Here is a 57,671-nt window from a genome sequence, read left to right as displayed (position 1 = left end):
AAAAGCGTCTTCATCAACGGACAGCCTGCGGTGCGCGCAAAAGATCGCACCACCTGCGAGGGCACCGTTTCCGACGACGTCTCCCCGAACGTGATCATAGGCGGCGAAACGCTCACGGTCCGCGATATCAAAAGCGGTAAAACGCCGGGTCTGGCGCTGGGGATGATTGCGCTCTCCCTGCTGCGCGGGCGGCCAGGCAAGATCCTGAAAAACATGCCCTGCGCGCTGGCTGCTGCCGGTGGCGGGATGCTGGCGGATATGGCCGTCAACGCCGTGTTCGGCTCCTCGCACCCGGTTCACGCCGCTACCGGCGTGAAGGTGCTGAATGACGACGACGAACTCGATTTCTCGCTGCCAGGGCGCTTTCCGCTGCGCTGGCAGCGCAGCTACAACAGCCTGACCACCCGCGAAGGGCTTTTCGGTCTGGGCTGGGCTACCACCTTTGACAGCTATCTGGCGCTGGAAGAAAACAACGCCACCTGGTTCGATGAAACCGGGCGCGAGCTGAGCTTTGAACTGCCGCCGGTCGACCGCGCGTTTTACAGCATCAGCGAAGGCATTATCATCCGCCGCAATGAGAGCGGCGACGTGGCGATAGCCGACGATGACGGCGCGGTGTGGCGTCTGTATAAACCGACCCGCGCTAACCCCTCCATCCTGCGCCTGGTCTCCCTCAGCGACGAATACGGCAACGCGCTGCTGACTGAATGGGATGAGCACGGGCGGCTGGTCGGTCTGCACGATGAGCCGCGAGCGATCGATGTCACCCTGCGCTATGACGATGAACGTTTCCCGCAGCGCGTTACCTCGGCGAGCCATTTTGACGGCAACCAGACATGGCCGCTGATGCAGTGGAGGTATGACGCGCGCGGCCAGCTGGCCAGCGCAACGGATGCCTCCGGCGTGGTTACCCGTGAATACCGTTATAACGATGATGGCCTGATGGTCTGGCACCGTCTGCCGGGCGGGCTGGAGAGCGAATACCGCTGGCAAAAATTCGACCACTGGCGCGTGGTGGAAAACCGCACCAGCACCGGCGACGGCTGTCGCTTTAGCTACGATTTAGCCGCCGGGCTGACGACCGTCGATCACTACGACGGTCAGACGCGAAAGCACTACTGGAACGCGCAAAACCTGATTGTTCGCTACGTTGACGAGCGCGGTGAGAACTGGCGCTACGAGTGGGATGACAACGAACTCCTCACGCGTCGCATCGATCCGCTGGGTAATGCCGTTACCTTCGTCTATGACGAGATGGGCAACCGGGTGCAGGAGATCGACGCCGACGGCAATACCCGCACCACCACCTGGCTGGAGCACCGTGCGCTTCCGGCGTCCATCATCGAAGCCGACGGTAGCGCCACCCGGTTCCGGTATGACGAACATCACGGGCTGAAACGCGTGGTGGATCCGATGGGGCAGACCTCGCTGCTGCGTCGGGACGAGTTTGGTCAGGTTGTGGAAGAAGTCGATGCCGCCGGGAACAGCCGTTACCAGGAGTACAACGAGGCCGGGCAGATGGTGCGTGCGACGGACTGTTCGGGCCGTGTGACACAATACCGTTATCATCCGCTGGGCTGGCTGGTGGCTGAGATAAGCGCCGACGGCGAAGAGACGCGTTACCGCTACGACGCCGCGGGGCGTCCGGTGCAGCTCGACCGACCAGAAGGCTGGACCGAGTCGCTCAAATGGAACGAACGTGGTCTGCCGGTGAAGCATGCGGGCGCCGATGGGAAAGAGAGCGAGTTCAGATACGACGAGGCAGGGCGCTTAACCGCCACCCGCAATACGCAGGGTGAAGAGGTGCGTCGCCGCTGGGACAGCCGCGGGCGTCTGATTGCCCTGGAAAACGAAAACGGCGAAGCGTATCAGTTCCGCTGGGGCGCAGACTCGCTGCTGCTGGAAGAGGTGGGACTCGATGGCGTGGCCTCGCAGTATCGCTACGATGCCTGCGGACGTACGATAGCGCGCACCTTTGCCGCCGGACATCCGGAGGCCATCACCCATGCTTTCGCCTGGAGCGCGAGCGGCCAGCTGGTCGCCCGCACCACGCCGGAAGGGCAGACCCGCTACCACTACACCCCGTCCGGCCTTCTGAGCCGGATTGGGCTGCATCCCGCACTTTCAGCCGATGCCTGGAGCGCCGAGGCCGAGCAGGAGCTTGTGTTTGAGTATGACGCGCTCGGGCGCGTCACGCGCGAAACGGGCGAACACGGGGAGCTGGCGTGGGAGTATGACGCGCTGGGTAACCGCACCTCCGTCACGCTGCCCGATGGCCGGGAGCTGAAGCAGTTTTACTACGGCAGCGGACATTTGCTCAGCATTGCCCTTGATAAGCTGTCGGTCTCCGACTTTACCCGCGACGAACTCCACCGTGAAACCAGCCGCACGCAGGGGTTGCTGACCACCCGCAGCGAATATGACCGTCTCGGTCGACTGCATCGCCGGGACGTTTTTACCGGCAATGCCCAGCGCCCGTCGCCGCGCCGCTGGTCCTGCCGCTGGGATTACGACTATCGCAATAACCTGGTCCGCGAAGAGCGGGACGATAACCCGTTCAGCTGGTACCGCTGGCAGTATGATAGCGCCGGACGTCTGCTGGTTCAGGACGGCACGCTGCCCGGCCAGGAGCAGTGGCGCTGGGATGCTGCCGGTAACCCGCTCGAAGGCTCTGCTGAGAAGGTCACGCACAACCGCCTGACGCAGCTGAACGGCATTCGCTGGCGCTATGACATCCATGGTCGCACCGTGGAGAAGGATAACGGCCAGACCCGCTGGCACTACCGCTACGACGGCGAGCACCGCCTGACGGAGGTCATCAGCCAGCCGCGGGACCGCAACAGGCCGCAGACGCAGGTCAGCTTCCGCTATGACCCACTCGGACGACGCATCAGCAAAACGCGTCGCCAGATGGTGGGCGGACAGCCAACCGGTAACCCAGTCACCACCCGGTTTGTCTGGGAAGGGTTCCGGCTGTTGCAGGAGGTGCACGGGGATGTGCCGCTGACCTACGTCTATAGCGATCAGGACAGCTACGATCCGCTGGCACGTATTGACGGCGTTGATGCCCCGGAAATCTTCTGGTTCCACTGCCAGCCCAACGGCACGCCGGAGCGGATGACGGATAGCGAAGGGCAGGTGCGCTGGGAAGGGGTGAACAGCGCCTGGGGCAAGCTGCTACGGGAAAGCGAGACGAAGGTATCAGGATATTCTCAGAACCTGCGCATGCAGGGGCAATACCTGGACCGTGAGACAGGGCTGCACTACAATCTGTTCCGGTATTACGACCCGGACTGCGGACGATTTACGCAGCAGGACCCGATAGGGCTGGCGGGGGGGATAAACCTTTACCAGTATGCGCCGAATGCGCTGGGGTGGGCAGATCCGTGGGGGTTGACTCCTGACGATCTCATTCGTTACCGGCCACATGATTCTCTTTCTGCTCAAGGTGGAGCTAGAAGCTCTGCTATTTCTAGGGCATGGGTGCAAGAAAAAGCCTTATTGCAGGATGGTGGGGCTGGCACAAGAAATTGGACAGCGCAAGAGAGGGATTTAATTTTGAAGACGCCCAACAAGAGCCTAACCTCTGTGATGTCCCGGGCAGGCTATACCGGGCATCATATCAATTCGGTAGAAGGCAATGGTACACTTGGTTCCAAATGGCAAGGTGATCCGAGGAACATTGTATTCTTGAAAAATCATAACCATCCCGACAAGTTCAATGAGCATGTCCATGGTGATCAAGGACATAGAGGGAATACTAAGAACTCGACGCGTGGGCGCTTAATCGATAGAGAAAGAACACTAAAATCTAGACAACGATGTAAGCAATTATAGGTGGAAAGATGAACATAAAAAATGCAGTCCAAGATCTTGTGAACAAATTTAAAATGAATGAATTGAATATGGGAGAGATAGACTATACAGACGATGAAAATGAGACTTCTTTTCCCGTGAATTTAAATGGGGAGGTTGATTTTTTTTATCGTCATTTGATTTTAAATGACAGTCCAACATTTGATGGTACTTTTTATTTACAGATTATTGAACCTCAAGATCTCAACGAAATATTATCCGGTTGGCGAGTTCAAAATGATACGGCTTGGCGCGATGAATATATAATCTTTGCTGAAAGAAATGGTGACGTTCTTTTTTGTGACACCCAAAATCTAACATCTCCTGTTTATGGTAGCATTCAAAAACGAAACTTTATAATTTCTGGTTCCTTAGCTGACTTTTTGAATGCTTTTTGTTCTGCTATTGAGATGGAACAAAATAATTATGATGGTGATGCTACAGATGATGAATTTAATTTAAGAGAAGATTTTCTGGAAGATATCGATGTGATGCTTAAAACTAAACTAAAAGATGTTGAGGTTGAAGGGTTTAAGAAATTCTTTTTTGGTTAGTTTTTAAGTTTTTTAATAATAAAGATTTACTGTCTTAGATACCTCCTTGCTTCTAAAAGCATTTATTTCTTATTCCCCTTTTTATAGGTGAGGAGGTTTATTTGCTATTGCTAATGAATAAACACATGAATAATACTTACATCTCTTGTAGAAAAAGGAAACGAATTTCATGATAAAAAATAAGCCGAGGCTTTAGAGCAATAACAAAATGTCCGGCAGGCTCTTCCTGAGCCGCAGATCGAATGGAAAATTGCCAACTGCAACTCTGCGTACATGTACAGTGCTTGCTTTGCTCTCAAGGAGAACGATGAGGCGAAAAAATGGGGGGAGAGGATACTTAGTACACGTGGATCGGATATAGAGACAGCGCCGTTAATCGACCTCGGCATGGTTTTTTATGAGTTGAATCAATTTGATGAAGCGTACAAATATTTTAATGATTCTTATAACTACGTCAAAGAACGAACGTTTCAAGACAGAGCTGAAAAATACCTTGAGTTCTATTTTCCTAAGAGTGCGCAAGTTCGTTTTTTTCATAAAAAACAAATCAAACTTTAAACAAGAAGTTCATCCCATCGCCATTTTTAACGATTTGATTTTTTGCTTTCTGCACGCAACTTCCCTTTTTCTTTACGTCATGCTCATTCTTTTAAGTGTAAAGTCTTTAGATATTAGACTCTGAGCATTTAAAAGTCTTTTACCATCTGTACGCAATAATGAAATTATGACAACTGCGATCGTCTGCTGGTAATCCACCTCGAACGACTTGCTGGAAAGGACACGCACAACCCCCTGACGCATGCTTAATCCGTTAAATCAAGGGGAATTGGCTCCTAAGCACGTTGATCCAACAACGCCAGGTAGATCGTATGTATTACCATCAGTATGGGCAGAATGGCTTGAAGAAGTAGCGATTCCAGGCTCCGGTAATGTAAAATAGGTTACTATATGAATATTAATAAAGATGATGATCTCCTTGTGATAGTAAAGAAAGAAGGAATATATTATTGGTTCGTGGCGTTCAAAGAAATGTGGATTTTAGATAGAATTAAATGGATAGAGGGTTTTGTGAAAAGTGGGGTGGAAATAAATCTACAGGATGTCCATAAGGAAAGATATGACATACCCGTAGTAAATGAAGAAAACGCGCAGATATTTATTGATGGGTTAATTAAAGATGGCTATTCATTCGATAAGGATGACATAGCTGATGAGTTTTTTAGTAGGCTTTCGCAAAAAACAACTTGGTGGGATATATATGATCTTATGCCGGATTTGCTTATAGATTTTGATAATAAAAGACTATATTCGGAGTATGTTGAAAGTATGCATTATCAAAAATATGTTCCTGACGGTTGGCAAGGTGAGCTTGTTGATTTCTGCGGTAATGGAACGTTACCTCAAGATGAAATGTTCTGGATAAAGAATGGAACAAATCATAGAAACGTTATCATTGCTGAAGGGTAAAAAAAATTTTCAGCATACCATTTTAGATTATGCAATTGTCTTACAACACGCGAGTTAGTTTTTGTGTTAACCGATAAAAAGCCATTATTAACCGTTGTAACCCTATTTGATGCTTAGGGCAAAAGCTTCTTTGCCTGCACTGCCACGAGGCACATTTTTCTATTACTTAAAAATCATCTGAACGAAGAAGGGGTTGTTGTCTTTAGCTATGTGGAAAACCAAAATGGCTGGCATGATTGGTTTTATTTAAATGGTATGAAGCGTAACGCGTTGTCTCGATCAGGCCCTGCTTATTATGATAAAATGCGATTCAAAACTTTTAACGATTCCCGCTCGCAAAAAAAAAGGATTTAGAAGATATATTATTGTCGACCGGCAGACCTCTCCTAAGAAACGGTGGTGTCAGCCTCGCTAAGTATTAGAGTCTGGCCTTACTTGTTGAGTGATTAATCGAGGTGCCTTTTCAGACGTTAAAGCTTGCGACTACACAAATCATTTCTTTGGAGGTGAGCAAGAAGTCAGATCTCTAAGATATTTTTTTGACTCCCTAATAAAAAATGTACGTGAAAGCGTGGATTTTTCCCGTTCATAAAAATTAAACGTAAACAAGAAGTTCATCACATCGCCATCTTCAACAATGTAGTCTTTTCCTTATGCACGCATCTTGCCTCCTTCTTTCGCGCCTGGCCCTTCCTGACCCAGCTCTTCCATAAACTCTTCACGGTCGGCATCGTCCAGTTCAGTATTATCGGATTCAACCGTGGCGCAAACTACTAACACTAACGAACCCGCAGCGAATATGACCGTCTTGGCCGCCTGCATCGCCGGGATATAGTTACCGGTAATTTTCAGTGCTCTTGGTTGCACCGCTGGGATACTACCGGTAACCCGCTCGAAGGCTCTGCTGAGAAGGTCACGCACAACCGCCTGACGCAGCTGAACGGCATTCGCTGGCGCTATGACATCCATGGTCGCACCGTGGAGAAGGATAACGGCCAGACCCGCTGGCACTACCGCTACGACGGCGAGCACCGCCTGACGGAGGTCATCAGCCAGCCGCGGGACCGCAACAGGCCGCAGACGCAGGTCAGCTTCCGCTATGACCCACTCGGACGACGCATCAGCAAAACGCGTCGCCAGATGGTGGGCGGACAGCCAACCGGTAACCCAGTCACCACCCGGTTTGTCTGGGAAGGGTTCCGGCTGTTGCAGGAGGTGCACGGGGATGTGCCGCTGACCTACGTCTACAGCGATCAGGACAGCTACGATCCGCTGGCACGTATTGACGGCGTTGATGCCCCGGAAATCTTCTGGTTCCACTGTCAGCCCAACGGCACGCCGGAGCGGATGACGGATAGCGAAGGGCAGGTGCGCTGGGAAGGGGTGAACAGCGCCTGGGGCAAACTGCTGCGGGAAAGCGAGACGCAGGTATCAGGATATTCCCAGAACCTGCGCATGCAGGGACAATACCTGGACCGTGAGACAGGGCTGCACTACAATCTGTTCCGGTATTACGACCCGGACTGCGGGCGGTTTACGCAGCAGGACCCGATAGGGCTGGCGGGGGGGATAAACCTTTACCAGTATGCGCCGAGTGCGCTGGGTTGGGTGGATCCGTGGGGGTTGAGCCGTAAATGTAAGGATCCATCTAAAGAAGCAACGAAGTGGCAAGGCCCTGGAAATGATGATTATCCCGGTATTGATGTTTATAAGAATAGGAAGCTTAAAAAAGGTACAATTCTATATGCTCTTTACCCGAATGGAAATCAGCAACTCTCATATACTGTGACATTCCCAACAGTCAATCAATATAGAGGTGATCCTTTGGGTTATCATCAAGCGTTACAGGTAAAATTAGATCCTCGATGGCCCGTACGTACGAAATTAAGAGCTTTCTATGTAAGCGAAGACATAGATGTTGCTTACGGTAGAGCAGCAGCCAATAAGTTGTATGGAGATGGGGGAGGACTTCAGTTCTTTATCCCAGAGGAATCGAGACATCTTTTAACCCCAGGAAAGATTATAGATATATGATAAACCTAAATTTTAATCCGAAAACGGGAAAGCTAACTTTCGATGATCTAACTATGGAGATTGATACTGAAGAAGGATTTTGCAAAAGTAAACTTTATCACAAACTAAATACGTTTGGTTCTGTAAGGAAATACATACCTTATCACTATCTTATTGATTCGGTGGTTTTTTTCGATAAAGAATTTGAAATTAACATACGGCCAATAAGTTTTGGTTTTCCTTTTATGGTTCATCTTGTCGATAAGGATAGTGAATATTATAAATCCCTAAATGACTGGGATGCGAGAACTAATATTAACATGCTAAAAAATTCAGTGAAAAATTTGTCTGATTGGCTAAGTCTTTCTCTGAATTTAGGTGTTCCTGACATTACGGAAACAGAAATGATTAGATGGGATTGCGAATGGGGCCGAATTTCTGTTTCGTATGAGACAAAGTCATTCAACCATGGTATATATATAGTTTGGAGTTCAATATAATTAATCACTAAAACATGGCTAAATTAAGTTATTGACTAATGAAATCACCCATTTACTTTTAACTTAACTTAACTTAACTTAACTTAACTTAACTTAACTTAACTTAACTTAACTTAACTTAACTTAACTTAACTTAACTTATAATTATTGAATTTAAAAGCTATAGAGAAAATGAAAATAACTAATCGACTGAAAAAGAAGTTATTAGTCCTTGATGGCATTGACAATGATTTCATAGAGTATGGAAAGGAAATAACATGCCCTGAATGCGAGGGGGTAATAGTCTACTCTATCGTAAACTCATATGAGTTTGACACGCTCACAGAAGAGGTAAAATGCTTTTTGGTTAAGAAAATGAGAGGTGTGAAGCTTGATAGTGAACATAAGAAATATAGCTATGATGAAAGCCAATTAGATGTTTCGAAAAACACATGTTCAAAGTGTTTAAAAGAGTTTTCCGCTGTATTAACGTATAAAGAAGTGCAGCCAGCCCGATACCGGGTATATCTTGTGGGGCTTTATGAAGGTGATTTGAAGCAGATCAAACTTTAAACGTTGAGGTTTACCAATGATTGAAAATCTCATTTGTATTAAAGAAAAAGACCTGCTTCAATGGGCGTGTGGTGAAAGTAACATACTGGTTAGTGTGTCATTTTTAAGCTATGCATTGGTCGACTTAACACGCCAGTTAGTCTTTGTGTTAAGCGAGCCTAAGCCATTACCAACCGTTTTGACCATCTTCAATGCTCAGGGCGAAAAACTATTTTGGTCTGCCCCTCCTGAAGGTGCGACTTTCTATTACTTAACATTCAACCTGTCAAAGGAAGTGATCGTTGTCTGTAGCTATCCAGCAAAAAAAAATGGCTGGCATGATTGGTTTTATTCCTGGGATATGAAGCGTAACGTGTTGTCTCAATCGGGCCCTGCGTATTAAGTTCAAAAGCGCCAAAAATGATAACTATAACCGGTGGCAAAAAAGGAACTGTATCAGCAGTTATATCAAGCAGTTTAAAAAAGGCTACGAGGAAAAAGATGACTACGGTTTACATTGTCATATTGACGTATATAAACCCCTTGAGGAGGTTGACGCAACGATACCTTCTCATGTTGAGTGACTAAAAAAGGGTATTCAGAGGGGATATTTCTGACTTCCGGAAGACGGATCCCAAGAACTGGTGGGGTCATTCTCGCTAAATCTGAGAGTCCTGCATCTCTTAAAGAGCGCTAGCGCGAGGGCTCTTTTCAGGCGTTAGGCTTGTTTCTGCCGAAATCATTCCCTTAGATTCCAGCATGAAAACTGATCTCTTAGACAATGTGTTTTAACCTCACAATAAAAAAATCCACGCCAAAGCGTGGATTTTTTTCATTCAAAACAAATCAGACGTTAAACAAGAAGTTCATCACGTCGCCATCTTTAACGATGTAATCTTTCCCTTCCGCACGCATCTTGCCTGCTTCTTTCGCGCCTTGCTCACCCTTGTAGGTGATGAAGTCTTCAAACGCGATAGTCTGCGCACGAATGAAGCCTTTCTCGAAGTCGGTGTGGATCTTACCAGCCGCCTGAGGCGCGGTCGCTCCCACAGGGATGGTCCACGCACGCACTTCTTTCACGCCAGCGGTGAAGTAGGTTTGCAGATTCAGCAGCTCATAGCCCGCGCGGATCACGCGGTTCAGGCCCGGCTCTTCCAGACCCAGTTCGGCCATGAACTCTTCGCGGTCGGCGTCGTCCAGCTCTGCAATATCAGATTCAACGGCAGCGCAAACCGCTACCACTACAGAACCTTCAGCCGCAGCGATTTCACGCACTTTGTCCAGATACGGGTTGTTCTCGAAACCGTCTTCGTTAACGTTGGCGATGTACATGGTTGGCTTCAGGGTCAGGAAGCTCAGGTATTTGATCGCCGCTTTGTCTTCGTCAGTCAGGTTTTTCAGCGCGCGCAGCATGCCCGCGTTTTCCAGCTGTGGCAGACATTTTTCCAGCGCAGCCAGTTCCGCTTTCGCGTCTTTGTCGCCGCCTTTGGCTTTCTTCTGCACGCGGTGAATGGCGCGCTCGCAGGTGTCGAGGTCAGAGAGGGCCAGCTCGGTGTTGATGACGTCGATGTCGTCAGCCGGATCCACTTTGTTGTTAACGTGGATAATGTTGTCGTTCTCGAAGCAGCGCACAACGTGGCCGATCGCTTCGGTTTCACGGATGTTGGTCAGGAACTGGTTGCCCAGGCCTTCACCTTTGGATGCGCCTTTTACCAGGCCCGCGATGTCCACGAACTCCATGGTAGTTGGCAGAATGCGCTGCGGCTTCACGATTTCCGCGAGCTGGTCCAGACGCGGATCGGGCATAGGAACAACACCGGTGTTCGGCTCGATGGTACAGAACGGGAAGTTCGCCGCTTCAATACCTGCTTTGGTGAGCGCGTTGAACAGGGTGGATTTGCCCACGTTTGGCAGACCGACGATACCGCATTTGAATCCCATTTCTAAATCACCTTAATATCTTGATAATCAATCCGTTAACGATAACCGATTGAAGAAAAGTAAATAACTACGCCTATTATACACGTAACCCGCGCGACGCGCGGTAAAAAAGCCCCAGGGCGCCGATTATTGCGCTTTGAAAGCGTGCAGTCGATTGGTGGCTTTTGTCAGGCCATCCTGAAGCCAAATCTCGGTGCAGCGGGCCGCTTCGTCCACCGCTTCGTCAATCAACTTCTGCTCAGAAACCGGTGGTTTACCCAGTACGAAACCAACAACTTTGTTTTTATCGCCCGGATGGCCGATTCCCACGCGCAAACGGTGGAAATTAGGGTTATTACCCAGTTTGCTGATGATGTCTTTCAGACCATTGTGGCCGCCATGACCGCCGCCCAGTTTGAACTTCGCCACGCCTGGCGGCAGGTCCAGTTCGTCGTGGGCCACCAGAATCTCATCCGGATTGATGCGATAAAACGTTGCCATGGCCGCCACGGCTTTGCCGCTCAGGTTCATAAAGGTGGTTGGCACCAGCAACCGCACGTCGGCACCCGCAAGATTGATGCGTGAGGTATACCCGTAAAACTTGGGTTCTTCACGCAGGGGAGCGCGCAAACGCTCCGCCAGCAGATCAACATACCAGGCGCCGGCGTTATGGCGGGTAGCGGCATACTCTGCGCCCGGATTGGCGAGGCCGACAATCAGTTTAATCGTCACGATTTACTTCCTAATGGGTTCCAGATCTGGCGCGTAGTTTACTGTCTGGCGCGCCGCTTGACAAAGTTCTGCCTGCTGTACACCGAAATGCGAATAATTTCCTCTTTGAACAATTAGAATTTCAAGCTGTTCAATGTCTTATTTGTAAATTTTTGTCCGGGAGTGATCAGTAAATGTGATCATTCACGCAACTCATATAAGAGGCGTTGTCTATACTTTACACACAAGGAGAAGGGGCTTTTCCCCTGACAACCCAAAGTTCCGGAGGTGACATATGAAACGCAAAAACGCTTCAATGCTCGGTAACGTGCTAATGGGGTTGGGACTGTTCGTGATGGTCGCCGGTGTCGGTTATTCAATCTTAAACCAATTACCGCAGCTTGACCTCCCACAATACTTTGCGCATGGCGCGGTGCTGAGTATCTTCCTTGGTGCGGTATTGTGGCTCGCCGGGGCGCGCGTGAGCGGACATGAGGAAGTCTGCGATAAATACTGGTGGGTGCGCCATTACGATAAACGATGCCGCCGCGACCAGCGCAAGCATAGCTAGTGCCCCATAAAGAACACCGAAACGACTTCATCTGAAGTCGTTTTTTTTTGCATGACGCATTGACCCTCACGTAACGTAAGGCTTCAGAGTAACGACACTGGCAGAACAAAAGGAGCCGTTATGTTGATACAGGTGGGTGAACTGGCGAAACGTGCCGGGATCACCGTGCGGACTTTGCATCACTACGAGCAAACAGAGCTGTTGTTACCTTCTGCCAGAAGCGCGGCAGGCTACCGGCTTTATAACCTGGCGGATGTGCAGCGTCTGCATATGATCCAGGCGCTGGCAAAAGCCGGACTGGAGCTTGCCGAAATCAGGGATTTTCTGGAACAGCGTTCGCTGTCATTAGCCGAATTACTCGACGGGCAAATCACTCTGCTGGACAAGCAACTGCGTAGCATCCATACGCTGCGCAACCGGCTGGTGGAATTGCGTACCGGGCTGACCGACGATGCGACGCCGGATCTGGAATCCTGGCTACAGACTCTGGAGTTAATGAATATGTACGATCGCTGGTTTAGCAAAGAAGAGTTGCAGCAACTGCCGTTTGCGGTAGAGAAAGAGGCGCTGGCGGATATCTGGGCAGGTCTGGTGACGGAAGTTAAACACTTGCTGGAACAGAACGTCAGCGTCACGGACGCGCGGGCGACCGATTTGGCTTCACGGTGGATGGAACGCCTGGAGCAGGATACCGCAGGCAAACCGGAATTTTTGACCCGTCTGAACGAGATGCACAGCGTGGAGCCGCAGATGCAGGAGCAAACCGGCATTACGCCGGAGATAACTGATTACATCACGCGGGCGTTTGCCGAATCAAAGCTCAGCATCTGGGAGAAATATCTCACTGCCGAAGAGATGGCCTTTACCCGGGCGCACTACTTTGACCGGATGATGGAGTGGCCGCCGCTGGTGGCGAAGCTGCATCAGGCGCAGCGGGATAATCTCAGTCCCGCTTCTGACAATGCGCAAAAGCTGGCAGAAAACTGGCTGGTTTTATTCCAGTCCTATGCGGGAACAAACCCGCAGACCCAGCAAAAATTTCGCCTCGCCATGCAGCAGGAGCCGCATCTGATGAAGGGCACGTGGATGACGCCTGCCGTGCTTGAATGGCTCCAGCAGGCGATCGGGGTGATGATGCAAAGACGCGTCTCTGCATCAGATGACTCACAGATCCGCTAACGCAGCTTCACGGTTAGGGTAGAAGGACAATCGGCCAGGGATCGGCTGCACGCCCGCGCGCGCCATGGTGCGCAGGGGCTGGAATTCGAGGTTACTCACCCGCAGTTCACAGCCTTCCGGCAGACGCACAACAAAGCGCTGGAAGGCATCCAGACCGCCGGCATCCAGCACCGGGACGGCATCCCATTTCAGCACCACAATCCGTTTGCCCGCAATGCGGGATTCCAGATCGCTGAACAGACCTTCCGCTGCGGCGAAGAACAGCGGGCCAATCACGCGCAGCACCAGCACATCGTCAGGCACCTCAACGTTAACCGGGGAGAGACGCGTCATCTGCGCGATGCGGCGCATAAACAGCAGCGAGGCCAGCACAATGCCGACGCTGATGGCGATAACCATATCGAACAGTACGGTCAACGACATGCAGATCAGCATCACGATAATGTCGTCTTTCGGCGCACGGCGCAGCAGGTTAACCACCTTATGCGCCTCACTCATGTTCCAGGCCACCATCAGCAGCAGCGCAGCCATGGCCGAGAGCGGAAGCCATGAAAGCAGCGGGGCAAGGATCAGCAGCGCCATGATCACCAGCAGGGAGTGAATGACCGCCGAAACCGGTGATGTCGCGCCCGCACGTACGTTCGCGGCGGAACGGGCAATCGCAGCCGTAGCGGTAATACCGCCGAAGAACGGTGCAACGATGTTCCCTAAGCCCTGGCCGACCAGCTCGCTGTTGGCTTTGTGCTTAGTGCCGGTCATGCCGTCGAGCACGACGGCGCAGAGCAGGGACTCGATCGCACCCAGCATTGCCATGGAGAATGCAGCGGGCAGCAGAGCGCGAAGGGAATCCCAGCTCAGGGTAAAGCTGGAACCCGGCATGTCCCACGGCAGAACCAGCTGCGGCAGCAGCTGCGGAATGCCGCTACCCTGTGAGCCGTCCGCCAGAACATAGTGAAACTGGGAGCCAATGGTGGCGACCTGTCCACCGAGCAGGTTGACAACGCCCATCACCGCGCAGCCCAGCAGCAGAGCGGGCAGATGCCCCGGGAGACGAATGCCTAAGCGAGGCCAGACGATAAGTGTGCCGAGGGTAACGATGCCAATGGCTGCATCCCCCAGGTTGGCCGTCGGCAACGCCATAAACAGCGCGCCCACTTTCTGTAAATAATGCTCCGGAACATGGGCCATTTGCAGGCCGAGGAAATCCTTAATCTGCATGGTCCCGATGGTAATCCCAATCCCCGAGGTGAACCCCAGCGTTACGGAAAGGGGAATATATTCAATCAGGCGACCAAAGCGGGCCAGACCAAACAGAATTAAAAAAATGCCGGACATCAGGGTGGCAACCAGCAGGCCTGCCAGACCAAACTGTTGGGAAACCGGGTAGAGGATCACCACAAAGGCGGCAGTCGGGCCGGAGACGCTGAAGCGAGACCCGCCCGTCAGCGCAATCACAATCCCCGCAACGGCCGAGGTGTACAGCCCGTACTGCGGCGCGACGCCGCTACCAATCGCCAGCGCCATCGCCAGCGGGATGGCAATAATCCCGACGGTGATCCCGGCTATCAGGTCACGAACAAAGCGTGACGATGTGTATTTCTCTTTCCAGCAGGCGTCGATGAGGGCGCGAAAGGGCAGAACATGTGAGGAGGTTACGTTTTTCACAATTATCTATCATCCGTGTGCGCATCATCTGTCATATGAATGGCAGGTGAAGGAGGCATAAGTCATACAAATAAATACTATAAACAAAAAAACCCGCCGTAGCGGGTTTTTTGGCCGTGTTCGATCAGTGTTCGAACATTGCAGAGATCGATTCTTCGTTGCTGATACGACGAATCGCTTCGGCCAGCATCCCGGACAGAGTCAACGTACGCACGTTTGGCAGCGCTTTGATCTCGTCGCTCAGTGGGATGGTATCGCAGACCACAACTTCGTCAATGACGGAGTTACGGAGGTTGTTTACCGCATTGCCGGAGAAGATCGGGTGAGTGGCGTAAGCGAATACGCGTTTCGCACCACGCTCTTTCAGCGCTTCAGCGGCTTTACACAGCGTACCGCCGGTATCGATCATGTCGTCCACCAATACGCAGTCGCGGCCAGCCACGTCACCGATGATGTGCATCACCTGAGAAACGTTAGCGCGCGGACGGCGTTTGTCGATGATCGCCATGTCGGTATCGTTCAGCAGCTTCGCGATAGCACGAGCACGTACCACGCCGCCGATATCCGGAGAAACCACAATCGGGTTGTCCAGATTCAGTTGCAGCATGTCTTCCAGCAGGATTGGGCTGCCGAATACGTTATCAACCGGCACGTCGAAGAAGCCCTGGATCTGCTCTGCGTGCAGGTCAACCGTCAGTACGCGGTCAACGCCGACGCTGGACAGGAAGTCAGCGACAACTTTAGCGGTGATTGGCACACGCGCGGAACGGACGCGACGGTCCTGACGTGCATAGCCAAAGTAAGGAATAACAGCAGTAATACGGCCAGCAGAAGCACGACGCAGCGCGTCGACCATAACAACCAATTCCATCAGGTTGTCATTCGTTGGAGCACAGGTGGACTGGATGATGAAAATATCACCACCGCGTACATTTTCGTTAATTTGTACGCTGACTTCGCCGTCGCTAAAGCGACCTACAGCGGCGTCGCCGAGGGAAGTGTACAGGCGGTTGGCAATACGTTGTGCTAGTTCCGGGGTGGCGTTACCAGCAAAAAGCTTCATATCAGGCACGAGAAGAACCTCAGGCATGCGTCCAGTGGTGGATAGCGTTCGCCGCAAACTGCGGGGCCTAAGCAAACGCTATCCAGGCGGTGTATTAAAGAGCGCGATGCAACGTCTGGAACAGGGTGACGTTGTCACCGAAACTCAGTCTGCGCCAGAATGGCCTGCTGTAGGGGGGAGGTGTTCATCCCGCGTGCTACAAAACCATGCAGCCAAACCGGCGCTTGCTCAAGCACCTGACGGGCGGCGGTTTCGGTGTCAAATTCAGCAAAGACACAGGCCCCTGTACCGGTCAGGCGCGACGGCGCGTATTCTAACAGCCAGGAAAGCACCGCATCAACCTCGCGAAAACGTTTTCTTGCGATATCCTCGCAATCGTTGCTGAATTCACAATTTAATAACGTGTTTATTGACCGTACCGGGGTATTTCTTTTCAGGTCAGGATCTTTAAAGATGACCGGGGTAGGAATGCTCACGCCAGGGTGAACGATCAGATACCATTTTTCCGGCGGATCGACCGGCGTGAGGATTTCACCGACACCTTCAGCGAACGCCGCGTGGCCGCGCACAAACACCGGTACATCGGCGCCCAGCGTCAACCCTAACGCTGCCAGTTCGTCCGTCGTCAGACCGCTGCCCCAGAGGTGGTTAAGCGCCACCAGTACGGTCGCGGCGTTTGATGAGCCGCCGCCAAGACCGCCGCCCATCGGCAGGCGTTTGTCGATACGGATATCCGCACCGCTTCCCGCCGGCAGACGACCCGACGTCGACGCCGTTTTCATCAGCAGGCGGGCAGCGCGCACGATCAGGTTATCGTCATGCGCCACGCCGTCGACCGGCGTCAGCAGGCAAATCTGCCCGTCCTGACGCGGTTCGATGGAGATGGTGTCGCCGTAATCGACAAACTGAAACAGGGTTTGCAGGGTGTGATAGCCGTCAGCGCGCTGCCCGGTAATGTAGAGAAACAGGTTCAGTTTTGCGGGAGAGGGCCAGTGGGTCATCATTTAACGATCCAGTTGTCCATTTTCAGCTTGATACGCTGGCTACCCTCCGTCAGCTCCATATTGGACGGCAGCGACGGTTGCGTCTTGCTGTCATACGCGCTGTACACCACTTTCCAGGTTTTACCGCCCTGGGTGTAGTTCACCTGGCTCAGACGGTATTGATCGTCGAGCGTATAGTCGGTTGCGTCACCCGGCAGGCCGAGGATCCACTGGCGCAGACTATTGAGCGGAATCGGCATTCCGGTCAGCTTGCCAATCATCTCTTCGGCGTCGGTTGCCGTGTAGTGCTGGCCTTTGTTATCGGTGATCTGCGCTTCGCCAGGCTTCGCGTTAAGCTCCAGCTCGGTGCTGCCCAGCGGGTTCAGCAGCAGCAGGCGATAGTTGTCCTGACCCGTTTGCTGCCAGAAGAAGCGAGCATAAACTTTTTGTTCGTCAGAGAGATAAGCAAATGCACCGCGGGTCTGGTACTGGCTTAATTTCAGCACGTCCTGCTGGTGCTGACGCCACTGCGGTGAGTCAGGGCTTTTGCCCGGGCCTTTCGGCTGATGAACGGAACAGGCGGTCAGAACCAGGGCCGCCAGAGGCAGCAGGCGAATCATTCGGGTCATAATGATGACAAATCCTTGAGATACGTTGCAGTTATAACTGTTAATGCTAGCGTTGAAGGGTGCCACCGTCTACGTTCAAATTATCTCAAAGCGTGGCGTAAGCTATTACTCCGAAAGGGGGCAGTCTCTTTTATTGATCTCGCGCATCCTGTATGATGCGTCCTGCTAACCTTATTAACGCTGGTACTACTCCCGCTCAACATGACCCTATTAGCACTCGGTATTAACCACAAAACGGCCCCGGTTTCACTGCGAGAACGCGTTACGTTTTCGCCGGATACGCTCGACCTGGCGCTGGACAGCCTGCTTGCACAGCCGATGGTGCAGGGGGGCGTGGTGCTGTCGACGTGCAACCGTACCGAGCTGTATTTGAGCGTAGAAGAGCAGGACAACCTGCACGAGGCGCTGATCCGCTGGCTGTGTGACTACCACAACCTCAACGAAGAAGAGCTGCGCAACAGCCTGTACTGGCATCAGGATAACGATGCGGTCAGCCATCTGATGCGCGTGGCCAGCGGTCTGGATTCGCTGGTGCTGGGCGAGCCGCAGATCCTTGGCCAGGTGAAAAAAGCCTTCGCGGATTCCCAGAAAGGGCATCTGAAAGCCAGCGAACTGGAACGAATGTTCCAGAAGTCATTCTCCGTGGCGAAGCGTGTGCGAACCGAAACCGACATTGGCGCCAGTGCGGTTTCGGTTGCTTTCGCGGCCTGTACCCTTGCCCGTCAAATTTTTGAATCCCTGTCGACCGTCACCGTACTGCTGGTGGGAGCGGGCGAAACCATCGAGCTGGTGGCGCGCCATCTTCGCGAACACAAGGTGAAGAAGATGATCATTGCCAACCGCACCCGCGAACGTGCGCAGGTGCTGGCGGACGAAGTGGGCGCTGAGGTGATTGCGCTGAGCGACATCGATGAACGTCTGAAAGAGGCGGACATTATTATCAGTTCTACCGCCAGCCCGCTGCCGATTATCGGGAAAGGGATGGTCGAGCGTGCGCTGAAATCCCGCCGCAATCAGCCGATGCTGCTGGTGGATATCGCCGTTCCGCGTGATGTCGAACCGGAAGTGGGCAAACTGGCGAACGCCTACCTGTACAGCGTGGATGACCTGCAAAGCATCATTTCGCACAACCTTGCCCAGCGTAAGGCGGCGGCTGTGCAGGCGGAAACCATCGTTGAACAGGAAACCAGCGAATTTATGGCCTGGCTGCGCGCGCAAAGCGTCAGCGAGACCATCCGCGAATACCGCGGTCAGGCGGAGCAGGTGCGTGATGACCTGACGGCCAAAGCGTTAGCGGCCCTTGAACAGGGCGGCGACGCGCAGGCGATTATGCAGGATCTGGCCTGGAAACTGACCAACCGCCTGATCCATGCCCCAACCAAATCTCTTCAGCAGGCTGCCCGTGACGGGGACGATGAACGCCTGACTATTCTGCGCAACAGCCTCGGGCTGGAATAGCGCCCTATACCCATTTTCTAAGACAAGGTGCATTTACGCCTATGAAGCCTTCTATCGTCGCTAAACTGGAAGCTCTGCACGAGCGCCATGAAGAAGTCCAGGCGCTGCTCGGCGATGCCGGGATCATTGCCGACCAGGAACGTTTTCGCGCGCTGTCGCGTGAATACGCGCAGTTAAGTGATGTTTCAAAATGCTTTACCGACTGGCGACAGGTCCAGGAAGATATCGAAACCGCGCAGATGATGCTCGACGATCCTGAGATGCGCGAGATGGCGCAGGAAGAGTTGCAGGACGCAAAAGCGCGTTCAGAAGAGATGGAGCAGCAGCTTCAGGTGCTTCTGCTGCCGAAAGATCCGGATGATGAACGTAACGCCTTTGTGGAAGTCCGCGCCGGTACCGGCGGCGACGAAGCGGCGCTGTTCGCCGGGGATCTGTTCCGTATGTACAGCCGGTATGCCGAATCCCGTCGCTGGCGCGTGGAGATCATGAGCGCCAACGAAGGCGAGCATGGCGGCTACAAAGAGGTTATCGCCAAAATCAGCGGTGACGGCGTGTACGGTCGTCTCAAGTTTGAATCCGGCGGTCACCGCGTGCAGCGCGTGCCTGCGACAGAATCTCAGGGACGCATTCATACGTCAGCCTGTACGGTGGCGGTGATGCCGGAGCTGCCGGAAGCGGAACTGCCGGATATCAACCCGGCGGATCTGCGCATCGACACCTTCCGCTCTTCAGGGGCAGGTGGTCAGCACGTTAACACCACCGACTCCGCTATCCGTATTACTCACCTGCCCACCGGGATTGTGGTTGAGTGTCAGGATGAACGTTCCCAGCACAAGAACAAGGCTAAAGCGTTATCCGTGCTGGGCGCCCGCATCCACGCGGCGGAAATGGCGAAACGCCAGCAGGCGGAAGCCTCTACCCGCCGTAACCTGCTGGGCAGCGGCGATCGTAGCGACCGTAACCGGACCTATAACTTCCCGCAGGGTCGCGTAACCGACCATCGCATCAACCTGACGCTCTACCGTCTGGATGAGGCGATGGAAGGCAAGCTCGATATGCTGATTGAGCCTATCGTGCAGGAATACCAGGCCGACCAGCTGGCGGCACTGTCCGAGCAGGATTAATGGATTTTCAGCGCTGGTTACGCCATGCCGCCAGTGAGCTTTCTGCAAGTGAAAGCCCGAAGCGCGACGCCGAAATTCTGCTTGAGCATGTGACGGGTAAAGCCCGCACGTATCTGCTGGCTTTCGGCGAAACCGCGCTGACCGCTGAACAGCAATCGCAGCTGGAGGCGCTGCTTGCCCGCCGTAAAACCGGCGAGCCGGTGGCGCATCTGGTTGGCGAACGCGAGTTCTGGTCACTTCCGCTGTACGTTTCAGCGGCCACGCTGATCCCGCGCCCGGACACCGAGTGTCTGGTGGAGCAGGCGCTGGCGCGGTTACCGGCGCAGCCGTGTCTGATCCTAGATCTCGGTACTGGCACCGGCGCGATTGCGCTGGCGCTTGCCAGCGAGCGACCGGACTGCACCGTGACGGCGGTAGACGTGATGCCTGATGCGGTCGCCCTCGCGCGGCGCAACGTTGAACGGCTGGGGCTGAACAATGTTTCCGTTCTGCAAAGCAGCTGGTTTGCCGCGCTTGAAAGCCGTGTGTTCGAAATGATTGTCAGCAATCCGCCCTACATCGACGAAGACGATCCGCATCTCGCGCAGGGCGACGTGCGTTTTGAACCGTTGACCGCGCTGGTCGCTGCGAATCAGGGACTTGCGGATCTCGATCACATTGTGACAACGTCACGACAACATTTGCTTCCCGGTGGCTGGCTGCTGGTGGAACATGGCTGGACGCAGGGAGAGGCGGTGCGAGCGCTGTTTACGCGTGCCGGATACGCTGCCGTGGAAACCTGCCGGGATTACGGCGGCAATGAACGTCTGACGCTGGGGCAGTGGTCATGAGCCTGTTTACGCTGCTGATCTCCGTTCACCTGATTTCCGTTGCCCTGACCATCGGCTTTTTCATTGCCCGCTACTGGTGGCGCTACAGCAACAATCCGCTAATTAACGCCCGCTGGGTACGCATCGCCCCGCACTGTATCGACACGGTGCTGTTCCTTTCCGGAGCCGGGTTAATGTGGAAAACCGGCTATCTGCCATTTACTGATAAAGGCGCATGGCTGACTGAAAAGCTGTTTGGCGTTATCATCTACATCGTTTTGGGTTTTATCGCGCTTGGGCGTCATCGTCCGCGCAGCCAGCAGACAGGGTTTATCGCCTTTTTGCTGGGTCTGGTGGTGCTGTACATCATCATTAAACTCGCCACCACAAGAATACCGTTACTGGGGTAAGTCATGAGGTCCTTAGCCGATTTCGAATTTAACAAAGTGCCGCTCTGCGATGGTATGATCCTGATTTCAGAGATGATCCGCGACGATTTTACGTCACAGTACGTTTACGCTGAATTGGAGAATCTGGTCAGCCTGGCGCGCGAAGAGATCAATCAGGCACGTCCGCAGGATTGGCAATTAGAGAAGCTGATTGAGCTTTTCTACGGCGAATGGGGTTTCTGCGACACGCGAGGCGTGTACCGCCTGTCTGACGCACTGTGGCTGGACCAGGTGTTGAAAAATCGTCAGGGCAGCGCCGTCGCGTTGGGCGCCATTTTACTGTGGGTTGCGCACGAGCTGGATATTCCACTGGTGCCGGTCATTTTCCCGACGCAGATGATTTTGCGGGCGGAGTGGCTGGACGGTGAGATGTGGTTAATCAATCCGTTTAACGGCGACACGCTGGATGAGCATACGCTGGACGTCTGGCTGAAAGGCAACATCAGCCCGATAGCTGAGCTGTTCAATGAAGATCTCGATGAAGCCGATAACGCCGAAGTGATCCGCAAGCTCCTGGATACGCTGAAGTCTGCGCTGATGGAAGAGCGTCAGATGGAGCTGGCTCTGCGCGCAAGCGAAGTGCTGTTGCAGTTTAATCCGGAAGATCCGTACGAAATCCGCGACCGCGGCCTGATTTATGCGCAGCTCGACTGCGAGCACGTGGCGCTGAATGATTTGAATTATTTCGTCGAGCAATGTCCGGAAGACCCGATCAGCGAGATGATCCGCGCGCAGATTAACGCGATCGCGCATAAACACATTACACTGCATTAATCTTAATTCCGATTCACACCTGAATAAGGCGATCCTATGAAACAAAAAGTGGTTAGCATTGGTGATATCAACGTGGCAAACGACCTGCCGTTCGTGCTGTTTGGCGGTATGAACGTTCTGGAATCCCGCGATCTCGCTATGCGCATCTGCGAACACTACGTGACCGTGACCCAAAAGCTGGGCATCCCGTACGTGTTTAAAGCCTCTTTTGACAAAGCCAACCGCTCCTCCATTCACTCCTACCGTGGCCCGGGCCTGGAAGAGGGGATGAAGATTTTCCAGGAGCTGAAACAGACGTTTGGCGTGAAAGTGATCACCGACGTGCACGAAGCGTCTCAGGCACAGCCCGTGGCTGATGTGGTAGACGTGATTCAGCTTCCGGCGTTCCTCGCTCGCCAGACTGACCTGGTAGAAGCGATGGCGAAAACCGGTGCCGTGATTAACGTGAAAAAACCGCAGTTCGTGAGCCCTGGCCAGATGGGTAACATCGTCGACAAGTTTATCGAAGGCGGTAACGACCAGGTGATCCTCTGCGACCGTGGTTCAAACTTCGGTTATGACAACCTGGTTGTGGATATGCTGGGCTTCAGCGTGATGAAGAACGTCTCTAACCAGTCCCCGGTGATTTTCGACGTGACCCACTCCCTGCAATGCCGCGACCCGTTTGGCGCCGCGTCTGGCGGGCGTCGTGCGCAGGTGACCGAACTGGCGCGCGCCGGTATGGCAACCGGCCTGGCGGGTCTGTTCATTGAAGCGCACCCGGATCCGGCTAACGCGAAATGCGACGGTCCATCCGCGCTGCCGCTGGATAAGCTGGAGCCGTTCCTGAAACAGATCAAAGCGATTGACGATCTGGTGAAGAGCTTCGACGAGCTGGATACCAGCAACTAATAAAAAAACCCGCTTCGGCGGGTTTTTTTATGGGGCATATTGCCGGGTGGCGCTGCGCTTACCCGGCCTACAAAACCCGTAGGCCCTGCAAGCGAAGCGCCGCTGGGCAAAAAGGCTACGCAAATATCGTCATCAGATACGCAATAAACAGCGCCATATGCGCCGCGCCGTTCAGCACATTGGTGCGGCCGGTGGAGAAGGATATCTGGCACAGCAGCAAGGATGCCACCATCACAATCATCTCTGGCGCACCCAGCGCAAACTGCAATTCATTTCCCGTCATAAAGGCAATCAACGTCACCACCGGAACGGTAAGGGAGATGGTCGCCAGAACGGAGCCGAAGAACAGATTCATCGCCCGCTGCACCTGATTATTGAGCACCGCTTTCAGCGCTCCCAGGCCTTCTGGCGACAGGATCAACAGGGCCACCAGGAAACCGGTAAAGGCGACCGGCGCGTTCAGTTCAGTTAACAGCGCCTCCAGCGGGTTCGCATTCATCTTGGTGACAGCAATAACGGCAATCAGATGCACGATCAGCCAAACCGTATGCCACGCGCTGCTGTGCGCCGACGGCTTACCGTGATGCGGGTCATCGTCGTCGCCGTCGTCTTCATGCTCGTAAACAAACAGGCTCTGGTGCGTTTTGGTCTGGATCAGCAGGAACACGCCGTACATCGCCGCGGAAATCAGCGCCACCAGCAGCGCCTGGCCGGTGGTGAAATTTGCACCCGGCAGCGCCATCGGGAACACCAGCACAATAATCGCCAGCGGGAACAGGGCGATCAGGTACTGTTTAATGCCAAAGAGGTTCATGTACTGGGTGGCAAATTTGCGACCACCTAATAAAAGTGAAAAACCGACCAGGCCGCCGGTAACAATCATAATGATGGAGTAGAGCGTATCGCGCATTAGCGTTGGCGCGGCGTCGCCGGTGGCCATTAATGCGGAAATTAAACTGACTTCAAGAATCACAACCGAAAGGCTTAAAATTAATGACCCATACGGCTCTCCAAGACGGTGGGCTAACACATCCGCATGGCGTACCACGCTAAATGCACTGGTTAAAATACCCACCAGAGCCAGAATATTGATCCCCACAACCACTGGCAATGACTGACTGCTTCCCCAGAAGAGCAGCACAGCCAGTGCCAGAACCGGGAAAATGAGAGAGGTCTCCTTGTGGCGGGTTTTTACCGCCTCGTGTGTTGCTGTCATGTGTTTCTCCAACAATGCAGGTGCTTGTAATTATAGATAGATTTTAAAGGTATTAAATTAACAGAAATCTGTTAAATACCCTGTATTTTTTACTTAATTTTACCCTTTATTATAATTTTTATGTCTGAGGCTTATAATGCCTTATCTCTGTTAAATATTAGTTTAATAACAATGAATTGCATTTTTATATTGTTCATTTCTCTCTGTCGGGTGGCACCCTCGCGTATCGTCGACCACACTTATCTTTTAGCCAAAAGAGAGGTTAACGATGCCATACAAATCGAAAAGCGAATTACCGGATAACGTGCAAAACGTATTGCCTGCCCACGCCCAGGATATCTACAAAGAAGCCTTTAACAGCGCCTGGGATCAGTACAAAGATAAAGAAGATCGCCGGGACGATGCCAGCCGTGAAGAGACGGCGCATAAGGTGGCCTGGGCCGCCGTGAAAAATGACTATGAGAAAGGGGACGATGATAAATGGCACAAAAAGAAATAGCCGCCAAATAACACGCTGCCTCCATTTTGACATTTCAGGCGGTTGACCTGCCGCTGTATTGCATCTGGCCCGCGAATTGCTTATCGTTGCTCAACTGCTGTTAAAATGAACAGCACAGAATGCCGGGAAGGCGAATTACAGATGTCGCAAGGAAGCATGCAGTGGCGGAGGTGGAATGTGTTAACGCGTGATTTCTTGATGAAGGCAGATTGTAAGACGGCATTTGGTGCTATTGAGGAATCGCTTCTGTGGTCGGCTGAACAACGTGCGGCGTCGCTTGCGGCAACGCTGGCCTGCCGCCCGGATGATGGCCCGGTCTGGATCTTTGGTTACGGCTCGCTGATGTGGAACCCGGCGCTCGAATTTGTTGAATCAGCAACCGGAACGCTGCCTGGGTGGCACCGCGCCTTTTGTTTGCGCCTGACCGCCGGACGTGGCAGCGCCTGTCAGCCTGGCCGCATGCTTGCACTAAAAGAGGGCGGGCGCACCACGGGCGTGGCATACCGGCTGCCGGATACCACGCTGGAAGATGAGCTGACGCTGCTGTGGAAGCGCGAGATGATCACGGGCTGCTATATGCCCAGCTGGTGCAAGCTGGAACTGGATGACGGGCGCACCGTCAACGCGCTGGTGTTCATTATGGATCCGCGCCACCCGCTGTATGAAGCCGATACCCGAACCCAGGTGATTGCCCCGCTGATTGCCGCCGCCAGCGGACCGCTGGGCACTAACGCCCAGTACCTTTTCTCGCTAGATCAGGAGCTGACGCGTCTCGGCATGCAGGACGACTGTCTGAGTGAGCTGGTGGTGAAGGTGAAAGCGCTGCTGGAAGGGAACCCGCTCAGCAATACGCTGCGGCCGGGTTTTGCCTGATAATACGCCCGGCTGACCGGGCGTTTACGGTTATGCCGCCACGTAACTTACGGAATGTTCGAGCGACTGGCTGTGGCTGTCGATCAGCACATCCCAGGTGCCGGTGTAAGGCACCGTCAGCCAGGCCTTATCGTCCTGGACGGTAAGGATATCTGCCTGCGATTGCTTCTGTCCTTTTGTACTCATCAGATGGATGCGGCAACGCTCTGAGCAACGCACCACTACCGTATCCCCGCCAAACAGTTTCAGACTCGTTTTAACTCGTGCCATTTTATACCCCGTCGTTTTTGCCCATCCCGAGCGTGATGTTGTTCACAATTTACTCATTGCATAACACCAAAGGGGCAGGGGTGGGATGCTGATTTCGATCAAAAAATGGCGCAACGATTAAACAAAAATGACAAAATCCCTGAAACCTTTCAGCGGACGCGCGTTTACCCTGCTTAACGCGCGCCCGGGAAAAATTATATGCGGAAATGGCCAGCGGTCTCAGCAAGGTCGCCCGCCTGGCTTTGCAGCGCGCTGGCCGCCGCAGCAGACTGTACAACAAGTTCGGCGTTCTGCTGCACCATGCGATCCAGGTGAGTCACCGCGTGGTTAATCTCATGGATCCCTTTCATCTGCTCGCGGGTGGCAATGGATATTTCACGCATAATGCCTGACACGCTCCCGACGCTGGCGCGGATCTCATCCATGCTGTCGCCCGCAAGGTGCACAAACCGGGAGCCGGTTGCAACGCTTTCGGTGGTGGAATCAATAAGGGATTTGATCTCCTTCGCCGCCTGAGCACTGCGGCTGGCCAGGTTACGTACTTCCCCCGCAACGACCGCGAACCCACGGCCTTGCTCCCCGGCACGCGCCGCTTCCACCGAGGCGTTAAGCGCCAGAATATTGGTCTGGAAGGCGATGCCGTCAATGACGCTGGTGATATCGCCGATTTTCGCGGAAGCCAGTTCGATGGACTGCATGGTGCTGATGGCCTGAGCGACGACGTCACCTCCGCGGGATGCGGCGGCAGAGGCCTTGCTCGCCTGTTCATTCGCTTCTGCTGCCGACTCGTTTGACTGCGTAACGGAGGACGTGATCTCTTCCACGGCGCTGGCGGTTTCGCGAAGGCTTGATGCCGCCTGCTCGGTACGCCCGGAAAGATCCTGATTACCTGCCGCAATCTCATGCGCGGCGTTTTTCACTGAGGCGCTGGCATCACGCAGCTGGACCATCACCACAGAAAGCTTATCGCTGAAGGCGTTAAACGCCTGCGCAATTTGCGCCACTTCATCGCCCCCCTTATCCGGCAGACGCTGCGACAGATCGTTAGTACCGTTGGCAATGCTGTTCATCGCGTCACGGATACCGGACAGCCGCTTAAGCAGGCGGGCAATCAGGAGGTGCATGAGGGCTCCGCTCAGCAGGGCGAGGATCGCCAGAGACAGTGCAGATGCTTTTAGCAATGACCGCATCCCGGCGGTGGCATCGCCGTTATCGAGCGCCACAACCAGCAGCCAGTGCGTCCCCGGTACGGCGGTGGCCAGGAACGTTTTTTCGCGTCCGTTAAACGTTCCGTCAACCAGGTTGCCGCTTTTCAGGGTGGCAAAATCGGTCCCTTTGATCGTCTCCGTAAAAGGCTTAAGCGTCAGCGCAGGATCGCTGCCGGCAATAACGGTGCCGTTGCTGTCCAGAAGCAGTCCGCTGCTGGCCGGGGTCGGGTGAATGCCGCGCACGTTAGCCACCACGCTGTCCATCGCCACATCGCCCGCCACCACCGCTTTCAGGGCGCCTTGCTCTTTAACCGGTACCGCGAACGTCACCACCAGTTTCCCGGTGCCCGCGTCCACATAGGGTGCAGTCACTACCGGGCCATCAGCGCTAACGGCCTGCTGATACCACGGGCGAAGGGTGGGATCGTAATCAGCGGGTACCCCGGTTGGGTCAGAAAATTTAGCCGTTTTGCTGGCATAACCCACGTAGACGTTGGTGAATCCACCCGCCAGCGCAAGCTGTTTAAACACCGGAACCGGATCGTCGCTGAGCGCGACCGGCTGCGCCGAGGTGATGACGGTCATTTTGCTGTTCACCCAGTCGGCAATCGCCATGTTGTGGCTGGCGCTGGTGCTGGTCAGAATATCGCGCTGCGACTGCTGATTATCCTGGCGCGTGACCTGAAAGTTAATAATGGTATTAAGAAGAAGGGCGACGACCAGACAGCCTGTCGTCGCGGCAATGATGCGGGCGCGAATGGATCTGAACATAAGTGTAATACCTGCTGTGTTGTTTCCATGCCTATCGGCAACGGTGCAGGTAAACTTGATGCTGAAACCGCGTCCATAAGAAAATAATATTTTTAGCGGGTTATTATTAAAAAGTTAATACTTTATCGGCGGAAAGCGTCCATTCAGCCAGCTCCACCAGCGTACCAATTTCCACGCCATCAATCAGCGGCAGCCCCGTAATGCCGCGCCCGTCGGTACAGGTTTTGCACAGTTTGACCGGAACGTTTTGCGCGGTCAGGATCTCCAGCATTTGTTGAATGTTGTAGCCCTCTGCGGGTTTCTGCCCCTTCAGCCCGGCCGTGACGGCATCGGACATCAAAAAGAGGCGCAGCTCCAGCTCACTCTCCTTATCGCGCAGCGCGATTGCCAGGCGCAGGCTGTTAAAAAGGGATTCACTGCCGTAGGCCGCACCGTTGGCGACGATCACAATCTTCTGCATGTTGACTCCTGTTCTTTGAAAAGGCACGAATATTGCTTCTCGTACCGAAGAATACGTATCGGGGAGAGAAACGATGACGATAGTGGCTGGCAGTTCCCCTGGCGCAACCGAATGGTTCCAGCGTGCGAGAATGTTGCGCGAGGAACAGCTCGGCAGACTGGCGCAGCTGGGCGCACTGGTGAACGGCATCAGTCGACTGGTGCATATGCTACAGTGCGAGCGCGGTGCGTCAAATGTCTGGCTCTGCTCGCAGGGCAAATTGTACGCGCCTGAATGCAAGGCCAGCAGGGCCCTGGTGGATGAAAACCTCGCCGCATTGCACCTTCAGTTTAACGAACCGCTGCCGGGCAGCGCCCTGTGCGAACGTATTGCCAGCGCACTGCACGGCCTTGAGACGCTAACGGCGCTGCGTGATGGCGTTACAGGTCAATGCGTCACCGCGCCGCAGGCGATGGAACATTACAGCCGCATACTGCGACATTTGCTCAGTATCGTACCCCAACTCAGCGACAGCATTGACGATCCGCACATCGCGGGCCGATTTGTGGCCCTTTACAGCCTGATGCAGGGCAAAGAACTTGTGGGACAAGAGCGGGCGCTGGGGGCTATTGGTTTCACCCAGGGATTCTTTGACGATGAAACCCGCCAGCGGCTGGTGGATCGCATTGATGGCCAGCAGGCCTGCTTTGAGGTTTTTATCTCCCATTGCACTCCAGACGTGCAGGAGACGTTTATCCTCAACTGCCAGCCGGGTCTGGAGACTGAAAAACTCAGGCGTGAAGCGTGCACCCGCCAGCCTCCGGCAGATAACGGCGATACCGCCCTCAAATGGTTCGCCCTGCAAACCGCGCGCCTTGAGCACCTGCGCACGCTGGAGGAGGTGGCAATTGCCGAACTGATGACGGCAGTTGAGGAGCGCCGCTATAGCGAAAACCTGCACGCAGACGATGAACACGACGATATCCTGGCGCGATTTCCGGATAAACCGCTGCTGCCGCTGGTGCGCCAGCAGGCGCGTGAAATTGAGCAACTCTCCCGTCAGCTTGCTTCCCTGCGCGACACGCTGGAGGAGCGTAAGACCATCGACAAAGCCAAAAGCGTGCTGATGACGCACCAGAACATGAGCGAGGAGCAGGCGTGGACCGCCCTGCGCAAAATGGCGATGGATAAAAACCAACGCATGGTAGATATCGCCCGTGCGCTGCTTACGGTGAAAAATCTGTGGAAGATACCCCCTGGGGAGTAGTTGCACAGTCAGTGGGCAATTTATGCCTGATTGAGGTGCGTAATACAGCGCTCTTCTTGCAGAAACCCCGTAACGCCAGGGATGAAAAGCTGGCATTACCTTTGCATTAACAGATTAACCATTTTCGACGATGCGCCAACGGCGGTGCATGCGTCTTCGGGATAAAGGCGTCCAGCGGTGCTTCAGCACCGTCGGGCGCTTTTTTTTGCCTTTTTTCAGGAGCAATTATGGCGGATTTGTCGAGACGGCGGTTATTGCAGGCCAGCATGCTGGCGAGTGGTGCGATGCTGTTGCCGGGTGTCATGCAGGCCGCATGGGCGGCGGGGTCAGATAAGCCGGAGCAGGATACCGTGCGTATCGGGTTTATCCCCCTGACCGACTGCGCGCCCGTGGTTATCGCGGCCCTGAAGGGGTTCGATAAAAAACACGGCATTACCATTGTACCGACCAAAGAGGCGAGCTGGGCGGCGGTGCGCGACAAGCTGGTGGCGGGCGAGCTGGACGCTGCGCACATTCTTTACGGCCTGCTGTACGGTCTGGAGCTGGGTATCGCGGGCAAGCCGCAGCAGATGGCGAACCTGATGACCCTCAACCAGAACGGTCAGGCCATTACGCTCTCCAGCGATCTGGCGGAGAAGGGCGTTCGTGACCTCGACGGGCTGAAAAAGCTGATTGCGCAGCAGGCGCCGGGAACCTACACCTTCGCGCATACCTTCCCGACGGGAACGCACGCCATGTGGCTCTACTACTGGCTGGCCAGCGCGGGGATTAACCCGTTTGACGACGTGCGCACCGTGGTGGTGCCGCCGCCGCAGATGGTGATGAACATGCGCATTGGCAACATGGTCGGGTTTTGCGTTGGCGAGCCGTGGAACGCGCGGGCGATTAACGACCGCATCGGGTTTACCGCCGCCACGTCGCAGTCCATCTGGGCCGATCACCCGGAAAAGATCCTCGGCACCCGACGCGACTGGGTGGCGAAAAATCCGCACACCGCACGGGCGCTGGTGAGCGCCGTGATGGAAGCCGCGCGCTGGATCGAGGCGTCAGCGGAAAACAAACGCGAAACCGCGCAGATCCTCTCGCGCCGCGCCTGGCTCAACTGCAAGGAACAGTATCTCACCGGACGTATGCTTGGCGAGTACGACAACGGGGTCGGTCAGCGCTGGCAGGATGCACACCCGATCCGTTTCTTCAACGAGGGTGCCGTGAGCTACCCGTATCTCTCAGACGGGATGTGGTTCTTAACCCAGTTCCGCCGCTGGGGCTTGCTCAACGCCGCGCCGGATTACGCGGGCATTGCACAGCGCATTAACCAGACCGCGGTCTGGCAGGATGCCGCGACCGCCGTGGGCGGCATGTCCACACCGTCATCACCATATCGCAGCAGCACCCTGATGGACGGCACCGTCTGGAACGGCACCGATCCGGAAGGGTACGCCAACCGCTTCGCCATTCACCGTAAAGGGGCCTGAGTATGCAGCATCTGCAAAATACAAAACCACAAGAGACGTCAGAGAGCGGGGAAGTGATTGTCCTGCCTCCGCTACAGGTTCGCCGTCGTGCGCCAGCGTTTACGCGTCGGATGAATGATTTTTTACAGCGCGTCATCCCGGCGCTGCTCGGTCTCGGCCTGCTGGTGGTGCTCTGGCAGCTGGCAGCGATAAACAGTAAAGGCTTTCCGACGCCGCTCAGCACGCTCGATTCGGCCATGACCCTGTTTGCCGATCCGTTTTATCGCGACGGGCCAAACGATATGGGCATTGGCTGGAACGTGCTGGCGTCGTTGCAGCGCGTCGCCATCGGCTTCGGTCTGGCGGCGATGGCGGGCATTCCGCTGGGCTTTTTGATTGGCCGCTTCACCTTTTTCTCGCGCATGTTCAACCCGCTGATCGCGCTCCTGCGTCCGGTCAGCCCGCTGGCCTGGCTGCCTATCGGCCTGCTGCTGTTCCAGAAAGCGGAGCCTGCATCGAGCTGGACCATTTTTATCTGCTCCATCTGGCCGATGGTGATCAACACCGCTGAAGGGGTACGCCGTATTCCGCAGGACTACCTCAACGTGGCCCGGGTGTTGCAACTCTCAGAGTGGACCATCATGCGCCGCATTCTTTTCCCCGCCGTGCTGCCTGCGGTGCTGACCGGGGTACGTCTTTCCATTGGCATTGCCTGGCTGGTGATTGTCGCCGCCGAGATGCTCACCGGAGGTTTAGGCATTGGATTCTGGATCTGGAATGAGTGGAACAACCTCAACGTCGAAAACATTCTCATCGCCATCGTCATCATTGGCGTGGTCGGGTTGCTGCTGGAGCAGGGGCTGATGCTGATCGCCCGTCGCTTTAGCTGGCAGGAAAAATAAGGAGTGAAGATGAAACCGTTAATTCAGGTCCAGGCCGTGAGCCAGCGTTTTTCCACCGCCAGCGGCGAGTTTCTGGCGCTGCAAAACGTCTCTTTTGATATCCACGAGGGCGAAACCGTCAGTCTGATTGGTCACTCCGGCTGCGGCAAGTCGACGCTGTTAAACCTGATCGCCGGGATCACGCTGCCGACGGAAGGCGGGCTGATTTGCGACAACCGCGAAATCGCCGGGCCGGGGCCAGAGCGCGCGGTGGTGTTCCAGAACCATTCGCTGCTGCCGTGGTTAACCTGCTTCGACAACGTGGCGCTGGCGGTGGATCAGGTCTTCCGTCACACCATGAGTAAGGCCGAGCGCAAAGCGTGGATTGAACACAACCTCGACCGGGTGCAGATGGGCCACGCGCTGCATAAGCGCCCAGGGGAGATCTCCGGCGGCATGAAGCAGCGCGTCGGGATTGCCCGGGCGCTGGCGATGAAGCCGAAAGTGCTGCTGATGGATGAGCCGTTTGGCGCGCTCGATGCGTTGACGCGTGCCCATCTTCAGGATTCGGTGATGCAGATCCAGCAGGCGCTGAACACCACCATCGTGCTCATCACACACGACGTGGACGAGGCGGTACTGCTCTCTGACCGCGTACTGATGATGACCAACGGCCCGGCGGCCACCGTGGGTGAGATCCTGCGCGTCGATCTGCCGCGCCCGCGCAACCGGGTGCAGCTGGCGGACGACAGCCGCTATCACCACATGCGCCAGCAGATCCTCCATTTCCTCTACGAAAAACAGCCGAAAGCGGCGTAATGAGGGGGCACGATGCGACTGGTCATTATCGGTAATGGTATGGCGGCAGCCCGGCTGATTGCGTCGCTCACCGGGCGTGTTCCCGGTCGTTTCGCTGTCACCGTCATCGGTGACGAGCCGGAGCAGGCGTACAACCGCATCCAGCTTTCGCCGGTGCTGGGTGGCGAAAAGCAGGCGGAGCACATCTGTCTGCACGATGAAGACTGGTACACGGCACGAGGCGTGACGGTGCTGCGAGGAGAAAAGGCGCTCGCAGTAGACGTCAACGCGCGTGAAGTGCATACCTCTGCTCGCACGCTGGGCTGGGATGCGCTGGTGTTTGCCACCGGGTCTACCCCTGTCGTGCCGCCGATCCCCGGGGGCGATGCGCCGCATGTGTTCACCTTTCGCACCCTGGCAGAGACCCGCGCCATCCGGAACCTCTCCGGACCGGCGGTAGTGCTGGGCGGCGGCGTACTCGGCGTGGAGGCCGCGGCAGCGCTGGCGCGCAACGGTGACAACGTCACGCTCGTGCATCGCGGTCCGTGGCTGATGGAACAGCAGCTGGATCAGCAGGCGGGACTGCTGCTGGAAGAGGCGCTGGCGGTGCGGGGCGTACGCTGTGAACTCGCCTCCGGCATCACCGCCATCGCTGACGATGCCGTGACGTTGCTCGACGGACGCCGCATCGCCGCCACGCGCGTGGTGCTGGCCACGGGCGTGCAGCCCAACGTTGCGCTGGCAAAAGCCAGCGGCATTCGCTGCGCGCGCGGCATCGTGGTGGATCAGCAGATGCAAACCTCCGTGCCGGATACCTACGCCATCGGCGAGTGCTGCGAAATTGACGGCCAGACGTTTGGCCTGGTCGCCCCTTGTCTGGCGCAGGCGGATATTCTTGCCGCGCGGCTGGCCGGGGAGGTCACCGCGCCGTTTACCCTGACCGACAACGGCGTGCGCCTTAAGGTGACCGGCGTGGCGCTGTTCAGCCTCGGACGCGCGACGGCGCAGGCGGACGATGTGGTCTGGAGTTCATGGGATCCGCTCACCCGTCACTATCGACGTTTACTGATCCATCAGGGGGCGCTGGCTGGCGTGCTGCTGATGGGTGACTGCCGCAGCGCGGCAACCTTTACCGATTTACTGGCAACGGCTGCGCCCGCCCACGCGGACTGGCTGTTCGATCGTTTCACAACGCAACCGCAGGTTGCAGGACAGAACGCTATGACAAAACCTACTCTGGTGGTGGTTGGGCACGGTATGGTCGGCCATCATTTCCTCGAAGACTGCGTTAACCGCAATTTGCATCAGCAGTATCAGATTATTGTTTTTGGCGAAGAGCGCTATGCCGCCTATGACCGCGTGCATCTGTCGGAATATTTTGGCGGACGCAGCGCGGACTCGCTCTCGCTGGTGGCGGGGGCGTTCTTTGCCGATAACGGCATTGAGCTGCGCCTCTCGCAGCAGATCGTCGCTATCGATCGTGATGCACACGTAGTGCGCACCGCCAGTGGCCATGAGACCCACTGGGACAAACTGGTGCTGGCGACCGGCTCGTACCCGTTCGTACCACCCGTTCCGGGCAACGATCTGCCGGGGTGTTTTGTCTACCGCACCCTCGACGATCTGGACAACATTGCGGCCCATGCGGCAGGCTCTCGCCGCGGTGTGGTGATTGGCGGCGGCCTGCTGGGGCTGGAGGCGGCAAATGCGCTTAAGCAGCTCGGGCTGGAAACTCACGTGGTGGAGTTTGCGCCGAACCTGATGGCGGTGCAGCTCGACAGCGACGGCGCGGCAATGCTGCGCAAGAAAATTGAGGCGCTGGGCGTAGGAGTACACACCAGTAAATCGACGACGGAGATTGCCACCGCAGACAACGGGCTGGTGCTGCGCTTTGCCGATGGCGAGCAGCTGGAAACGGACATGGTGGTCTTCTCTGCCGGTATTCGGCCGCAGGACGCGCTGGCGCGCAGCAGCGGGCTGGCTGTCGGCGAGCGCGGCGGGATCTGCATTGACGACGGCTGCCGGACCTCCGATCAGGACGTGCTTGCCATCGGCGAATGCGCGCTGTGGGAGGGGAAAATCTTTGGCCTGGTGGCACCAGGCTACCAGATGGCGCGCGTGGCCGCCGCTGTGCTGGCGGGTGAGGAGAAGCGCTTCACCGGCGCGGATATGAGTACCAAACTCAAGTTGCTGGGCGTGGATGTGGCGTCGTTTGGCGATGCTCACGGGCGCACGCCGGGTGCGCTGAGCTACCAGTGGACGCACGGGCCGCAGCAAATCTACAAAAAGATTGTGGTCAGCCACGACAGCAAAACCCTGCTGGGTGGCGTGCTGGTGGGCGATGCCAGCGAATACGCCACGCTGGTGCAGATGATGCTCAACGGCATCAGCCTGCCAAAAGAGCCGGAAACGCTGATCTTACCCGTATCGTCAGGCAGCGCGCCGAAAGCGCTGGGCGTGGCGGCGCTGCCGGAAAGCGCGCAGATCTGTTCGTGTCATAACGTCAGCAAAGGGGATATCTGCCAGGCGGTAAGCGCGGGTGCGACGGATATCGGCGCCATTAAGCAGTGCACCAAAGCCGCGACCGGCTGCGGAGGCTGTAGCACGCTGGTGAAGCAGGTGATGGAGTTTCAGCTTGCAGAGCAGGGCGTGGAGGTGAAAAAGGATATCTGCGAACACTTCCCGTACTCGCGTCAGGAGATTTATCACCTGGTGCGCGTCAACCATATCCGCACCTTCGACCAGCTTATCAGCCGCTACGGTCAGGGACACGGGTGCGAGATCTGTAAGCCGCTGGTGGGATCGGTATTGGCTTCCTGCTGGAACGAGTATCTGCTGAAACCGGCGCATCTGCCGTTGCAGGACACCAACGACCGCTATTTCGCCAATATTCAGAAGGACGGAACCTACTCCATCGTCCCGCGCATGCCCGCCGGGGAAGTGACGGCTGATGGGCTGATCGGCATCGGCCAGATCGCGAAACGCTATAGCCTTTACAGCAAAATTACCGGCGGGCAGCGTATTGACCTGTTTGGCGCCACGCTCGAACAGTTGCCGGAAATCTGGCAGGCGCTGGTAGAGGCCGGGTTTGAGACTGGACATGCTTACGGGAAATCCCTGCGCACGGTGAAATCCTGCGTCGGGTCGACCTGGTGCCGCTACGGCGTGCAGGATTCCACCGGCCTCGCGGTCAGGCTGGAGCACCGCTACAAGGGGCTGCGCGCGCCGCACAAAATCAAAATGGCGGTCTCCGGCTGTACCCGTGAATGCGCAGAGGCGCAGAGCAAAGACGTAGGGGTGATTGCCACGGACAAAGGCTGGAACCTCTATCTGTGCGGCAACGGCGGGATGAAGCCGCGCCACGCGGATCTCTTCGCCAGCGATCTGGACGACGAAACGCTGATCCGGACCGTTGACCGTTTCCTGATGTTCTACATTCGCACGGCAGATCGTCTGCAACGCACCAGTACCTGGATGGATAACCTGGAAGGCGGCCTCGACTATCTGCGCGAGGTGATCCTCAACGACAGCCTGGGGATCGCCCACGAGCTGGAGCAGGAGATGGCCCGGGTGGTGGAGACCTACCAGTGCGAATGGCAAACCACCCTTAACGATCCTGACCGCCTGGCGCTGTTCCGCACCGCGGTGAACGTCCCTGCCGCGGAGGAGAACAAGCGCTGGCAGGAAATTTGTAATATCGACGAGATCCCTGAGCAGGCGGGCATTGGCGCGCATCTTGGGCGCAAACCGATTGCGTTGTTCCGCTTTGGCAAAACCGTTTATGCCCTCGACGATCGGGAGCCGGGCAGCCGCGCGAACGTGCTCTCACGCGGCATCCTCGGCGATGCGGCGGGGGAACCGGTGGTGATCTCGCCGCTCTACAAGCAACGTATTCGTCTGCGCGACGGGTGTCAGGCTGAGAGCGGGGCGCCTGCGGTGCGTGCCTGGCCGGTAAAAATTGAAAACGGCAAGGTGTGGGTTGGAAATGAAGAGCTGGTGATGCGCGCGGAGGCCTCATGACGGAAACCCGGACAACGTGCCCTTACTGCGGGGTGGGCTGCGGCGTGGTCGCCAGCGCAGACGGTGAAAAGGTGAGCATTCGGGGGGATGAAACTCATCCGGCGAATTTCGGTCGTCTGTGCGTAAAAGGATCTGCCCTTGGGGAAACCACGGGGCTACAGGGACGCCTGCTGCGCCCGGTTGTCGATGGCCGGGAGGTGACATGGCCGCAGGCGCTGGGCGAAGCGGGCGAGCGGCTGCGGAACATTATCAACGAATGGGGGCCGCAGGCGGTGGCGTTTTATGCCTCCGGCCAGCTGTTGACCGAGGATTACTATGCCGCCAACAAGCTGATGAAAGGCTTTATCGGGGCGGCGAACATTGATACCAACTCGCGGCTGTGCATGTCATCGGCGGTGGTGGGCTACAAACGCGCCTTCGGTGAAGACGTGGTGCCGTGCAGCTACGAGGACGTGGAAAACAGCGATCTGGTGGTACTCGTTGGCTCGAACGCGGCCTGGACGCATCCGGTGCTGTATCAGCGGCTGGTGCAGGCAAAACACAACAATCCGCAGATGAAAGTGGTCGTGATCGATCCGCGTAAAACCGCCACCTGCGATATCGCCGATCTCCACCTCGCGCTCAGACCCGGCAGTGACGCCGGGCTGTTTGTGGGGTTGCTCAATCTGATTCAGGGGCGCGGCGAGTGGCCGATCCCTCGCGTGGCGGCGTTTTGCGATCTGCCTTCAGACGAGATTGGCACCTTCTACGACTGGTTTGTCACCGCGCCACGCGCGATCACGCTCTACACCATGGGGATCAACCAGTCCTCCAGCGGCAGCGACAAGTGCAACGCCATCATTAACGTGCATCTTGCCAGCGGGAAGTTCAACCGTCCTGGCTGCGGCCCGTTTTCGCTGACCGGACAGCCAAATGCCATGGGCGGGCGGGAAGTGGGGGGACTGGCGAATCAGCTGGCGGCGCACATGAACTTCGAGCCGGACGATCTCGCGCGCGTGGCGCGTTTCTGGGGAACGGAACGGCTGGCGCAGACCCCGGGCCTGATGGCGGTGGAACTGTTTGACGCTATTGCCCGCGGCGAGGTGAAGGCGGTGTGGATCATGGGTACCAACCCTGCCGTGTCACTTCCCGACAGCCACGCGGTGTGCCAGGCTCTGGCGGCCTGCCCGCTGGTCATGATATCTGAGGTGATGCAGGAGACGGACACCAGCCGGTTTGCCCATATCCGTTTTCCCGCCCTGGGCTGGGGCGAGAAAAACGGCACGGTGACCAATTCTGAACGCCGTATCTCCCGCCAGCGCGCCTTTCTGCCTGCGCCGGGCGAGGCCAGACCGGACTGGTGGATCATCGCCCGGATCGCAGACCAGCTCGGTTATGGCGATGCCTTCGCCTGGGAACACCCTCAGGAGATATTTTGTGAACATGCGGCGCTAACGGCGTTTGAAAATAACGGCGAACGGGCGCTAAACCTGCGCGAACTGGCGTCGCTGTCGCGAGAGGCGTGGGACGCGCTGGCGCCGTATCAGTGGCATGCCGGTGATTTCCCGCAAAGAACGCTTGTTCCGGTTGACCCCTCCCCGCATGGGGCAGGCGTCGACGAATTGTACCCCTTGATACTGAATACCGGGCGGATCCGCGATCAGTGGCACACCATGACGCGCACGGGGTATGTTCCGCGTCTGATGCAGCATATCGATGAGCCTTTTGTTGAGATGAACGCAACCGATGCGGCGCGCGCCGGGCTGACTGACGGCCAGCTGGCGCGGGTAAGCTCCCCGCGCGGAGTGATGGTTGCCAGAGTACGTATCTCCACCGCGCAGCGTGCAGGCGAGCTGTTTGCGCCGATGCACTGGAACGCGCAATTTGCCCGCCAGGGTAAGGTCAATGCGCTGGTGGAAGGGCGGGTTGATGCCGGGTCCGGCCAGCCGGAGAGTAAACAAACCGCGGTGAGGATCATGCCCTGGCTACCCGCCTGGCAGGGTGAACTGTATGCCCGCGAGCTGCCAGCGCTGCCGCCGTCGGTCTGCTGGTGGCGTAAAGCCTCACGTCTGACGGTGGCGGGGGAGCAGCCGTTGCTGTCGTGGATCATGGCGTACGCCAGCGGTCGGGGCTGGCAGTTACAAGTGGCACAGACGGGAGAACGCAGCAGCGTGCTCGCCTGGCATCACGGTGAGCTGATGCTGGGCTACTGGGAGGGCCATACGCTGCCGGCGCTGGCGCATGCGTTTATTGAAGAAGCCTTTGCTGCTGCGCCCGTCCAACTTGCTGAACGCCATGCGCTGCTGCACGGGCAACGGCCGGACGAAGATGCCGATCCCGGGCGAATTATCTGTAGCTGCTTCAGCGTGGGTGAAAATACGATACGTAAGGCAATAGCCGGAGGCTGTGATTCTGCCCCAGCGCTGGGCGTGAAGCTGCGCTGCGGCACGAACTGTGGTTCCTGCGTGCCGGAGCTGAAAGCGCTGTTGGGATAATAGTGTAAGGGCGTCGGGTGGCGGCTTCGCACCGGTACGAATTTGTAGGTCGGGTAAGGCGAAGACGCCACCCGACAAATCTTTTCAGGATATTCCTGAAATTTCTCTTAAGACTGGTTTTCAGGGCTTATGGCGTTAACATAATAAGTGTTTGTTCATAAACACAGGTTCTGATTGACGACGTTGAAGGCTGTATCGTCCCGCATCCGTTTTTTGCTGTTACTCCCCCTTTTTACGGCTGGAGCCGTTCATGGTGCGCCGAAATCCTTCGTGCAGCAGGCGCAAAATCCGTTTGATAACAACGGCGATAGTCTGCCAGATCTCGGCATGGCGCAACCGACCAGCGAAGGCGAAAAGCATCTGGCTGAAATGGCTAAGGCCTTCGGTGAAGCCAGTATGACCGATAACGGCCTGACGGCCGGACAGCAGGCGCGACAGTTCGCGTTTGGCAAGGTGCGGGATGCCGTGAGCGGGGAAGTCAACGAGCAGATTGAATCCTGGCTTTCACCCTGGGGAAACGCCAACGTCAATGTGCTGGTGGATGACGACGGCAACTTTAACGGCAGCAGCGGAAACTGGTTTATCCCCTGGAACGACAACACCCGCTATCTGAGCTGGAGCCAGCTTGGGCTGACGCAGCAGACAGACGGGCTGGTGAGTAACGTCGGGGCAGGTCAGCGCTGGGTTGCCGGAAACTGGCTGCTGGGCTACAACACTTTTTACGACAACCTGCTGGAAGACAACCTGCAACGTGCCGGGCTGGGCGCAGAGGCGTGGGGTGAAAACCTGCGCCTGTCGGCCAATTACTACCAGCCGTTCGCTGGCTGGCAGCCGCGTTCCGACATCCGCGAGCAGCGCATGGCGCGCGGGTACGACGTAACGGCCAAAGCCTGGCTTCCCTGGTTTCACCACCTGAACACCAGCGTCAGCTTTGAACAGTATTTTGGCGATAACGTCGATCTGTTTAACAGCGGTACGGGGTATCACAACCCGGTTGCGGTCAACCTGGGGCTGAACTATACCCCCGTACCGCTGGTCACCCTGACGGCTGCCCATAAGCAGGGGGAGAGCGGCGTTAGCCAGAATAACCTCGGGCTGAAGCTCAACTATCGTTTTGGCGTGCCGCTGGCGAAACAGCTTTCCGCCGGGGAAGTGGCGGCGACGCGCTCGCTGCGGGGGAGCCGCTATGATTCACCCGATCGCGATAATCTGCCCGTGATGGAATTCCGTCAGCGCAAAACCCTCTCGGTATATCTGGCCACGCCGCCGTGGGATCTTAAGCCAGGCGAAACGGTGATGCTGAAGCTGCAAATTCGCAGCACGCACGGTATCCGGCAGATCCACTGGCTGGGTGATACCCAGGCGCTCAGCCTGACCTCACCGGCAAACGGCAACAGCAGCGATGGCTGGAGTGTGATCATGCCTGCATGGGATGATTCGGAAGGGGCGAAAAATACATGGCGGCTTACGGCCGTGGTGGAAGATAAGGATGGGCAGCGTGTCTCCTCCAATGAGATCACGCTTTCCGTGGTGCAACCGCTCGTCGCAATGCCTGCCGACGATCCACGGTGGAAGTTGCTGCCGGATGAGTAAGTTAAAAAATGCGCTCCTGATGCACCCAGACGGCGGCTTCGACGCGGGATTTTAACTTCATTTTTTTCAGCATGTGTTTGACATGCACTTTGACCGTGCTCTCGGTGATGTCCAGACGGCGGGCGATCATTTTGTTCGGCAGCCCCTGGGCAATCAGCTTCAGAATGTCACGCTCGCGCGGGGTCAACTGGCTGACGTCACGATCAGACGTGGCGCGGTTCGCACGCAGGCTGGCGGCCAGTACCGGCGTTAACGCTTCACTCAGCACCATCTCGCCTGCGGCAGCCTGTTGCAGCGCCTTGAGCAGATCTTCCGGCTCCATATCTTTCAGCAGATAGCCGTCTGCCCCTCGCTTGAGGGCGGTGACCACGTCTTCTTCATGGTTTGAGACGCTGAAGACCACCACCCGGCCAGAGAGGGATTTCTCCCGCAGCTTGTCGAGGGTTTCCAGGCCATTCATGCCCGGCATGTTGAGATCGAGCAAGATCAAATCAGGATCGAGCGATTCGGCAAGTTCAATACCCTGTTCGCCGTTACTGGCTTCCCCGACGACGGTGATATCTGGCGCCATGCTGACAAGCTGTTTAACGCCAGTGCGCAGCATCGGATGATCGTCAATCAACAGGATAGATGCCGGTTCCTGATTAGTCATGGTTTTCTCCTTGAGCAGTTATGAGGGGCTTTTCGGGTATAAAGGTGACCACAACTTCGGTGCCACCTGACTCTCCCCGGCGAACCTGGCAATCACCGCGCAGGCTTTGCGCGCGGTCTCGCATAATAATTAAACCATAGTGGTTCGTTCGTTCGGCATTTTCCGGCACGCCGCGGCCGTTATCCTGAACCCTGAGCTTCACCTGATTATCCTGGCAGCTGACGGTGACCGTGACGGCCGTCGCCTCGGCATGCTTGAGCACGTTGCTCAGGGCTTCGCGGGCAATTTGCAGCAAGTGGATCGCCTGGTGAGAGGGGACAAAACGCGGTGGCAGCTGGTAATCCAGCTTCACCGGGAAGCCCAGCCGGGCGCTAAACTCCTGACAGCTGGATTCCAGCGCAGGGCGCAGCCCCGGCTCGGTGAGCTGCAAACGGAAGGTGGTCAGCAGCTCGCGAAGCTGAATCCACGAGGTGTTAAGCTCGTTGCGGATCTGGCTGAGCAGCTGTTTGCTGCTCTCGGGCATGCCTTCATCCTGCATTTGCAGGCAGCTCACCTGCATCTTCATGCAGGAGAGGGACTGGGCGATGGAGTCGTGCAGCTCGCGGGCGATGGTGGCACGCTCCTCCATCACGATCAGCTGCTGCTGTTTCTCCTGGTGGCGGTCGAGCGCCAGCGTGGCCGTGAGCTGCTCAACAAGCGTATCGACCAGTTGCTGCTGGTCGTGGCTCAGGTGACGTCCGGCGGGCAGGGTGGCCAGCAAAATACCGTACTGGGTATGGCTGTCCATCAGCCGCCACTTGAGGGTCGTGCCGCTGGTGGTAAGCGGCGGCAAGCCGCGCGGGCACAGATGACACCCTTTATCGTCGCAGGAGATATCCGACTGACAGGTAAATTCCTGATGGTTTTCCTCATCTTCAACGTCGTAAACCCGAAGCTCAAGATCGCGGAGCAGAGTCAGATTTTGCAGGCCGTTCAGTACCGGCGAGAGACGTTCGCAAAGCGGGACCTGCATATGCAGGCGACGGTTCGCCTGCCAGAGGAAAGAGAGGATCTCGTTTTTCTGCTCAAGCCCGGCGGTTTTCTCCTGGACGCGTTGTTCCAGTACCGCGTAGCTTTCTGATAGCTCTGCCGACATGGTGTTGAGCGCCTCGCCTAGCATCGCCATTTCGTTGCGCCCGCTGATGTGCGTGCGCTGGGTAAAATCGCGCTGTGTGACGGCGCGGGCCATCGCCAGGAGCTGTTTCCAGGGATTAAGCAACCGCGCGCGTAGCCAGATAACCGTGAAAATCAGCAGCAAACCCATAAACAGCGCCATTGCGCGGTGAACCATCACCACACGGTCAATGCGTAACTCTGTGGTGCGATCGAATGAGGAGACAAGATGATCGATGCGTGACACAAACCCGGCGACGTCCCGGGCGACCGTTTCCCGGTCTTCCGCCCGCTTTAACCCAGGCTCCAGCTGGGTATGCCAGTAGCCCTGAAGCGCCTTAAGCTGAGATTGCTGACCGTCACGGATGGCGGCTCTTTCCAGTTCAGGGCTGAATGCGGTACGCTCCATTTCGTCGATAAGCGGTTGGTCAGCCTGCGTCAGCGGCACCGACGCCAGCAGCCGGTAACTCTGCATACGTAGCGAGCCTGCCTCGTTGATGGCATGCGCGTTACCCTGTACACCCTGTACCAGCCAGCCAGAAATAGCCATGCCGGTCACGCCGATAGCGGTGGACAGCAGAACAATAAGCGCCAGCTGGTTAACCAGCGTCAGCGGAGATAAACATCTTTTTAACATAGAGTTGCCGGGCTCCTGACGTGACCTGATTGCAGGAATGGCGCTATTCTGGTGCATACCCTGGAGTATACCCATACCAATAAAGGATTACCTCTAAATTGCCAGAGGGGTAGCGGTTAGTGGGTGGATGAAGCAGGGATGCGTCAGCACCGTGAAAAACCACACCTTTTTTACGTTTTGCATCTACTCATTAAGAGTGATGGCTTTTTTTTCGCCGCAAAACCTCCCACTTTTCCTTTGATTTATATCAACTTACCGCCGCTCTAAAGCCCTAATGTTTGCAGCATCATTCGAGAATCAGAGGTGTCTATGAGTCACTCTTCCGCTCCCGAAAGGGAAACTGGTGCCGTTATTACAGACTGGCGTCCAGAGGATCCGGCGTTCTGGCAACAGCGCGGCCATCGTGTAGCAAGTCGTAATCTGTGGATTTCCGTTCCATGTCTGTTACTGGCGTTTTGCGTCTGGATGTTGTTCAGTGCGGTTGCGGTTAACCTGCCAAAAGTGGGCTTTACCTTTACCACCGATCAGCTGTTTATGTTGACCGCGTTGCCGTCGCTTTCAGGCGCACTGCTGCGCGTTCCTTACGCGTTTATGGTGCCGGTCTTTGGTGGTCGTCGCTGGACGGCTTTCAGTACCGGGATCATGATCGTACCGTGCGTGTGGCTCGGTTTTGCGGTGCAGGATACCTCCACACCGTTTAGCGTATTCGTGATTATCTCTCTGCTGTGCGGTTTTGCGGGGGCGAACTTTGCGTCCAGTATGGCAAACATCAGCTTCTTCTTCCCGAAAGCGAAGCAGGGTGGTGCGCTGGGCATTAACGGCGGCCTCGGTAATATGGGCGTGAGCGTGATGCAGCTGATTGCCCCGCTGGCGATCTCTGTCTCCATCTTTGCGGCCTTTGGCGGCGGCGGTGTGACGCAGCCCGACGGTTCCGTGCTGTTCCTGCAAAACGCCTCCTGGATTTGGGTACCGTTCCTGGTGGTCTTTACCCTGGCGGCGTGATTCTTCATGAACGATCTGTCCGCGTCCAAAGCGTCACTGAGCGAGCAGCTGCCGGTGCTGAAGCGTGGCCACCTGTGGGTGATGGCGCTGCTGTATCTGGCGACCTTCGGCTCGTTCATCGGTTTCTCCGCAGGCTTTGCCATGCTGTCTAAAACCCAGTTCCCGGACGTGCAGATCCTTCAGTTTGCCTTCTTCGGTCCGTTTATCGGTGCGCTGGCACGTTCGCTGGGCGGGATGATCTCCGACCGTCTGGGGGGAACGCGCGTTACGCTGGTGAACTTTGTTGTGATGGCCATCTTCTGTGCGCTGCTGTTCCTGACGCTGCCTGCGGGTGGTGAGGGGGGTAACTTCTTTGCCTTCTTTGGCGTATTCATGGTGCTGTTCCTGACCGCCGGGCTGGGCAGTGCGTCTACTTTCCAGATGATCTCTGTCATCTTCCGCAAGCTGACCATGGACCGCGTGAAAGCGCAGGGTGGGAGCGACGAGCAGGCAATGCGTGAAGCCGCCACCGATACCGCTGCGGCGCTTGGGTTTATCTCTGCGATTGGCGCGATTGGCGGCTTCTTTATTCCAAAAGCATTCGGTATCTCACTGGATCTGACCGGCTCTCCGGCGGGTGCGATGAAAGTATTCCTCGTCTTCTATATCGCCTGCGTGGTCATCACCTGGCTGGTATATGGCCGTAATACCAAGAAAAACAAGTAAGCTTGATTATCCGTTTGCGCGGCCTGAGTGCCGCGCTTTTTTTAATCGCTAAATAGTTACAACATACTAATAGCTTTTCCTGTGGTCGTACGCAGGTAACGCTGTGATCGCCATCGCTTTACAGGTGTTTCTACCCCTTAATACCTAAGATGTTAAATTTTGCCTCGCTTATTGTACGATAAATAAAATATATCTATATAAATCATAAAGTTAAAAAATATTAACGGCTACCGCTTTGGTGGTATTTGATCTAATACCCCCCCCTCAGAGTCCCCCTTCGTCTTGATCGTTATCAATTCTCACCATCTTTCATAGCGTTACCTTCGCTGCAAATCAGCAATGTCGATTTAGAGAGCCACAGGCTCCACACAGGAGATACCCGATGAGCAAATTTTTGGACCGGTTTCGCTACTTCAAACAGAAGGGTGAAACTTTTGCCGATGGGCACGGCCAGGTTCTGGATACCAACCGGGACTGGGAAGACGGTTACCGTCAACGCTGGCAGCATGACAAAGTTGTCCGTTCTACCCACGGCGTAAACTGCACTGGCTCATGTAGCTGGAAGATTTTCGTTAAAAACGGTCTGGTGACCTGGGAAATGCAGCAGACCGATTATCCGCGTACCCGTCCGGATATGCCGAACCACGAGCCGCGCGGCTGCCCGCGTGGGGCCAGCTACTCCTGGTATCTCTACAGCGCCAACCGTCTGAAATACCCGCTGATGCGTAAACGCCTGATGAAAATGTGGCGTGAAGCGAAAGTGCAGCACAGCGATCCGGTTGATGCCTGGGCCTCCATTATTGAAGATGCCGACAAAGCGAAAAGCTTCAAACAGGCGCGTGGTCGCGGTGGTTTCGTTCGTTCTTCCTGGAAAGAGGTGAACGAGCTGATTGCGGCTTCCAACGTCTACACCGTGAAAACCTACGGTCCTGACCGTGTGGCAGGCTTCTCGCCAATCCCGGCGATGTCGATGGTCTCTTACGCCTCCGGCGCGCGCTACCTGTCACTCATCGGTGGTACCTGCCTGAGCTTCTACGACTGGTACTGCGACCTGCCGCCAGCGTCACCACAGACCTGGGGTGAGCAGACCGACGTGCCGGAGTCCGCCGACTGGTATAACTCCAGCTACATCATCGCCTGGGGCTCTAACGTTCCGCAGACCCGTACCCCGGATGCGCACTTCTTTACCGAAGTACGTTACAAAGGGACCAAAACCGTCGCCGTGACCCCGGACTACGCCGAAATCGCCAAACTGTGCGACCTGTGGCTGGCGCCGAAACAGGGTACCGATGCCGCAATGGCGCTGGCGATGGGCCACGTCATGCTGCGTGAATTCCACCTCGACAAGCCAAGCCAGTATTTCACCGATTACGTGCGTCGCTACACCGACATGCCAATGCTGGTGATGCTCGAAGAGCGTGACGGCTATTACGCCGCAGGCCGTATGCTGCGTGCCGCGGATCTGGTGGACGCGCTGGGTCAGGAAAACAACCCAGAGTGGAAAACGGTCGCCTGCAACAGCAACGGCGAGCTGGTGGCGCCAAACGGTTCTATCGGCTTCCGCTGGGGCGAAAAAGGCAAATGGAACCTGGAGCAGCGTAACGGCACCACGGGTGAGGAGACGGAGCTGCGTCTCAGCATGCTGGGCAGCCAGGACGAGATCGCCGATGTCGGCTTCCCGTACTTTGGTGGTGAAGGTTCCGAGCACTTCAACAAGGTTGAGTTGCAAAACGTTCTGATGCACAAGCTGCCGGTGAAGCGCCTGCAACTGGCGGACGGTTCTACTGCTCTGGTCACTACCGTCTACGATCTGACCATGGCTAACTACGGCCTGGAGCGCGGCCTGAACGACGAAAACTGCGCGACCAGCTATGATGACGTGAAGGCTTATACCCCAGCCTGGGCGGAGCAGATCACCGGTGTGCCACGCGCCCAGATCACCCGTATCGCCCGCGAATTTGCGGAAAACGCCGACAAAACCCACGGTCGCTCCATGATCATCGTCGGTGCCGGTCTGAACCACTGGTATCACCTCGATATGAACTATCGCGGGCTGATCAACATGCTGATCTTCTGCGGCTGCGTCGGGCAGAGCGGCGGCGGCTGGGCGCACTACGTGGGCCAGGAAAAACTGCGTCCGCAGACCGGCTGGCAACCGCTGGCGTTTGCCCTTGACTGGCAGCGTCCGGCTCGTCACATGAACAGCACCTCCTACTTCTATAACCACTCCAGCCAGTGGCGCTACGAGACGGTTACCGCCCAGGAACTGCTGTCGCCGATGGCGGATAAATCCCGCTACAGCGGCCACCTGATTGACTTCAACGTGCGCGCTGAGCGTATGGGCTGGCTGCCGTCTGCGCCGCAGCTGGGTACGAACCCGCTGCGTATTGCGGAAGCGGCGAAGCAGGCGGGCATGTCACCGGTGGACTACACCGTTAAATCCCTCAAAGACGGCTCAATCCGCTTCGCGGCAGAACAGCCGGAGAACGGTAAAAACCATCCGCGTAACCTGTTCATCTGGCGCTCTAACCTGCTGGGTTCTTCCGGTAAAGGCCACGAGTACATGCTGAAATACCTGCTCGGTACCGAAAACGGTATTCAGGGTAAAGATCTCGGCAAGCAGGGCGGCGTGAAGCCGGAAGAAGTGGAGTGGAAAGACAACGGTCTCGACGGCAAGCTGGATCTGGTGGTGACGCTGGACTTCCGTCTGTCCAGTACCTGCCTGTACTCCGACATCGTGCTGCCTACTGCCACCTGGTACGAAAAAGACGACATGAATACGTCGGATATGCATCCGTTTATTCATCCGCTGTCTGCGGCCGTTGATCCGGCGTGGGAATCAAAAAGCGACTGGGAAATTTACAAAGACATCGCGAAGAAATTCTCTGAAGTCTGTGTAGGGCACCTGGGCAAAGAGACCGACGTGGTGACGCTGCCAATCCAGCACGACTCCGCTGCCGAACTGGCTCAGCCGCTGGACGTGAAGGACTGGAAAAAAGGCGAGTGCGACCTGATCCCGGGCGTAACCGCGCCGCACATTATTCCGGTTGAACGTGATTACCCGGCAACTTACGAACGCTTTACCTCTATCGGCCCGCTGATGGAGAAGATCGGTAACGGCGGTAAAGGCATCGCCTGGAACACCCAGAGCGAAATGGATCTGCTGCGCAAGCTCAATTACACCAAAGCAGACGGCCCGGCGAAAGGCCAGCCGATGCTGAACACGGCAATTGATGCGGCAGAGATGATCCTGACCCTGGCCCCGGAAACCAACGGCCACGTGGCGGTGAAAGCCTGGGCGGCCCTGAGCGAGTTTACCGGTCGTGACCACACGCACCTGGCGAAGAATAAAGAGGAAGAGAAAATCCGCTTCCGCGATATTCAGGCCCAGCCGCGCAAGATTATCTCCAGCCCGACCTGGTCTGGCCTCGAAGATGAACATGTATCCTATAACGCCGGATACACCAATGTTCACGAGCTGATCCCATGGCGCACGCTTTCTGGCCGTCAGTCTCTGTATCAGGATCACCAGTGGATGCGTGACTTCGGTGAAAGCCTGCTGGTTTACCGTCCGCCAATCGACACCCGCTCCGTGAAAGCGGTGATGGGCGCGAAATCGAACGGTAACCCTGAGAAGGCGCTGAACTTCCTGACGCCGCACCAGAAGTGGGGTATCCACTCCACCTACAGCGACAACCTGCTGATGCTGACGCTGTCGCGCGGGGGGCCAATCGTCTGGATGAGCGAAGCGGACGCCAAAGATCTGGGTATCGAAGATAACGACTGGATCGAAGTGTTCAACAGCAACGGTGCCCTGACGGCACGTGCGGTGGTGAGCCAGCGTGTACCGGCCGGGATGACCATGATGTACCACGCGCAGGAACGTATCGTTAACCTGCCGGGGTCTGAGATCACCGAGCAGCGCGGCGGTATTCACAACTCCGTGACCCGTATTACGCCGAAGCCGACCCACATGATCGGTGGTTATGCCCAGCTGGCCTACGGCTTTAACTACTACGGCACCGTAGGATCGAACCGCGATGAGTTCGTGGTGGTACGTAAGATGAAGAATATTAACTGGTTAGATGGCGAAGGTAATGACCAGGTACAGGAGAGCGTAAAATGAAAATTCGTTCACAAGTCGGCATGGTGCTGAATCTGGATAAATGCATCGGCTGTCATACCTGCTCAGTCACCTGTAAAAACGTCTGGACCAGCCGTGAAGGTATGGAGTACGCCTGGTTCAACAACGTGGAAAGTAAGCCGGGCACCGGCTTCCCGACCGACTGGGAAAACCAGGAGAAGTGGAAGGGCGGCTGGATCCGTAAAATCAACGGCAAACTGCAACCGCGCATGGGTAACCGTGCCATGTTGCTGGGAAAAATCTTCGCTAACCCGCATCTGCCGGGCATTGATGATTACTACGAGCCGTTTGATTACGACTACCAGAACCTGCACAACGCGCCGGAAAGCAAACACCAGCCGATCGCCCGTCCTCGCTCGCTGATCACCGGCCAGCGCATGGACAAAATTACCAGCGGTCCAAACTGGGAAGAGATTCTGGGCGGCGAGTTCGAAAAACGCGCCAAAGACCAGAACTTCGAGAACATGCAGAAGGCGATGTACGGCCAGTTCGAAAACACCTTCATGATGTACTTGCCGCGCCTGTGCGAACACTGCCTTAACCCGGCGTGCGTGGCGACCTGCCCAAGCGGCGCCATCTACAAGCGTGAAGAAGATGGCATTGTGCTGATCGACCAGGACAAGTGCCGCGGCTGGCGTATGTGCATCACCGGCTGCCCGTACAAAAAAATCTACTTCAACTGGAAGAGCGGTAAGTCTGAGAAGTGCATCTTCTGCTACCCGCGTATCGAAGCCGGTATGCCGACCGTCTGCTCAGAGAGCTGCGTAGGTCGTATCCGCTACCTCGGCGTGCTGCTGTACGACGCGGACGCGATTGAAAATGCTGCAAGCACCGAGAACGAGAAAGATCTGTATCAGCGTCAGCTGGACGTCTTCCTCGATCCAAACGATCCGAAGGTTATTGAGCAGGCGCTGAAAGACGGTATTCCGCAGAGCGTGATTGACGCCGCACAGCAGTCCCCGGTGTACAAAATGGCGATGGACTGGAAGCTGGCCCTGCCGCTGCACCCGGAATACCGCACGCTGCCGATGGTCTGGTACGTGCCGCCACTGTCTCCGATTCAGTCTGCGGCGGACGCGGGTGAACTGGGCAGCAACGGCATTCTGCCGGACGTGGAAAGCCTGCGTATCCCGGTTCAGTATCTGGCCAACCTGCTCACCGCAGGGGATACCCAGCCGGTACTGCTGGCGCTGAAACGTATGCTGGCGATGCGTCACTTCAAACGTGCGGAAACCGTTGACGGCGTTAACGATACCCGCGCGCTGGAGGAGGTTGGTCTGACCGAGGCGCAGGCGCAGGAGATGTACCGCTATCTGGCAATCGCTAACTACGAAGATCGTTTCGTGGTGCCGAGCAGCCACCGTGAACTGGCTCGCGAGGCCTTCCCGGAGAAAAGTGGGTGTGGCTTTACGTTTGGCGACGGTTGCCACGGGTCAGACAGCAAATTCAACCTGTTCAACAGCCGCCGCATTGACGCGATGGATGTGACCAGCAAAACGGAGCCGCACCAATGATTGAACTCGTCATTGTTTCGCGTCTGCTCGAGTACCCTGATGCTGCACTTGTGCAGCATCAACAGGAACTCTTTGATGCACTCGCGTCATCTGAAAACCTGGATAAAGTGGATGCCCAGAAGCTGGGCGTTTTCCTCCGCGATCTACTGGCACGCGATCTTCTTGATGCGCAGGCGGACTACAGCCAGCTGTTTGACCGGGGCCGTGCCACGTCTCTGCTGCTGTTCGAACACGTTCACGGTGAATCCCGCGACCGTGGTCAGGCGATGGTGGATCTGATGGCCCAGTACGAGCAGCACGGTTTGCAACTCGACAGCCGCGAGCTGCCGGATCACCTGCCGCTGTATCTGGAATATCTGGCGCAGTTGCCGAAAGAGGAAGCGCTGGGCGGGTTGCAGGACATTGCTCCCATTCTGGCGTTGCTCGGCGCGCGTCTCCAGCAACGTGAGAGCAGCTATGCAGTCCTGTTCGATCTGCTGGTGAAACTGGCTAACGCCTCGGTTGACAGTCAAAAAGTGGCGGAAAAAATTGCGGATGAAGCCCGTGACGATACCCCACAAGCACTGGATGCCGTCTGGGAAGAAGAGCAGGTGAAATTCTTTGCTGACCAGAGCTGTGGCGAATCTGAAATCTCCGCGCATCAGCGTCGTTTTGCCGGAGCGGTGGCTCCGCAATATTTGAATATCTCTAACGGAGGACAGCACTAATGCACTTCCTGAATATGTTCTTCTTTGACATTTACCCGTATATCGCGGGCACCGTATTCCTGGTGGGAAGCTGGCTGCGTTATGACTATGGCCAGTACACCTGGCGTGCTGCCTCCAGCCAGATGCTGGATCGTAAAGGGATGAACCTGGCGTCAAACCTGTTCCACATCGGGATTTTGGGGATTTTCGCCGGTCACTTCCTGGGGATGCTGACCCCGCACTGGATGTACGAAGCGTGGCTGCCGATTGACGTGAAGCAGAAGATGGCGATGATTGCCGGCGGCGCCTGCGGCGTGATGACCCTAGTGGGTGGTCTGTTGCTGCTGAAACGCCGTCTGTTCAGCCCACGCGTGCGGGCTACCACGACCGGAGCGGACATCCTGATCCTCTCCCTGCTGATGGTGCAGTGTGCGCTTGGTCTGCTGACCATTCCATTCTCTGCGCAGCATATGGACGGCAGCGAGATGATGAAGCTGGTGGGATGGGCGCAGTCTGTCGTGACCTTCCGCGGGGGCGCTTCTGAGCATCTGGACGGCGTGGCGTTTATCTTCCGCGTTCACCTGGTGCTGGGTATGACCCTGTTTGTGCTGTTCCCGTTCTCTCGCCTGGTGCACATCTGGAGTGCGCCGGTGGAGTACCTGACGCGCAAATATCAGGTTGTGCGTGCCCGTCGCTGATTCGCTGTATTAATACAACCCCGCATTTGCGGGGTTTTTTTTGTCCCCGATCCAGGGGGGCGTGCGGATGCCGGGTGGCGGCTGCGCCTTACCCGGCCTACAGACCCTATTTGTAGCTCCGGTAAGCGAAGCGCCACCGGGGAAAACAGGCAGGGAAAGATTACTCCCGGCATCGAGAAATATGATGCATTGTGCTTGAATGAGTGCTTAAGAATCTGGAAGTGATGGTGGTGGGGGAAGGATTCGAACCTTCGAAGTCGATGACGGCAGATTTACAGTCTGCTCCCTTTGGCCGCTCGGGAACCCCACCAGGGGTAATTCATATTTTGAGGTAAAGCTGGAGATGGTGGTGGGGGAAGGATTCGAACCTTCGAAGTCGATGACGGCAGATTTACAGTCTGCTCCCTTTGGCCGCTCGGGAACCCCACCACGGGGTAATGCTTTTAACTGGCCTGCTTCCTGTTGGAAGCGGGGCGCATCATATCAAATGAGACGCCCCTGTAAAGCATTCCTTTAAGGAAATGAAGCTGTTTGCCTGCTTTTTATCCGTAAAGGCGTAAAGCTAATCAATTCATTTTCCGAAGGATTAAAGAATAATCGTTCTGTTGCCGTACACAAAGACGCGCTGGGCAAGTACCTGATACAGTGCACGGCTCAGTACGTTCTTCTCAACGTCACGGCCAGCACGCATCATATCTTCTGCCGTGTAGGTGTGATCCACGTGAATCACGTCCTGCATGATGATTGGACCTTCGTCCAGATTGTCATTCACGTAGTGCGCGGTTGCGCCAATGATCTTCACCCCACGCTCGTATGCCTGGTGATACGGACGCGCGCCAATAAAGGCTGGCAGGAAGGAGTGGTGGATGTTGATAATCTTGTTCGGGAAACGCGCCACGAAGGATGGCGTCAGCACGCGCATATATTTCGCCAGCACCACGTAGTCCGGGCTATGCGCTTCAATCGCAGCTGCCATCAGGTTGTCGTGCTCTTCACGGGTATGGCCTTCGTGACTGACCAGTTCAAACGGAATGTCAAAACGTTCAACCAGCGTACGCAGCGTCTCGTGGTTGCCAATGACGGCGGCAATTTCGACGTCCAGGCCACCGTAGTTGGCTTTCATCAGCAGATCGCCCAGGCAGTGCGCCTCTTTGGTGACCAGAATGACAATGCGGCGACGGCCCGCCGGGTTCAGCTCGCGCACCGAGCCTTCCGGCAGGGCGCTGTCCAGATCGGCAAGCAGGGTTGTGTCGTTGAAAATGCCTTCCAGTTCGGTACGCATAAAGAAGCGACCGGTACGGTGGTCAACGAACTCGTTGTTCTGCACGATATTCAGTTCATGCTTGTAGCAAATGTTGGTAATTCGTGCGATCAGCCCTTTTTGATCGGGACAGATAGTGCGCAGAACTTTACGTTGTAATGATTGCATCGCCGGGAAATCCTGTTTATGTATTTGCGAAGTCTGAGTTGTCAGGCATTACTGCCGCAACACTTTTTAAATTTTTTTCCTGAACCACAGGGGCAGGGATCGTTACGACCGAATTGCGGACGTGTGCCGTCAATATAATACCATTGCCCGCTGTCCTTTAAGAACCGTGAGCGTTCAATGATGGCGCCGGGTTTGTTTTGTTCGCTAAAGCGGGCGACAAAACTGACATAGCCCTCGTTGGCATCGCGGCCGGGAGCGGCTTCAAAGACGGTGAGGCCCAGCCAGACGGTGTTGGCAAATCCGGCTTCAATCTCTTGGCGAAAATCGGCAGCATGGCAGGACGGATGCCAGGTTTTAATCAGGTAGTCTGCGTTTTTGATCACAAAAGCAGTATACCGCGAGCGCATAAGGTGTGACGGCTCTGGTGCAACCTGCTCGCCAGAAAGATATCGCTGGCAACATAGGCTATACTCCAGAGCGCTACCACAGGGGCAGAGTTGAGACACGATTCTCTTCCTGGAACAAAAAATAAGGCGTTAAACGCTTAAGGTAGCAATATGTTAACTGAGCAGGTGCGTTGACGCTATGTCGGGAATCCAGGGGAAGTAAAACAGGGCTAATGAGAAAGGTAAAAATTGGACTGGCGTTGGGCTCAGGTGCAGCCCGGGGTTGGTCACATATTGGCGTTATCAATACCTTAAACCAGATGGGGATTGACGTTGATATTGTCGCAGGATGTTCAATCGGGTCGCTGGTCGGATCCGCGTACGCCTGCGGTAAGCTCCCGGAGCTTGAAAGCTGGGTGCGCTCCTTCAGTTACTGGGATGTGCTGCGCCTGATGGATCTCTCCTGGCAGCGTGGCGGCCTGCTGCGCGGCGAACGCGTGTTCAATCAGTTTCGTAAGATAATGCCCCTCGCTGACTTCAGCCACTGCCAAATGCCTTTCGGTGCCGTTGCAACCAACCTCAGTACGGGCAGGGAGTTATGGCTCACCGAAGGGGATATACATCTCGCCGTTCGCGCATCCTGTAGCATGCCGGGGTTAATGGCGCCTGTGCCTCACAACGGCTACTGGCTCGTTGATGGGGGCGTAGTGAATCCTGTACCCATCTCTCTGACCCGCGCCATGGGGGCGGATATCGTTATTGCCGTGGATTTACAGCACGACGCACACCTTATGCAGCAAGATTTGATGCCGGTTAATCTTCAGAGCGATGACGCGGAAGAAGAGAAACTTGCCTGGCATGCGCGATTACGCGGCAGAATAGGGCGCCTGACCGCCCGTCGCGCGGTGACCGCGCCGAACGCCATTGAAATCATGACGACCTCTATTCAAATCCTTGAGAATCGCCTGAAGCGAAACCGTATGGCTGGCGATCCTCCGGATATTCTTATTCAACCCTATTGTCCACAAATCTCTACCCTTGATTTCCACCGGGCTGAGGCCGCCATAGCAGCGGGCTCGTTAGCCGTCGAAAAGAAAATAGATGAACTGTTGCCTTTTGTGCGTACAGCACGTTGAGCACTTTTTTGATTACTTCAGCAAAATCTGACAGGCGATAGTACCAATAGCATGCCACTATTGAGTAACTGTCAGCCAGGGGAGGAACCATGACACAGCCATTGGCCGGAAAACATATTTTGATAGTAGAAGACGAGCCCGTTTTCCGATCGCTACTGGATTCGTGGTTATCCTCACTGGGTGCAACCACGTCCCTTGCCGAAGATGGCGTCGAGGCACTGGAAAAAATGGCCAGCATGGCGCCTGATCTGATGATCTGCGACCTTGAAATGCCGCGCATGGACGGATTAATGCTGGTGGAAAACCTGCGTAATGAAGGTTATCAGACACCGATACTGGTGATCTCGGCAACCGAAAATATGGCGGATATTGCTAAGGCGTTGCGTTTAGGTGTGCAGGATATTCTGCTCAAACCGGTTAAAGATTTGAACCGTCTGCGTGAAACGGTGTTGGCCTGCCTGTATCCCAATATGTTTAATTCCCGGGTGGAAGAAGAAGAACGTCTTTTCCAGGACTGGGATGCTTTAGTCAGTAATCCGCTCGCGGCCGCGAAGCTGCTTCAGGAACTTCAGCCGCCGGTGCAGCAAAATATCTCTCATTGCAGAGTAAATTATCGCCAGCTGGTAGCGGCTGACCAGCCTGGACTGGTGCTGGATATTGCGCCGCTATCAGATTCCGACCTCGCTTTTTATTGCCTGGATGTTACCCGGGCGGGAGATAACGGCGTTCTGGCGGCCTTATTACTCCGTGCGCTGTTTAATGGATTGCTACAGGAACAATTATCCCATCAGGGGCAACGACTTCCTGAGTTAGGCAGTTTACTAAAACAGGTCAACCAACTTTTTCGCCAGGCCAATTTGCCGGGGCAGTTCCCGCTTCTGGTTGGCTATTATCACAGCGGGTTGAATAACCTTATTCTGGTCTCTGCGGGTTTAAATGCCACGCTGAATACTGGCGAACACCATATTCAGGTGAGTAACGGCGTGCCGTTGGGTACGCTGGGAAATACTTACCTTAATCAAATTAGCCATCGCTGCACCTCCTGGCAGTGCCAAATTTGGGGTGCCGGAGGGCGGTTACGCTTAATGTTGTCCACGGAGTAAGCAGTCAGATTTTATTTTTCAGATTGCTTTACCTGTGTTTTTGCTGGCAGTGCTACTATCGCTGCAAGTTTCATGCGTATTTGTCTTAATTGATCGGCAACGCGTTCTTTTCAGACCCGTATTAGTGGCTGAGACTGTATACTCAACGCGTTATTCAATGCATAAAAGTTCAAAACTTGAACAGTTCAGGAGAATTTCAATGGCTGCCCTTAATTCGAAAGTCAGAAAGGCCGTTATCCCGGTGGCGGGATTGGGTACCAGGATGTTGCCAGCGACGAAGGCAATCCCAAAAGAGATGCTGCCTCTGGTTGATAAGCCATTAATCCAGTATGTCGTGAATGAATGTATTGCAGCAGGTATCACCGAAATTGTGCTGGTGACGCATTCATCTAAAAACTCTATCGAAAACCATTTCGATACCAGTTTCGAACTCGAAGCAATGCTGGAAAAACGCGTTAAGCGCCAGCTGCTGGAGGAAGTGCAGTCTATTTGCCCTCCACACGTTACCATTATGCAGGTTCGTCAGGGCCTGGCGAAAGGCCTGGGGCACGCAGTATTGTGTGCACACCCGGTAGTGGGTGATGAGCCGGTCGCGGTTATTCTGCCTGACGTGATTCTTGATGAGTACGAGTCCGATCTTTCCCAGGAAAACCTGGCGGAAATGATTAAACGCTTCGACGAAACCGGCAGCAGCCAGATTATGGTTGAGCCAGTCGACGACGTAACCGCTTACGGCGTGGTTGACTGCAAAGGCGTTGACCTGCAACCTGGCGAAAGCGTACCGATGGTTGGCGTTGTTGAAAAACCTAAAGCGGACGTCGCGCCGTCTAACCTTGCTGTCGTTGGTCGTTACGTACTGAGTGCTGAAATTTGGGCTCTGCTGGCGAAAACGCCTCCGGGTGCGGGCGATGAAATCCAGCTGACGGATGCTATCGATATGCTGATCGAGAAAGAGACCGTGGAAGCCTACCATATGAAAGGTAAGAGCCATGACTGCGGGAATAAGCTCGGTTATATGCAGGCATTCGTCGAATATGGTATTCGCCATAACAGCCTGGGTGAAGAATTTAAAGCCTGGCTCAAAGGTAGCGTGGGTATTAAGTAATAAACTCACAGCCCAGTGAACAAGACCGGTGGAGCGATGTCCACCGGTTTTTTTATGCCTGTCGCTCCGTAATTGGCGGGGGATTGTCAAGGACGTTAAATAGGGAGCCTCACAATATGACAGAATGTAAGGAGATGTTCGGGCGAATATTACAGGCATAAAAAATCCCGCATTAAGCGGGATTTTTCAGAATCTTTCCAGATTAATCCTTGATCAGGAAGTCATCCAGTTGTTTACCTTGTTCGTCCATTGCTTTCTTGATTACAGCAGGAGTACGGCCCTGGCCGGTCCAGGTTTTCTCTTCGCCGTTCTCATCGATGTAGCTATATTTAGCAGGACGTGCCGCGCGTTTTGCTTTGGTACCGGTTTTAGCCGCAGCCATGCTGTTCAGCAATTCGTTTGGATCGATACCA

Annotated in this window: 45 protein-coding genes, 2 tRNA genes and 4 pseudogenes (2 of these 51 running past the window's edge); 33 read left to right on the top strand and 18 right to left on the bottom strand. The window is 55.6% G+C overall.

All coding sequences use genetic code 11. The annotated features are described in order from the left end of the window. The 3 genes from FZF21_RS12390 to FZF21_RS12380 form a co-directional block, all read left to right on the top strand. Positions 1-3,837, top strand: the 3' portion of a protein-coding gene (locus tag FZF21_RS12390) for an RHS repeat-associated core domain-containing protein (protein WP_167497063.1). It extends 588 nt beyond the left edge of the window; only the last 3,837 of its 4,425 coding nucleotides appear in the window; the start codon falls outside the window, past its left edge; it ends in the stop codon at positions 3,835-3,837. Positions 3,838-3,845: 8 nt separating this feature from the next. Then, positions 3,846-4,409: a hypothetical protein gene (locus FZF21_RS12385; protein WP_017384278.1), complete on the top strand. Its 564-nt coding sequence runs from the start codon at positions 3,846-3,848 to the stop codon at positions 4,407-4,409. 948 nt (positions 4,410-5,357) lie between these two features. Then, positions 5,358-5,876, top strand: a complete 519-nt coding sequence (locus tag FZF21_RS12380) for a hypothetical protein (RefSeq protein WP_023296769.1) — start codon at positions 5,358-5,360, stop codon at positions 5,874-5,876. Positions 5,877-6,527: 651 nt separating this feature from the next. On the opposite strand, the pseudogene FZF21_RS22215 reads toward FZF21_RS12380, so the two are convergent. Beyond that, a pseudogene (locus tag FZF21_RS22215) lies at positions 6,528-6,665 on the bottom strand (hypothetical protein); the annotation flags it as partial. Between FZF21_RS22215 and FZF21_RS12375 the strand changes: the two are divergent. From FZF21_RS12375 to FZF21_RS22210, 5 genes and pseudogenes are all read left to right on the top strand, one after another. Next, a pseudogene (locus FZF21_RS12375) lies at positions 6,663-7,910 on the top strand (RHS repeat-associated core domain-containing protein); the annotation flags it as partial. The pseudogenes FZF21_RS22215 and FZF21_RS12375 sit on opposite strands and share 3 nt — an antisense overlap. Before the next feature lie 53 nt (positions 7,911-7,963). Next, positions 7,964-8,389 (top strand): hypothetical protein, encoded by a 426-nt coding sequence (locus tag FZF21_RS12370; protein WP_223832632.1) that lies wholly within the window; start codon positions 7,964-7,966, stop codon positions 8,387-8,389. Positions 8,390-8,560: 171 nt separating this feature from the next. After that, complete coding sequence (locus FZF21_RS12365; protein WP_149121305.1) at positions 8,561-8,941, top strand: hypothetical protein; 381 nt, start codon at positions 8,561-8,563, stop codon at positions 8,939-8,941. A gap of 16 nt (positions 8,942-8,957) precedes the next feature. Continuing rightward, on the top strand, positions 8,958-9,323 hold the full coding sequence (locus FZF21_RS12360; RefSeq protein ID WP_045911223.1) for a hypothetical protein: 366 nt from the start codon (positions 8,958-8,960) through the stop codon (positions 9,321-9,323). A gap of 98 nt (positions 9,324-9,421) precedes the next feature. Next, a pseudogene (locus tag FZF21_RS22210) lies at positions 9,422-9,712 on the top strand (YciI family protein). A gap of 54 nt (positions 9,713-9,766) precedes the next feature. On the opposite strand, the gene ychF reads toward FZF21_RS22210, so the two are convergent. Both ychF and pth read right to left on the bottom strand, forming a co-directional pair. Beyond that, entirely contained in the window at positions 9,767-10,861 is a 1,095-nt protein-coding gene (gene ychF, locus FZF21_RS12355) for a redox-regulated ATPase YchF (protein WP_003856650.1), read from the bottom strand. Between the two features lie 126 nt (positions 10,862-10,987). Continuing rightward, a complete protein-coding gene (gene pth / locus FZF21_RS12350; protein WP_006810922.1) occupies positions 10,988-11,572 on the bottom strand; it encodes an aminoacyl-tRNA hydrolase in 585 nt (194 codons plus the stop codon). Positions 11,573-11,846: 274 nt separating this feature from the next. Here pth and ychH point away from each other — a divergent pair, with 274 nt between their 5' ends. Then, positions 11,847-12,122, top strand: coding sequence for a stress-induced protein YchH (gene ychH, locus FZF21_RS12345; protein ID WP_003856655.1), 276 nt, complete (start codon positions 11,847-11,849; stop codon positions 12,120-12,122). Between the two features lie 120 nt (positions 12,123-12,242). Further along, positions 12,243-13,301, top strand: a complete 1,059-nt coding sequence (locus tag FZF21_RS12340) for a MerR family transcriptional regulator (protein WP_047738704.1) — start codon at positions 12,243-12,245, stop codon at positions 13,299-13,301. Here FZF21_RS12340 and dauA read toward each other — a convergent pair. The 4 genes from dauA to lolB form a co-directional block, all read right to left on the bottom strand. Next, positions 13,287-14,966, bottom strand: coding sequence for a C4-dicarboxylic acid transporter DauA (gene dauA / locus FZF21_RS12335; protein ID WP_032648531.1), 1,680 nt, complete (start codon positions 14,964-14,966; stop codon positions 13,287-13,289). The genes FZF21_RS12340 and dauA overlap by 15 nt on opposite strands. Positions 14,967-15,090: 124 nt before the next feature. Further along, positions 15,091-16,038 carry a ribose-phosphate diphosphokinase gene (gene prs / locus FZF21_RS12330; protein ID WP_003856663.1) on the bottom strand — a complete coding sequence of 316 codons (948 nt, stop codon included), beginning with the start codon at positions 16,036-16,038 and terminating at the stop codon, positions 15,091-15,093. Between the two features lie 125 nt (positions 16,039-16,163). Further along, a complete protein-coding gene (gene ispE / locus FZF21_RS12325; RefSeq protein WP_047738701.1) occupies positions 16,164-17,033 on the bottom strand; it encodes a 4-(cytidine 5'-diphospho)-2-C-methyl-D-erythritol kinase in 870 nt (289 codons plus the stop codon). Then, a complete protein-coding gene (lolB, locus tag FZF21_RS12320) occupies positions 17,030-17,641 on the bottom strand; it encodes a lipoprotein insertase outer membrane protein LolB (RefSeq protein WP_047365552.1) in 612 nt (203 codons plus the stop codon). Before lolB ends, ispE begins: the two co-directional genes overlap by 4 nt. 201 nt (positions 17,642-17,842) lie before the next feature. Here lolB and hemA point away from each other — a divergent pair, with 201 nt between their 5' ends. From hemA to kdsA, 6 genes are read left to right on the top strand one after another with little or no spacing between them, the layout of a single operon-like run. Next, complete coding sequence (gene hemA, locus FZF21_RS12315) at positions 17,843-19,099, top strand: glutamyl-tRNA reductase (RefSeq protein WP_003856666.1); 1,257 nt, start codon at positions 17,843-17,845, stop codon at positions 19,097-19,099. A 41-nt stretch (positions 19,100-19,140) separates the two neighbouring features. Continuing rightward, entirely contained in the window at positions 19,141-20,223 is a 1,083-nt protein-coding gene (gene prfA / locus FZF21_RS12310; RefSeq protein WP_023296764.1) for a peptide chain release factor 1, read from the top strand. Beyond that, positions 20,223-21,053, top strand: a complete 831-nt coding sequence (prmC, locus tag FZF21_RS12305; protein WP_032104315.1) for a peptide chain release factor N(5)-glutamine methyltransferase — start codon at positions 20,223-20,225, stop codon at positions 21,051-21,053. Before prfA ends, prmC begins: the two co-directional genes overlap by 1 nt. Continuing rightward, entirely contained in the window at positions 21,050-21,442 is a 393-nt protein-coding gene (sirB2, locus tag FZF21_RS12300) for an invasion regulator SirB2 (RefSeq protein WP_023296762.1), read from the top strand. Before prmC ends, sirB2 begins: the two co-directional genes overlap by 4 nt. Before the next feature lie 3 nt (positions 21,443-21,445). Further along, a complete protein-coding gene (sirB1, locus tag FZF21_RS12295) occupies positions 21,446-22,255 on the top strand; it encodes an invasion regulator SirB1 (protein ID WP_006810913.1) in 810 nt (269 codons plus the stop codon). Positions 22,256-22,291: 36 nt separating this feature from the next. After that, positions 22,292-23,146: a 3-deoxy-8-phosphooctulonate synthase gene (gene kdsA / locus FZF21_RS12290; protein WP_003856671.1), complete on the top strand. Its 855-nt coding sequence runs from the start codon at positions 22,292-22,294 to the stop codon at positions 23,144-23,146. A 115-nt stretch (positions 23,147-23,261) separates the two neighbouring features. Here kdsA and chaA read toward each other — a convergent pair whose 3' ends face one another. Further along, a complete protein-coding gene (gene chaA / locus FZF21_RS12285; RefSeq protein WP_003856672.1) occupies positions 23,262-24,362 on the bottom strand; it encodes a sodium-potassium/proton antiporter ChaA in 1,101 nt (366 codons plus the stop codon). 268 nt (positions 24,363-24,630) lie between these two features. On the opposite strand from chaA, the gene chaB reads away from it, so the two are divergent. Then, positions 24,631-24,861, top strand: a complete 231-nt coding sequence (gene chaB / locus FZF21_RS12280) for a putative cation transport regulator ChaB (protein ID WP_003856674.1) — start codon at positions 24,631-24,633, stop codon at positions 24,859-24,861. A gap of 177 nt (positions 24,862-25,038) precedes the next feature. Continuing rightward, a complete protein-coding gene (locus tag FZF21_RS12275) occupies positions 25,039-25,734 on the top strand; it encodes a gamma-glutamylcyclotransferase (RefSeq protein WP_017384255.1) in 696 nt (231 codons plus the stop codon). Between the two features lie 30 nt (positions 25,735-25,764). On the opposite strand, the gene FZF21_RS12270 is transcribed toward FZF21_RS12275, so the two are convergent. The 3 genes from FZF21_RS12270 to FZF21_RS12260 all read right to left on the bottom strand — a co-directional run bounded on the left by FZF21_RS12270 (position 25,765) and on the right by FZF21_RS12260 (position 28,443). Beyond that, on the bottom strand, positions 25,765-26,004 hold the full coding sequence (locus FZF21_RS12270; protein WP_015570352.1) for a hypothetical protein: 240 nt from the start codon (positions 26,002-26,004) through the stop codon (positions 25,765-25,767). Between the two features lie 194 nt (positions 26,005-26,198). Next, complete coding sequence (locus tag FZF21_RS12265; RefSeq protein ID WP_149121306.1) at positions 26,199-27,983, bottom strand: methyl-accepting chemotaxis protein; 1,785 nt, start codon at positions 27,981-27,983, stop codon at positions 26,199-26,201. A gap of 106 nt (positions 27,984-28,089) precedes the next feature. After that, positions 28,090-28,443, bottom strand: a complete 354-nt coding sequence (locus FZF21_RS12260) for a DsrE/DsrF/TusD sulfur relay family protein (protein ID WP_015570354.1) — start codon at positions 28,441-28,443, stop codon at positions 28,090-28,092. A 73-nt stretch (positions 28,444-28,516) separates the two neighbouring features. Here FZF21_RS12260 and nasR point away from each other — a divergent pair, with 73 nt between their 5' ends. The 7 genes from nasR to FZF21_RS12225 all read left to right on the top strand — a co-directional run bounded on the left by nasR (position 28,517) and on the right by FZF21_RS12225 (position 40,909). Then, positions 28,517-29,689, top strand: a complete 1,173-nt coding sequence (gene nasR / locus FZF21_RS12255; RefSeq protein ID WP_047365555.1) for a nitrate regulatory protein NasR — start codon at positions 28,517-28,519, stop codon at positions 29,687-29,689. 227 nt (positions 29,690-29,916) lie between these two features. Further along, a complete protein-coding gene (locus tag FZF21_RS12250; protein WP_023296759.1) occupies positions 29,917-31,164 on the top strand; it encodes a CmpA/NrtA family ABC transporter substrate-binding protein in 1,248 nt (415 codons plus the stop codon). 2 nt (positions 31,165-31,166) lie between these two features. Continuing rightward, positions 31,167-32,045 (top strand): nitrate ABC transporter permease, encoded by an 879-nt coding sequence (gene ntrB / locus FZF21_RS12245; protein WP_017384249.1) that lies wholly within the window; start codon positions 31,167-31,169, stop codon positions 32,043-32,045. 9 nt (positions 32,046-32,054) lie between these two features. Further along, positions 32,055-32,843, top strand: a complete 789-nt coding sequence (locus tag FZF21_RS12240; protein WP_015570359.1) for an ABC transporter ATP-binding protein — start codon at positions 32,055-32,057, stop codon at positions 32,841-32,843. A 12-nt stretch (positions 32,844-32,855) separates the two neighbouring features. After that, positions 32,856-36,842 carry a nitrite reductase large subunit NirB gene (gene nirB, locus FZF21_RS12235; protein ID WP_074173096.1) on the top strand — a complete coding sequence of 1,329 codons (3,987 nt, stop codon included), beginning with the start codon at positions 32,856-32,858 and terminating at the stop codon, positions 36,840-36,842. Further along, entirely contained in the window at positions 36,839-39,316 is a 2,478-nt protein-coding gene (locus FZF21_RS12230; protein WP_063945910.1) for a nitrate reductase, read from the top strand. The genes nirB and FZF21_RS12230 overlap by 4 nt, the downstream gene beginning before the upstream one ends. 174 nt (positions 39,317-39,490) lie before the next feature. Beyond that, positions 39,491-40,909, top strand: coding sequence for a YchO/YchP family invasin (locus FZF21_RS12225; protein WP_032669673.1), 1,419 nt, complete (start codon positions 39,491-39,493; stop codon positions 40,907-40,909). A 1-nt stretch (position 40,910) separates the two neighbouring features. Here FZF21_RS12225 and narL read toward each other — a convergent pair whose 3' ends face one another. Next, positions 40,911-41,561: a two-component system response regulator NarL gene (narL, locus tag FZF21_RS12220; RefSeq protein ID WP_003856701.1), complete on the bottom strand. Its 651-nt coding sequence runs from the start codon at positions 41,559-41,561 to the stop codon at positions 40,911-40,913. Continuing rightward, complete coding sequence (narX, locus tag FZF21_RS12215; RefSeq protein ID WP_032669674.1) at positions 41,554-43,350, bottom strand: nitrate/nitrite two-component system sensor histidine kinase NarX; 1,797 nt, start codon at positions 43,348-43,350, stop codon at positions 41,554-41,556. Before narX ends, narL begins: the two co-directional genes overlap by 8 nt. A 309-nt stretch (positions 43,351-43,659) precedes the next feature. On the opposite strand from narX, the pseudogene FZF21_RS12210 reads away from it, so the two are divergent. The 5 genes and pseudogenes from FZF21_RS12210 (at position 43,660) to narI (ending at position 52,099) form a co-directional block, all read left to right on the top strand. Further along, a pseudogene (locus FZF21_RS12210) lies at positions 43,660-45,057 on the top strand (NarK family nitrate/nitrite MFS transporter). A gap of 382 nt (positions 45,058-45,439) precedes the next feature. Next, complete coding sequence (locus FZF21_RS12205; RefSeq protein WP_032669675.1) at positions 45,440-49,183, top strand: nitrate reductase subunit alpha; 3,744 nt, start codon at positions 45,440-45,442, stop codon at positions 49,181-49,183. Next, positions 49,180-50,715 (top strand): nitrate reductase subunit beta, encoded by a 1,536-nt coding sequence (narH, locus tag FZF21_RS12200; RefSeq protein WP_017384243.1) that lies wholly within the window; start codon positions 49,180-49,182, stop codon positions 50,713-50,715. The genes FZF21_RS12205 and narH overlap by 4 nt, the downstream gene beginning before the upstream one ends. Continuing rightward, complete coding sequence (gene narJ / locus FZF21_RS12195; RefSeq protein WP_023296754.1) at positions 50,712-51,422, top strand: nitrate reductase molybdenum cofactor assembly chaperone; 711 nt, start codon at positions 50,712-50,714, stop codon at positions 51,420-51,422. The genes narH and narJ overlap by 4 nt, the downstream gene beginning before the upstream one ends. Continuing rightward, positions 51,422-52,099 (top strand): respiratory nitrate reductase subunit gamma, encoded by a 678-nt coding sequence (gene narI / locus FZF21_RS12190; RefSeq protein ID WP_017384241.1) that lies wholly within the window; start codon positions 51,422-51,424, stop codon positions 52,097-52,099. Before narJ ends, narI begins: the two co-directional genes overlap by 1 nt. A gap of 225 nt (positions 52,100-52,324) precedes the next feature. Here narI and FZF21_RS12185 read toward each other — a convergent pair. The 4 genes from FZF21_RS12185 to FZF21_RS12170 all read right to left on the bottom strand — a co-directional run bounded on the left by FZF21_RS12185 (position 52,325) and on the right by FZF21_RS12170 (position 54,034). Continuing rightward, positions 52,325-52,409, bottom strand: a tRNA-Tyr gene (locus FZF21_RS12185). Positions 52,410-52,443: 34 nt separating this feature from the next. Next, a tRNA-Tyr gene (locus FZF21_RS12180) sits at positions 52,444-52,528 on the bottom strand. A gap of 157 nt (positions 52,529-52,685) precedes the next feature. After that, on the bottom strand, positions 52,686-53,528 hold the full coding sequence (gene purU / locus FZF21_RS12175; RefSeq protein WP_047738689.1) for a formyltetrahydrofolate deformylase: 843 nt from the start codon (positions 53,526-53,528) through the stop codon (positions 52,686-52,688). Positions 53,529-53,569: 41 nt separating this feature from the next. After that, entirely contained in the window at positions 53,570-54,034 is a 465-nt protein-coding gene (locus FZF21_RS12170) for a YchJ family protein (RefSeq protein WP_026094296.1), read from the bottom strand. Between the two features lie 113 nt (positions 54,035-54,147). Here FZF21_RS12170 and rssA point away from each other — a divergent pair, with 113 nt between their 5' ends. The 3 genes from rssA (at position 54,148) to galU (ending at position 57,258) form a co-directional block, all read left to right on the top strand. Next, a complete protein-coding gene (rssA, locus tag FZF21_RS12165) occupies positions 54,148-55,050 on the top strand; it encodes a patatin-like phospholipase RssA (RefSeq protein WP_017384239.1) in 903 nt (300 codons plus the stop codon). 89 nt (positions 55,051-55,139) lie between these two features. Further along, a complete protein-coding gene (gene rssB / locus FZF21_RS12160) occupies positions 55,140-56,153 on the top strand; it encodes a two-component system response regulator RssB (protein ID WP_003856721.1) in 1,014 nt (337 codons plus the stop codon). Between the two features lie 199 nt (positions 56,154-56,352). Next, positions 56,353-57,258, top strand: coding sequence for a UTP--glucose-1-phosphate uridylyltransferase GalU (galU, locus tag FZF21_RS12155; RefSeq protein ID WP_003856723.1), 906 nt, complete (start codon positions 56,353-56,355; stop codon positions 57,256-57,258). Positions 57,259-57,460: 202 nt separating this feature from the next. On the opposite strand, the gene hns is transcribed toward galU, so the two are convergent. Beyond that, positions 57,461-57,671 carry the 3' portion of a histone-like nucleoid-structuring protein H-NS gene (hns, locus tag FZF21_RS12150; RefSeq protein WP_003856724.1) on the bottom strand. The gene runs 203 nt beyond the window's last position, so only the last 211 of its 414 coding nucleotides appear in the window; the start codon falls outside the window, past its right edge — the gene reads right to left on this strand; the stop codon is at positions 57,461-57,463.

It is taken from the genome of Enterobacter sp. LU1, from assembly GCF_008271405.2.
Taxonomy (GTDB): domain Bacteria; phylum Pseudomonadota; class Gammaproteobacteria; order Enterobacterales; family Enterobacteriaceae; genus Enterobacter; species Enterobacter hormaechei_C.
The sequence above is the reverse complement of the archived record's forward strand: the minus strand, read 5'-3'. Positions and strand labels throughout refer to the sequence as shown.

Bases quoted from the DNA above. Each gene is read 5' to 3' on its own strand.
- galU (WP_003856723.1), top strand. From the start codon at position 56,353: ATGGCTGCCCTTAATTCGAAAGTCAGAAAGGCCGTTATCCCGGTGGCG.
- sirB1 (WP_006810913.1), top strand. From the start codon at position 21,446: ATGAGGTCCTTAGCCGATTTCGAATTTAACAAAGTGCCGCTCTGCGAT.
- ychH (WP_003856655.1), top strand. From the start codon at position 11,847: ATGAAACGCAAAAACGCTTCAATGCTCGGTAACGTGCTAATGGGGTTG.
- FZF21_RS12340 (WP_047738704.1), top strand. From the start codon at position 12,243: ATGTTGATACAGGTGGGTGAACTGGCGAAACGTGCCGGGATCACCGTG.
- FZF21_RS12385 (WP_017384278.1), top strand. From the start codon at position 3,846: ATGAACATAAAAAATGCAGTCCAAGATCTTGTGAACAAATTTAAAATG.
- narJ (WP_023296754.1), top strand. From the start codon at position 50,712: ATGATTGAACTCGTCATTGTTTCGCGTCTGCTCGAGTACCCTGATGCT.
- narH (WP_017384243.1), top strand. From the start codon at position 49,180: ATGAAAATTCGTTCACAAGTCGGCATGGTGCTGAATCTGGATAAATGC.
- prfA (WP_023296764.1), top strand. From the start codon at position 19,141: ATGAAGCCTTCTATCGTCGCTAAACTGGAAGCTCTGCACGAGCGCCAT.
- prmC (WP_032104315.1), top strand. From the start codon at position 20,223: ATGGATTTTCAGCGCTGGTTACGCCATGCCGCCAGTGAGCTTTCTGCA.
- ychF (WP_003856650.1), bottom strand. From the start codon at position 10,861: ATGGGATTCAAATGCGGTATCGTCGGTCTGCCAAACGTGGGCAAATCC.
- nirB (WP_074173096.1), top strand. From the start codon at position 32,856: ATGCGACTGGTCATTATCGGTAATGGTATGGCGGCAGCCCGGCTGATT.
- kdsA (WP_003856671.1), top strand. From the start codon at position 22,292: ATGAAACAAAAAGTGGTTAGCATTGGTGATATCAACGTGGCAAACGAC.
- FZF21_RS12230 (WP_063945910.1), top strand. From the start codon at position 36,839: ATGACGGAAACCCGGACAACGTGCCCTTACTGCGGGGTGGGCTGCGGC.
- FZF21_RS12360 (WP_045911223.1), top strand. From the start codon at position 8,958: ATGATTGAAAATCTCATTTGTATTAAAGAAAAAGACCTGCTTCAATGG.
- FZF21_RS12250 (WP_023296759.1), top strand. From the start codon at position 29,917: ATGGCGGATTTGTCGAGACGGCGGTTATTGCAGGCCAGCATGCTGGCG.
- lolB (WP_047365552.1), bottom strand. From the start codon at position 17,641: ATGACCCGAATGATTCGCCTGCTGCCTCTGGCGGCCCTGGTTCTGACC.
- narX (WP_032669674.1), bottom strand. From the start codon at position 43,350: ATGTTAAAAAGATGTTTATCTCCGCTGACGCTGGTTAACCAGCTGGCG.
- hemA (WP_003856666.1), top strand. From the start codon at position 17,843: ATGACCCTATTAGCACTCGGTATTAACCACAAAACGGCCCCGGTTTCA.
- FZF21_RS12365 (WP_149121305.1), top strand. From the start codon at position 8,561: ATGAAAATAACTAATCGACTGAAAAAGAAGTTATTAGTCCTTGATGGC.
- FZF21_RS12240 (WP_015570359.1), top strand. From the start codon at position 32,055: ATGAAACCGTTAATTCAGGTCCAGGCCGTGAGCCAGCGTTTTTCCACC.
- chaA (WP_003856672.1), bottom strand. From the start codon at position 24,362: ATGACAGCAACACACGAGGCGGTAAAAACCCGCCACAAGGAGACCTCT.
- FZF21_RS12260 (WP_015570354.1), bottom strand. From the start codon at position 28,443: ATGCAGAAGATTGTGATCGTCGCCAACGGTGCGGCCTACGGCAGTGAA.
- FZF21_RS12205 (WP_032669675.1), top strand. From the start codon at position 45,440: ATGAGCAAATTTTTGGACCGGTTTCGCTACTTCAAACAGAAGGGTGAA.
- purU (WP_047738689.1), bottom strand. From the start codon at position 53,528: ATGCAATCATTACAACGTAAAGTTCTGCGCACTATCTGTCCCGATCAA.
- FZF21_RS12265 (WP_149121306.1), bottom strand. From the start codon at position 27,983: ATGTTCAGATCCATTCGCGCCCGCATCATTGCCGCGACGACAGGCTGT.
- FZF21_RS12380 (WP_023296769.1), top strand. From the start codon at position 5,358: ATGAATATTAATAAAGATGATGATCTCCTTGTGATAGTAAAGAAAGAA.
- rssB (WP_003856721.1), top strand. From the start codon at position 55,140: ATGACACAGCCATTGGCCGGAAAACATATTTTGATAGTAGAAGACGAG.
- narI (WP_017384241.1), top strand. From the start codon at position 51,422: ATGCACTTCCTGAATATGTTCTTCTTTGACATTTACCCGTATATCGCG.
- ntrB (WP_017384249.1), top strand. From the start codon at position 31,167: ATGCAGCATCTGCAAAATACAAAACCACAAGAGACGTCAGAGAGCGGG.
- nasR (WP_047365555.1), top strand. From the start codon at position 28,517: ATGACGATAGTGGCTGGCAGTTCCCCTGGCGCAACCGAATGGTTCCAG.
- FZF21_RS12270 (WP_015570352.1), bottom strand. From the start codon at position 26,004: ATGGCACGAGTTAAAACGAGTCTGAAACTGTTTGGCGGGGATACGGTA.
- chaB (WP_003856674.1), top strand. From the start codon at position 24,631: ATGCCATACAAATCGAAAAGCGAATTACCGGATAACGTGCAAAACGTA.
- FZF21_RS12370 (WP_223832632.1), top strand. From the start codon at position 7,964: ATGGAGATTGATACTGAAGAAGGATTTTGCAAAAGTAAACTTTATCAC.
- sirB2 (WP_023296762.1), top strand. From the start codon at position 21,050: ATGAGCCTGTTTACGCTGCTGATCTCCGTTCACCTGATTTCCGTTGCC.
- ispE (WP_047738701.1), bottom strand. From the start codon at position 17,033: ATGATGACCCACTGGCCCTCTCCCGCAAAACTGAACCTGTTTCTCTAC.
- narL (WP_003856701.1), bottom strand. From the start codon at position 41,561: ATGACTAATCAGGAACCGGCATCTATCCTGTTGATTGACGATCATCCG.
- rssA (WP_017384239.1), top strand. From the start codon at position 54,148: ATGAGAAAGGTAAAAATTGGACTGGCGTTGGGCTCAGGTGCAGCCCGG.